The organism is Candidatus Magnetaquicoccus inordinatus, assembly GCF_004217665.1.
GTDB classification, from domain to species: Bacteria; Pseudomonadota; Magnetococcia; order Magnetococcales; family Magnetaquicoccaceae; genus Magnetaquicoccus; species Magnetaquicoccus inordinatus.
The window spans coordinates 7,769-59,662 of sequence record NZ_RXIU01000002.1; the positions used below are offsets into that span (position 1 = coordinate 7,769).

The 51,894-nt window shown below is 54.7% G+C and carries 42 protein-coding genes; 25 read left to right on the forward strand and 17 right to left on the reverse strand.

The window, feature by feature from the left end; all coding sequences use genetic code 11:
* On the reverse strand, positions 1–777 hold a 777-nt coding region (locus EJP87_RS00205; protein ID WP_130469890.1), incomplete at its 3' end, for an alpha-E domain-containing protein.
* Between the two features lies 1 nt (position 778).
* A complete protein-coding gene (locus tag EJP87_RS00210; RefSeq protein ID WP_130469850.1) occupies positions 779–2,230 on the reverse strand; it encodes a circularly permuted type 2 ATP-grasp protein in 1,452 nt (483 codons plus the stop codon).
* A 363-nt stretch (positions 2,231–2,593) separates the two neighbouring features.
* Between EJP87_RS00210 and EJP87_RS00215 the strand changes: the two genes are divergently transcribed.
* From EJP87_RS00215 to EJP87_RS00235, 5 genes are all read left to right on the forward strand, one after another.
* A complete protein-coding gene (locus EJP87_RS00215; protein WP_130469851.1) occupies positions 2,594–5,947 on the forward strand; it encodes a transglutaminase family protein in 3,354 nt (1,117 codons plus the stop codon).
* A gap of 7 nt (positions 5,948–5,954) precedes the next feature.
* Positions 5,955–8,504: a circularly permuted type 2 ATP-grasp protein gene (locus EJP87_RS00220; protein ID WP_193771010.1), complete on the forward strand. Its 2,550-nt coding sequence runs from the start codon at positions 5,955–5,957 to the stop codon at positions 8,502–8,504.
* Positions 8,501–9,406, forward strand: a complete 906-nt coding sequence (locus tag EJP87_RS00225) for a transglutaminase family protein (RefSeq protein WP_130469853.1) — start codon at positions 8,501–8,503, stop codon at positions 9,404–9,406. Before EJP87_RS00220 ends, EJP87_RS00225 begins: the two co-directional genes overlap by 4 nt.
* Positions 9,407–9,492: 86 nt before the next feature.
* Complete coding sequence (locus EJP87_RS00230; RefSeq protein ID WP_130469854.1) at positions 9,493–10,638, forward strand: efflux RND transporter periplasmic adaptor subunit; 1,146 nt, start codon at positions 9,493–9,495, stop codon at positions 10,636–10,638.
* Between the two features lie 62 nt (positions 10,639–10,700).
* Positions 10,701–13,781 carry an efflux RND transporter permease subunit gene (locus EJP87_RS00235; protein WP_130469855.1) on the forward strand — a complete coding sequence of 1,027 codons (3,081 nt, stop codon included), beginning with the start codon at positions 10,701–10,703 and terminating at the stop codon, positions 13,779–13,781.
* Here the strand turns inward: EJP87_RS00235 and EJP87_RS00240 are convergent.
* Entirely contained in the window at positions 13,744–15,747 is a 2,004-nt protein-coding gene (locus EJP87_RS00240) for an RNA-binding domain-containing protein (RefSeq protein WP_193771011.1), read from the reverse strand. The genes EJP87_RS00235 and EJP87_RS00240 overlap by 38 nt on opposite strands.
* 109 nt (positions 15,748–15,856) lie before the next feature.
* Entirely contained in the window at positions 15,857–17,254 is a 1,398-nt protein-coding gene (gene mtaB / locus EJP87_RS00245) for a tRNA (N(6)-L-threonylcarbamoyladenosine(37)-C(2))-methylthiotransferase MtaB (RefSeq protein ID WP_193771012.1), read from the reverse strand.
* On the opposite strand from mtaB, the gene EJP87_RS00250 reads away from it, so the two are divergent.
* Positions 17,213–18,679, forward strand: a complete 1,467-nt coding sequence (locus EJP87_RS00250; RefSeq protein ID WP_130469858.1) for a tRNA nucleotidyltransferase/poly(A) polymerase family protein — start codon at positions 17,213–17,215, stop codon at positions 18,677–18,679. The two genes, mtaB and EJP87_RS00250, sit on opposite strands and share 42 nt — an antisense overlap.
* Before the next feature lie 39 nt (positions 18,680–18,718).
* Here the strand turns inward: EJP87_RS00250 and EJP87_RS00255 are convergent, their stop codons facing one another.
* The 3 genes from EJP87_RS00255 to EJP87_RS00265 form a co-directional block, all read right to left on the reverse strand.
* Positions 18,719–21,154 carry an ATP-binding protein gene (locus tag EJP87_RS00255; RefSeq protein WP_130469859.1) on the reverse strand — a complete coding sequence of 812 codons (2,436 nt, stop codon included), beginning with the start codon at positions 21,152–21,154 and terminating at the stop codon, positions 18,719–18,721.
* A gap of 122 nt (positions 21,155–21,276) precedes the next feature.
* On the reverse strand, positions 21,277–24,684 hold the full coding sequence (locus EJP87_RS00260) for a UvrD-helicase domain-containing protein (RefSeq protein ID WP_130469860.1): 3,408 nt from the start codon (positions 24,682–24,684) through the stop codon (positions 21,277–21,279).
* Positions 24,681–27,464 carry a PD-(D/E)XK nuclease family protein gene (locus tag EJP87_RS00265; RefSeq protein WP_227657383.1) on the reverse strand — a complete coding sequence of 928 codons (2,784 nt, stop codon included), beginning with the start codon at positions 27,462–27,464 and terminating at the stop codon, positions 24,681–24,683. The genes EJP87_RS00260 and EJP87_RS00265 overlap by 4 nt, the downstream gene beginning before the upstream one ends.
* A gap of 24 nt (positions 27,465–27,488) precedes the next feature.
* On the opposite strand from EJP87_RS00265, the gene fabG reads away from it, so the two are divergent.
* The 13 genes from fabG to EJP87_RS00330 all read left to right on the forward strand — a co-directional run bounded on the left by fabG (position 27,489) and on the right by EJP87_RS00330 (position 40,043).
* Positions 27,489–28,229, forward strand: coding sequence for a 3-oxoacyl-[acyl-carrier-protein] reductase (gene fabG, locus EJP87_RS00270; protein ID WP_130469862.1), 741 nt, complete (start codon positions 27,489–27,491; stop codon positions 28,227–28,229).
* A 77-nt stretch (positions 28,230–28,306) separates the two neighbouring features.
* Positions 28,307–28,543: an acyl carrier protein gene (locus tag EJP87_RS00275; protein WP_130469863.1), complete on the forward strand. Its 237-nt coding sequence runs from the start codon at positions 28,307–28,309 to the stop codon at positions 28,541–28,543.
* 54 nt (positions 28,544–28,597) lie between these two features.
* A complete protein-coding gene (gene fabF, locus EJP87_RS00280; protein WP_130469864.1) occupies positions 28,598–29,839 on the forward strand; it encodes a beta-ketoacyl-ACP synthase II in 1,242 nt (413 codons plus the stop codon).
* 140 nt (positions 29,840–29,979) lie between these two features.
* A complete protein-coding gene (gene mltG / locus EJP87_RS00285) occupies positions 29,980–31,029 on the forward strand; it encodes an endolytic transglycosylase MltG (protein ID WP_193771014.1) in 1,050 nt (349 codons plus the stop codon).
* Between the two features lie 2 nt (positions 31,030–31,031).
* Positions 31,032–31,682: a dTMP kinase gene (gene tmk, locus EJP87_RS00290; RefSeq protein WP_130469866.1), complete on the forward strand. Its 651-nt coding sequence runs from the start codon at positions 31,032–31,034 to the stop codon at positions 31,680–31,682.
* Positions 31,660–32,655 (forward strand): DNA polymerase III subunit delta', encoded by a 996-nt coding sequence (gene holB / locus EJP87_RS00295; RefSeq protein WP_130469867.1) that lies wholly within the window; start codon positions 31,660–31,662, stop codon positions 32,653–32,655. Before tmk ends, holB begins: the two co-directional genes overlap by 23 nt.
* Before the next feature lie 15 nt (positions 32,656–32,670).
* Positions 32,671–34,035, forward strand: a complete 1,365-nt coding sequence (locus EJP87_RS00300; RefSeq protein ID WP_130469868.1) for a PSP1 domain-containing protein — start codon at positions 32,671–32,673, stop codon at positions 34,033–34,035.
* A complete protein-coding gene (locus tag EJP87_RS00305; protein ID WP_130469869.1) occupies positions 34,032–35,501 on the forward strand; it encodes a TatD family hydrolase in 1,470 nt (489 codons plus the stop codon). Before EJP87_RS00300 ends, EJP87_RS00305 begins: the two co-directional genes overlap by 4 nt.
* A gap of 24 nt (positions 35,502–35,525) precedes the next feature.
* On the forward strand, positions 35,526–36,713 hold the full coding sequence (locus tag EJP87_RS00310; RefSeq protein WP_130469870.1) for a BaiN/RdsA family NAD(P)/FAD-dependent oxidoreductase: 1,188 nt from the start codon (positions 35,526–35,528) through the stop codon (positions 36,711–36,713).
* Between the two features lie 315 nt (positions 36,714–37,028).
* A complete protein-coding gene (locus EJP87_RS00315; RefSeq protein ID WP_130469871.1) occupies positions 37,029–37,292 on the forward strand; it encodes a hypothetical protein in 264 nt (87 codons plus the stop codon).
* A 108-nt stretch (positions 37,293–37,400) separates the two neighbouring features.
* The gene (locus tag EJP87_RS00320; protein WP_130469872.1) at positions 37,401–38,606 is read left to right on the forward strand and encodes a cytidylate kinase family protein; all 1,206 of its coding nucleotides are present in this window, start codon (positions 37,401–37,403) and stop codon (positions 38,604–38,606) included.
* A 36-nt stretch (positions 38,607–38,642) separates the two neighbouring features.
* Positions 38,643–39,035, forward strand: a complete 393-nt coding sequence (locus EJP87_RS00325; RefSeq protein ID WP_130469873.1) for a response regulator — start codon at positions 38,643–38,645, stop codon at positions 39,033–39,035.
* Between the two features lie 57 nt (positions 39,036–39,092).
* Positions 39,093–40,043: a PilZ domain-containing protein gene (locus tag EJP87_RS00330; protein ID WP_130469874.1), complete on the forward strand. Its 951-nt coding sequence runs from the start codon at positions 39,093–39,095 to the stop codon at positions 40,041–40,043.
* Between the two features lie 102 nt (positions 40,044–40,145).
* Here the strand turns inward: EJP87_RS00330 and EJP87_RS00335 are convergent, their stop codons facing one another.
* A complete protein-coding gene (locus EJP87_RS00335) occupies positions 40,146–41,111 on the reverse strand; it encodes an ankyrin repeat domain-containing protein (protein ID WP_193771015.1) in 966 nt (321 codons plus the stop codon).
* Between the two features lie 269 nt (positions 41,112–41,380).
* Here EJP87_RS00335 and EJP87_RS00340 point away from each other — a divergent pair, with 269 nt between their 5' ends.
* The 4 genes from EJP87_RS00340 to EJP87_RS00355 all read left to right on the forward strand — a co-directional run bounded on the left by EJP87_RS00340 (position 41,381) and on the right by EJP87_RS00355 (position 43,255).
* Entirely contained in the window at positions 41,381–41,758 is a 378-nt protein-coding gene (locus tag EJP87_RS00340; protein WP_193771016.1) for an EF-hand domain-containing protein, read from the forward strand.
* A gap of 82 nt (positions 41,759–41,840) precedes the next feature.
* Complete coding sequence (locus tag EJP87_RS00345; RefSeq protein WP_130469877.1) at positions 41,841–42,440, forward strand: sigma-70 family RNA polymerase sigma factor; 600 nt, start codon at positions 41,841–41,843, stop codon at positions 42,438–42,440.
* Between the two features lie 3 nt (positions 42,441–42,443).
* Positions 42,444–42,758 (forward strand): hypothetical protein, encoded by a 315-nt coding sequence (locus EJP87_RS00350; RefSeq protein ID WP_130469878.1) that lies wholly within the window; start codon positions 42,444–42,446, stop codon positions 42,756–42,758.
* The gene (locus EJP87_RS00355; protein ID WP_130469879.1) at positions 42,755–43,255 is read left to right on the forward strand and encodes a hypothetical protein; all 501 of its coding nucleotides are present in this window, start codon (positions 42,755–42,757) and stop codon (positions 43,253–43,255) included. Before EJP87_RS00350 ends, EJP87_RS00355 begins: the two co-directional genes overlap by 4 nt.
* Before the next feature lie 112 nt (positions 43,256–43,367).
* Here the strand turns inward: EJP87_RS00355 and EJP87_RS00360 are convergent, their stop codons facing one another.
* The 5 genes from EJP87_RS00360 to EJP87_RS00380 all read right to left on the reverse strand — a co-directional run bounded on the left by EJP87_RS00360 (position 43,368) and on the right by EJP87_RS00380 (position 46,655).
* Positions 43,368–44,597 carry a cation diffusion facilitator family transporter gene (locus tag EJP87_RS00360; RefSeq protein ID WP_130469880.1) on the reverse strand — a complete coding sequence of 410 codons (1,230 nt, stop codon included), beginning with the start codon at positions 44,595–44,597 and terminating at the stop codon, positions 43,368–43,370.
* 62 nt (positions 44,598–44,659) lie between these two features.
* The gene (locus EJP87_RS00365) at positions 44,660–45,022 is read right to left on the reverse strand and encodes a PepSY domain-containing protein (RefSeq protein WP_130469881.1); all 363 of its coding nucleotides are present in this window, start codon (positions 45,020–45,022) and stop codon (positions 44,660–44,662) included.
* A gap of 47 nt (positions 45,023–45,069) precedes the next feature.
* A complete protein-coding gene (locus EJP87_RS00370; protein WP_193771017.1) occupies positions 45,070–45,603 on the reverse strand; it encodes a diheme cytochrome c in 534 nt (177 codons plus the stop codon).
* Between the two features lie 14 nt (positions 45,604–45,617).
* Positions 45,618–46,025, reverse strand: coding sequence for a DUF1924 domain-containing protein (locus tag EJP87_RS00375; RefSeq protein ID WP_227657382.1), 408 nt, complete (start codon positions 46,023–46,025; stop codon positions 45,618–45,620).
* A 6-nt stretch (positions 46,026–46,031) separates the two neighbouring features.
* On the reverse strand, positions 46,032–46,655 hold the full coding sequence (locus EJP87_RS00380; protein WP_130469883.1) for a cytochrome b/b6 domain-containing protein: 624 nt from the start codon (positions 46,653–46,655) through the stop codon (positions 46,032–46,034).
* A 140-nt stretch (positions 46,656–46,795) separates the two neighbouring features.
* On the opposite strand from EJP87_RS00380, the gene EJP87_RS00385 reads away from it, so the two are divergent.
* Entirely contained in the window at positions 46,796–47,461 is a 666-nt protein-coding gene (locus tag EJP87_RS00385; RefSeq protein WP_130469884.1) for a response regulator transcription factor, read from the forward strand.
* Positions 47,458–48,813 (forward strand): sensor histidine kinase, encoded by a 1,356-nt coding sequence (locus EJP87_RS00390; RefSeq protein WP_130469885.1) that lies wholly within the window; start codon positions 47,458–47,460, stop codon positions 48,811–48,813. Before EJP87_RS00385 ends, EJP87_RS00390 begins: the two co-directional genes overlap by 4 nt.
* A gap of 19 nt (positions 48,814–48,832) precedes the next feature.
* Here the strand turns inward: EJP87_RS00390 and EJP87_RS00395 are convergent, their stop codons facing one another.
* The 4 genes from EJP87_RS00395 to EJP87_RS17535 all read right to left on the reverse strand — a co-directional run bounded on the left by EJP87_RS00395 (position 48,833) and on the right by EJP87_RS17535 (position 51,592).
* Positions 48,833–49,417, reverse strand: a complete 585-nt coding sequence (locus EJP87_RS00395; protein ID WP_193771018.1) for a tetratricopeptide repeat protein — start codon at positions 49,415–49,417, stop codon at positions 48,833–48,835.
* A gap of 416 nt (positions 49,418–49,833) precedes the next feature.
* Complete coding sequence (locus EJP87_RS00400; protein ID WP_130469887.1) at positions 49,834–50,709, reverse strand: metal ABC transporter permease; 876 nt, start codon at positions 50,707–50,709, stop codon at positions 49,834–49,836.
* Positions 50,706–51,449, reverse strand: a complete 744-nt coding sequence (gene aztA, locus EJP87_RS00405; RefSeq protein ID WP_130469888.1) for a zinc ABC transporter ATP-binding protein AztA — start codon at positions 51,447–51,449, stop codon at positions 50,706–50,708. Before aztA ends, EJP87_RS00400 begins: the two co-directional genes overlap by 4 nt.
* On the reverse strand, positions 51,446–51,592 hold the full coding sequence (locus tag EJP87_RS17535) for a hypothetical protein (protein ID WP_193771019.1): 147 nt from the start codon (positions 51,590–51,592) through the stop codon (positions 51,446–51,448). The genes aztA and EJP87_RS17535 overlap by 4 nt, the downstream gene beginning before the upstream one ends.
* Between the last annotated feature and the right edge of the window lie 302 nt (positions 51,593–51,894).

The window sequence follows — 51,894 nt, forward strand, 5'->3', positions numbered from 1 at the left end:
CTTGATCACCTGCTCACAGAGGGCGCTGTTGTCCAAAATCCGTAAACAACGCTCTACCTCACGCAGACAATAGTTAAACGAACGAGGAAAGGCTCGATCCTTCAATAAAAAAGAGACGACCTGCACCGCATTGATCCGTGGATTGACATAATGCCGGTACATATGCTCCCCGGAAACCGAACGCAATAGACTTAACCATAATGTATCCCGCCCAATCCCGGTCTGCCATACCACCGGCTCAATATCCAACAAGCGCGTGCACATGTCCGCTCGCTCCATGTGCTGACCCATGCGAAAAAAATTAAAGGCCGGTCCCCGCGATAAAGTCCCAATCAAAATCCCTACCACCGTCTGACAATGGCGAATCACCTCAGCCAAAAAGGCGGTTCGCTGCGAGGAGATATTGCCCCTCTCCCCATGCTCACGCACAAAAATCGATAAATCATTGATGCTCTCCCAACACTCATGCGGAAAAATCGCCCGCATGCAGCGTAAATTCTCCCGCGCAAATCCTAACGATGAAACCAACGACGATAAATTCTCCCCCGATGACAATAACCACTCCACACCATCCCGCTCCTCTACCTTGCGGCCACTCTGCTCATAGGTCGCTGCACTGCCGGTAATGGTGATCAATCGCCTCCAACCATACTCCTCCCCCAATCCCGGTTGATCCAATAACAAATTGGTCGTGACATTTACCAAGCGCGCCGTGTTCTCCGCACGCTCCAAATAGCGCCCCATCCAGTATATGTTTTCTGCTACCCGCGAGAGCATCTTAATCCTCCTTCGCCACGATCCACGTGTCCTTGCTGCCTCCCCCCTGCGAGGAGTTGACCACCAACGAACCCTTGCGCAACGCTACCCGCGTCAACCCTCCTGCCGTGACATAACTCCCCTTCCCCTGCAATATAAATGGCCGCAAATCAACATGCCTCGGCTCCAACTCCCCCTCCTCCGTCAAAGTGGGCACCGTCGATAAATCTACCACCGGTTGCGCGATATAATTGCGCGGATCCTGACGAATCCGCTCCGCCATCTCCGCATGCTCCGCGCGCGTCGCCTTGGGGCCAATCATCATGCCATAACCACCCGATTCATTGGCCGGCTTGACCACCAACTCCGGCAAATGATCCAAAACATAGGATAAATCACCAGACTGCAAACATTTCCAAGTCGGCACATTCGGTAAAATCGCCTCCTCCCCCAAATAATAGCGAATCACCTCCGGTACATAGGCATACACAACCTTGTCATCCGCCACCCCCGCTCCCGGCGCATTCACCAATATGACCTTGCCACGACACCAGGATCGCATCAATCCCGGCACACCTAACATCGAATCAGGATGAAACACCTCAGGATCCAAAAACAGATCGTCCAAACGACGATAAATCACATCCACTCCCTGCAAACCAAATATCGTCTTCATGTAGACCCGGTCATCATCTCCCACCAGCAAATCCCGCCCCTCTACCAACTCCACGCCCATCCGCTGCGCCAAATAGACATGCTCAAAATAGGCAGAGTTGTATATCCCAGGGGTCAATAATACCACCCGCGGATTCTCTCGCTGCGGCAAGGCCAACTCCGCCAATGTGTCATACAAACGCGCCGGATAATCATCCACAGGACGCACCCGATGTCTGGCAAACAGCTCCGGCAAAACCCTCTTGGTCACCATCCGGTTTTCCAACATGTACGATACCCCAGACGGTACCCGTAAATTATCCTCCAATATGTGAAAGGCTCCCTGCCGATCGCGTACCAAATCACTGCCACAAATATGCGCCCATACCCCAAACACCGGACGCATCCCCACACACTCCTTGCGAAAGTTGCGCGATTGCGCCAACACCTCCCCCGGAAAAATGCCATCCTTGATGATCCGCTGCTCCCCATACAAATCACCAATAAACAGATTGAGCGCCTGCAATCGCTGCACAAGACCACGCTCGACCCGGTCCCACTCCTCGGCACTGATTAATCGCGGGACTATGTCAAAAGGCCAGGCCCGGTCAATATTGTCACCTTGTGAATAGACCGTAAAAGTGATCCCCTGGTTGATGATCGTCGCATCCGCTGCCTGTTGCCGCAAGCGTAACTCCTCACGCTCCAGTGCAGACAAATAGTGATACAACCCCTCTGCACTCTGTCGTGGCGTCAGCGTCTGGCTGAGCAACTCATCATACCCATCAGTAAAAGGATAGCGCTCCCACTCTGTGCTCACACTGCTTCCTCCCCTTTATCTATAACCTTCTCTGCCGTTTACCTGCCCGGTTATTCGCATGAACCGCAACCCTTGTGCCACTCAGATAACTCCATTATATGACTCCATCTTTTGCCCCATGTTGCGCAATTTGGAAAAAATCAATCCTCTTGATCCACTCTGCGCACTCCCAAAAATGCCTGCTTTTTGTGCAGCATGCCCAGAAAAGATGCGTCCACTGCTCGGATTGCTGGCAGGCACTCCCCGCGCATTGCGTGATAAATGGCTGGAAGAGTTCCTGTTTCTGCTTGGCTCTTTTCTTGCCCCATAAGGCAAAAATGGCGTTGTCCCCTGTTCACTACTTTTTGCTTACCGTGACCCATCATGACTATCCGCGTTGCCATCCATCACCTGACCCGCTATGACTATGATCGGCACATAGCCCTCGGAGCACAGACCATCCGCCTGCGTCCCGCAAGCCACTGCCGCACCCCTATCCGCGCCTACTCCCTGAAAATCGAGCCACAACCCCATTTTATCAACTGGCAACAGGATCCCTTTGGCAACTATCTGGCCCGCGTCGTCTTTCCTGAAAAATGTCGCTTCCTGCAGATTGAAGTCGAGCTGATCGCCGATCTGACCATAATCAATCCCTTCGATTTCTTTGTCGAAGAGTATGCGGAAATCTTTCCCTTCACCTATGAACCCTCCCTCGCCAAAGAGCTGACCCCCTATCTGGAGGCCCTTCCCGCCGGTCCACGACTGAACAAATGGCTGGAGCAGATCCCTCGCCAACCGATCAATACCGTCTCCTTTTTGGTCGATCTGAACCAACGCCTGTGGCGCGACATCGGCTATACCATCCGCATGGAGCCAGGAGTGCAAAGTTGTGAAGAGACGCTCTCCTGCCGTACCGGCTCCTGCCGCGACTCTGCCTGGTTGCTGGTGGAGATCCTGCGCCACCTGGGACTGGCAGCCCGCTTCGTCTCGGGCTATCTGGTGCAACTCACCGCCGATCAACCCTCCCTCGATGGCCCCTCCGGACCCGAAAAGGATTTTACCGACCTGCATGCCTGGGCCGAAGTCTATATTCCAGGAGCCGGCTGGATCGGTCTTGACCCCACCTCCGGCCTCTGCGCCGGAGAGGGACATATCCCACTGGCCTGTACCCCACAACCTGGAAGTGCTGCTCCCATCAGCGGTTTGATGGATCACTGTGATACCACCTTCCATTATCAAAACAATGTAACCCGCATCCGTGAATATCCACGAGTCACCAAACCCTATGACGAAAGTGATTGGCAAATTATTCAGGCGGTGGGGCAGCTTGTGGATGAAAAATTACAGCAACAGGATGTCCGACTCACCATGGGCGGTGAACCCACCTTCATTGCCATTGAGGAAACCAACCGTCCCGAATGGCACTTTGCCGCCGACGGCGCGCATAAACGCCACCTGGCCCGCCAGTTGATGGCTCGCCTGCAAAATCGCTTTGCCCCCGGCAGCGTGCTGCAGTTGGGTCAAGGAAAATGGTATCCCGGTGAAGAGCTCCCACGCTGGCGTTATGCCTGCTTCTGGCGCCGCGATGGCCAACCCATCTGGCATAATCCCCAACGTCTGGCCTGGTTGCCCAACCATCAATCGGCCAGCACCCAGGATGGCATACGTTTTCTGCAAGCGGTCGCCCGCCGCCTTGGCGTTGCCGGAGAGCATGTGCAACCCGCCTACGAGGATCCCTTCTATCATCTCTGGCAGGAGATGCGTACCCCTCCAGACCGTGATCCCGCTCAGGCTACTGCTGAAGATGAACTGGATCGGCAACGTCTGGCAGCCCTCCTGCAACGGGGTATCGACACCCCCACAGGTTATATTTTGCCCCTTTCCTGCAACGAACAGGGGTGGCTCTCCTCGCTCTGGCCGCTGCGTCGGCAAAAAATCTTTCTGCTGCCCGGTGACTCCCCCATGGGTTGGCGCCTGCCTCTCGACGGACTACCCGAACAAGCACCAGCACTCCATGAGTTGTACAGCGAACAATCGCTTTTTGCCCCGCTCTCTCCCTTGCCCGAGCGTGCGCAACTTCTGGCCGCCAGCACTCCGCTCCCACAGGCCGCCACCTCAGCCGCCCAAAAAGCCACCTCGGCGCCGCAAAGTTTTACTTCGGTCATCCGCAGCGCCCTCTGCGCCGAACCGCGTGCTGGCATCCTGCATATCTTCCTCCCCCCTCTCGGCTTGCTGGAACACTATCTGGCCCTGATCAGCGCCATCGAACAGTGCGCCGAAGAGTTGGATATGGTGGTCCGTCTGGAAGGATATGAACCACCCAATGATCTGCGGTTGCAGCGACTCCTGGTTACCCCGGATCCGGGGGTGATCGAAGTCAATATCCATCCCACCGATAATTGGCAATCCTTATGCGAAACGACCCTGGCTCTCTACGATGAGGCCCGTCTCGCCCGTCTGACCAGCGAAAAATTTATGCTCGATGGCCGCCATACCGGCACCGGGGGCGGCAACCATCTGGTCCTCGGGGGAGCCACTCCTGCCGACAGCCCCTTTCTGCGCCGCCCCGATCTCCTGCGCAGCCTGCTCACCCTCTGGCAACACCATCCAGGGCTCTCCTATCTCTTCTCCGGCCTTTTTATCGGACCAACCAGTCAGGCTCCTCGTGTCGATGAAGCCCGCCCGGAAGCCCTCTACGAACTGGAAATCGCCTTCCAGCAGATGCCTGATGGTATCGTCAACACCCCCTGGTTGGTGGATCGCCTGCTGCGCCATCTTCTGGTGGATCTTACCGGAAACACCCATCGCGCCGAATTTTGTATCGATAAGCTCTACTCCCCTGAAGGAGAGAGCGGCAGAGTCGGACTACTGGAGCTGCGCGCCTTTGAAATGCCTCCTCATGCGCAGATGAGTTTGGTGCAATCCCTGCTCATTCGCTCCCTGATCGCCTGGTTCTGGCAAACCCCCTACCAGGGAGCCCTGGTGCGTTGGGGAACTGCTTTGCACGACCGCTTCATGTTGCCTCACTATGTGCGCCGCGATGTCCTGGAGGTGACGGCAGCCCTGCGTCGCGCCGGTATCCCCTTTCAGGATAGCTGGTTGGAACCCTTTGTTGAATTTCGTTTTCCCCGTTACGGAACCGTCACCCTTGGCGATATACAACTGGAGCTGCGCATGGCCATCGAACCCTGGCCGGTACTCGGTGAAGAGTTGACCCGCATGGGAACCGCCCGTTTTGTCGATTCTTCCCTGGAACGTCTGCAGGTAAAAGTCACAGGATTAACGGAAGGACGCCACATACTGTCCTGTAACGGTCGCAGAGTCCCCCTGCGACCAACCGGTACCCATGATGAACAGGTCGCCGGGATCCGCTTCCGGGCTTGGCAACCTCCTTCTGCACTGCATCCGACCATTGCCGTGCATACCCCACTGGTCTTTGACCTGATGGATACCTGGAACAACCGCTCGCTGGGAGGCTGTACCTATCATGCCGCCCATCCCGGCGGGCGTAACCATGAACATCTGCCGGTCAACAGCTTTGAGGCAGAAGCCAGACGCTGGATCCGCTTCCACGAGTTTGGCCACACTCCCGGCACCATTCAACCACCCGCCGATTGGCAACACCTGGCCAGCTTTCTGCCGCATGGCCCACTGCCAACCCCTTGCCAACCCCCAGCAGAAGAGCCAAACGGAGAATATCCCCATACCCTTGACATGCGGCGAGCCCCAGGATTCTAATAGGCTGATGAACCAGAATTTGATCGCCTCCTCCCGTTGGCAACTGCTGCGGGATTATACCCCGCCGCCCGGCTACGATGAGATTCTCCTGGCCAATGGGGAGGTACGCCCTGATTGGTCAATGCTCTTGAACCATCTCAACCAACTGGGCGAACAACGTCTGGAGTCTCTGCGTCAACAGGCCAGACACCTGCTGCGCGAAAATGGCCTCACCTTCAATCTCTTCCAAAGCGAAAATGGTGACAGTCGCGCCTGGGATCTCGATCTGCTCCCCCTGCTCCTCGCCGAACAAGAGTGGCTGAACCTGGAGCAGGGGCTCAAACAGCGCCATCGGGTGTTGGAGATGCTTCTGGCCGATCTTTACGGCAAACAGGAGACCCTGCGCCATGGCATCATCCCCCCCACTCTGCTCTTTTCCGATCCCGGCTATCTGCGCGCCTGTCATGGCCTGCCCCATCCCCGTGGTGCTCTGCTTCCATGGTGGGCAGTCGATCTGGTCCGTACCCCTCAAGGCTCCTTCCAGGTGGTCGGCGACCTCCTGCAAACCCCCAGCGGTGCCGGTTATGCCCTGGAAAACAGGCAAATCCTCTTCCGCCTGCTGCGCCAACCTCTGAACGAAAATCGTGTGCGCCTGCTTTTGCCCTTCTTCTCCGCCTTGCGCACCCATCTCAACGATGCCAGCCCCCTGCTTAAGGAAGATCCGCAAATTGTCCTGCTCACCCCGGGACCAGGAGAAAAAATCTATTTTGAACATGCCTTCTTGGCCAATTATCTGGGTTTGACCCTGGTGCAAGGCGAAGATCTGACCGTGCGTACTGGTCGTCTGCATATCAAAACCCTGGATGGCCTGCATCCGGTCGATGTGGTCTGGCGCATGCTCAACGATCTGCAATGCGACCCCCTGGAGCTCAATGAAAGTGGCTTCCTGGGTGTGGCCGGACTGGTCCAGGCGGTGCAAGGGGAACGGGCCGCCGTGATCAACCATCCCGGTGCCGCCGTCTTGGAAAATCGTGCCCTGCTGGGATATTTTCCCGCCATCTGCCAACATTTTCTCGGCGAATCTCCCCGTCTCGCCGTTACCTCCACCCGCTGGTGCGGCGACCCGGTCGCCCGTGCGGAAATTCTCGATACCCCTGAGCAATGGCTCTTGCAGCATCGTTCGCATCCCAGTCGCCCCACCATCAATCCCAGAACCTTAACCCGCGAGCAACTGCAAAAAGAGATCCAAAATTATCCACATGAATGGATCGCCACCCCCCCCATTGTCCCCTCTACCCTGCCGGTCATGACCGCCATGGGGGTCCGCCCCGGACATGTCATCCTGCGCACCTTTGCCACTGCCGGTCGCTTGGGCGTGGAGGTGATGCCAGGCGGTTTGGCACGGATGATCACCGAACCCGAACAGATCCACACCTTCGATGATCCCTCAGGAATCACCAAAGATGTCTGGGTCATCTCGCACAATCAGGTGGTCACGCGCACCAACCGCATGCCCATGGAACGGCTCTCTGAACCCTCCATCTTCAGCGGTGACATCTCCAGCCGGATGGCAGAAAATCTTTTCTGGGCCGGTCGATATGCCGAACGCGGCGAATATACCTTGCGTCTGTTGCGCATGCTCTTGCTGCTACCCCGCCCAGAAGGCAACGAACAGGGTGAAAATGCTGAACTGGATGCCATGCGCCTGCTCTATAGCGCTCTTACCCAGGTAACTGCCAGCGAACCCGGTTTTACAGGAGAAGGAGCCGAACAGCGCTTTTGCAATCCCGAAGAGGAGTTTCGCTCCTTGATCGTGGCACAAGATCGCCCAGGAAGCCTCTACTCCTCCATCCGCGCACTGCTATTGGCTGCGCACCGGGTGCGCGAACGCCTCTCCAATGACACCTGGCGCGTCCTTAATCAACTGATGGCCCTGCACCAAAGTCTGGGCCGCCATAAACTGACCGCCGATATGGTCGGGGAGATGGAAAGCCTGATTACCGCCTTTGCCGCCCTTGCCGGTCTGGCCCAGGAAAATATGACCCGTGGCCTTGGTTGGCGTTTTCTTGATCTGGGACGACGGGTAGAACGGGCCATCTATCAGGTAGAGCTGTTGCGGGCAACCTTGATCCGCCCCCTGTCGGCAGAAGGGGAACGTTTTCTGCTCGATGCCCTTCTCAGCATCAGCGACAGCAGCATCACCTATCGCCGCCGCTATCGCACCCATTTGGCCATTAAACCTTTTCTGGAATTGATTCTGCTGGATGAGACCAATCCGCGCAGTCTGGCCAGTCAATTGGCCCTCATGAACGAACATGTGGCGGCTCTTCCCTATCGTCGTCCCACCCCTCCACATCGCACCCCATGTGGTCGCATCGCCATGGAGAGCTTCAGTGCTCTGCGCATGGCGGAACCGGATCTGCTCGGCATGGTCGGCGAAGCCGGGGAATACAGCAATCTTGCCGCACTCTTGGAACGCTTTCAGGGATTGTTGCCTCTCTTCTCCCTGGAACTGGCCCACACCTTCTTTCAGCACTCCTCTTCCCGCTCCCTGGGAGGAGGCGCCCGTGAATTATGAAATACCGTATTCGCCATAGCACGCGCTATATCTTCGCCGAAGCGGTTTCCATCAGCCATAACCTGACTTGGCTGCAACCGCGAGCCACTCCGGAACAAACTCCCCTCTATTTTGACTGGCAGATCGATCCCACCCCAACCATCCTCCAGGAACGCCGCGATATTTTTGACAACCGCGTGCACTATTTTGAGATCCTGGAACCGCATCGCACCCTGTCGGTCACCTCGGTCAACCATGTGGAGCGCCATCCCAAACCTCTCCCCAAAAAGGCGGATCGTCCTTGGGAAGAGGTACGCTCCCTGCTGCTGCAGAGCCGTACCCCTGAACTGCTGCTGGCGCAACAGTTTCTCCTCGCCTCCCCCCTGGTGCGACACAACGCCACCCTGGCCGACTATGCCGCCCTCTCTTTTCCTCCAGGACGCTCTTTTCTTGCAGCAATCCAGGATCTCATGCAGCGCATCCATACGGATTTTACCTATCTCCCCCAAGTCACCACCATCTCCACCCCCCTCGAAGAGATCATGGAAAAACGTCAGGGAGTCTGCCAGGATTTTGCCCATATCGGTATCGCCGCCTTGCGCTCTCTGGGGCTGGCAGCCCGCTATGTCAGTGGTTATCTGGAGACCATCCCCCCCCCAGGACAACCACGACTGACCGGTGTGGATGCTTCGCACGCCTGGTTTTCCACCCTGCTGCCAGATGGCGGCTGGATCGACCTGGATCCCACCAACAACCTCCTGCCCAGCAGCCAACATATCACTATCGCCTGGGGTCGGGACTATTCCGACATCCCTCCCTTGAAAGGGGTGGTCATCGGTGGCGGCAGTCACTCCTCCCTGCAGGTGGAGGTGGATGTGGCACGGATGCACGAGGAAAAAACCGAAGCAAACCATTCCTGCTAAATTACTGCCACTCCTGGCTTGCCACAGCCAAACCAGCTATCCTTTCTCCCTTTACTACAGCATTAAACCGCAGGAGCCTGCGTGGCATGTCCAGACAAGCCCTTTTACTGTTATTGATCACCCTGCTCATCGGCTATTACGGTTTTCAAGAGCGAGCTCGCTGGCAGCCCATTCTGCAATCCCTGAGCAGCACTCCCCCTGCCACTGGCAAAAGCAGCGCCCCCGTTCCGGTCAAAGTGCTGACCTTGGCCGCACGCAACTTTCCGGTACAGTTGGAAACTCTCGCCACTGTCGAATCTCCTGCCAGCGTCACCATCAAGTCACGCATTGACGGCCAACTGCTGCAGGCTTGGTTTGTGGAAGGCAAAGCAGTGCGCAAAGGAGATCGCCTCTTTACCCTCGATGATCGCCCCTTCGTGGCCCAACTGCAACAAGCCAAGGCCAATCTGGCCAAAGATCAGGCGCAACTGGACAAGGCGCAGCAGGATCTTAAACGCTATACCGATCTGGTCAAACAGGATGTCACCTCAAAAGGTCAGTGGGAAAGCTATCAAGCGGCAGTCGCCACCCTCAGCGCTACCGTGGAGGCCGACAAAGCCCTGGTCGAACAGGCACGTCTGCAGCTTGCCTTTGCCACCATAGACTCCCCTCTCGATGGAGTCGCCGGGGCATTGCTCACCCATCCCGGCAATCTGGTCAAAAACAACGAAAACCCCCTGGTCACCATCCAGCAGATCCAACCCATCGATGTCCGCTTTGCAGTTGCCGAAAAATATCTGACCCCCTTGCGCCAACGCCTGCAGCAAGGTGCAACCCCGGTGGCCATTCGTCTGCCCGACAGCGACAGCATACTGGCCGAAGGCACCCTCTCCTTCATCAACAATATGGTTGACGCAAGCAGCGGCACCCTCTTGGTCAAAGCCCGCACCGATAACCGTTCCGGCACACTGCTCCCTGGCCAATATGTGCGCGTCGCTGTCACTCTGCAAACCCTTGAACAGGCTCTCGTCGTCCCCAGCGCCGCCATTCAACAAGGACAGCAGGGCTTTTTTGTCTTTGTCATCGATCAGGAAGAGAAGGCCAGCAATCGTACCGTCACCGTTCTCGCCTCCCACAAGGGCGAATCGGCCCTCTCGGGACAATTGCAAGTGGGAGATCGGGTAGTCATCGATGGCCATGTCCGCCTCTTTAGTGGCGCCAAAGTGCTCGTTCGCGATGCCGACAAACCGTGAAGATGCCTGAACGCTGAGAGCGATAGCGTATGAATTTGTCTGAACCTTGAGACCAATAAACCATGAATTTGCCTGAACTCTGCATTCGTCGCCCGGTCATGACCATTCTGGTCATGTTTGCCATTTTTTTCTTTGGCAGTGTCGCCTATAAAGATCTGCCGATGAGCGAATTGCCGAATGTGGATTTTCCCACCATCCAGGTCAATGCCGATTTTCCCGGCGCCAATCCCGAAACCATGGCCACCGCCGTGGCTACCCCCTTGGAGGCTCAATTTGCCGGCATCGCCGGTCTGGACAGCATGACCTCTGTTAGCGCCCAGGGTAACACCCGCATCACGCTGCAATTTTTGCTCGACCGCAACATCGATGCAGCCGCCCAGGATGTGCAATCGGCCATTGCTGCCGCCATGCGCAACCTGCCTGCAGAAATGAATAATCCCCCCTCCTTCCGCAAAACCAACCCGGCAGATCTGCCCATTTTTTATGTAGCTCTCTACTCCTTGACCCTGCCTCTGCCCATCGTCAACGAATTTGCCGAAACCAAATTGGGACAACGCCTCTCCACCATTCCCGGAGTGGCCCAGGTGCAGGTGTTTGGTTCACAAAAATATGCCGTGCGCATTCGCGCCAAACCAGAAAAATTGGCCGCCATGGGCTTGACTCTGGCCGATGTACAAACAGCCATCCAGGGCGCCAATGTCAATCAACCCACCGGACGCCTCGATGGACCAGTACGCACCTATCCCATCCAGGCAGATGGCAAACTGGAAAATGCCGCCGCCTATCACTCCATCGCCATCGCCTATCGCAACGGTGCACCGGTTCGCCTGCACGAAGTTGCCGAGGCGATTGATGGGGTCGAAAATGATAAAGTGGCTGGCTGGTTTCGCTCCCACCGAGGCATCGTGCTGGCCGTCCAACGACAACCCGGCACCAATGCAGTGGCAACCGTCGATGCCATCCGCAAAATGCTGCCCAGTTTTATGAGCTCTCTGCCTTCGGCCATCCATCTGGAAATCCTCTACGACCGCACCATCTCCATCCGCGCTTCCGTCGCTGAAGTACAATTTTCCCTGTTGCTGGCGGCACTGCTGGTGGTGCTGGTCATCTTCCTCTTCTTGCGCAACCTCTCCTCTACCCTGGTCCCCGGTCTGGCCATGATCCTTTCGGTCGTCGGTACCTTTGCCGCCATGCGCATGCTCGGCTTCAGCCTGAACAACCTCTCCCTGCTGGCCCTGACCCTCTCGGTCGGCTTTGTGGTCGATGATGCCATCGTCATGCTGGAAAATATCATGCGTCACCTGGAACAAGGAAAAACCCCCTGGGAAGCCTCCCTGATTGGCGCCCGCGAAATCGGCTTTACCATCCTCTCCATGACCCTCTCCCTGGTGGCGGTTTTTATCCCCCTGCTGTTCATGGGGGGGATCATGGGCCGACTGTTGCACGAATTTTCCCTCACCATCTGTGTAGCCATCCTGGTCTCTGGATTTGTCTCCCTGACCTTGACCCCCATGCTCTGCAGCCGACTTTTGCGCCCGCACAAGGGTTTTGAAGAGAATCAGCAGCATCGACCTCTGGATCGCTTTTTTGCCATCCTGGAACAGGGCTTCAACCTACTGCTGGAGGGGTATCGGCGCAGCCTGCACTTTGCCATGCGCCATCCCCGCTGGATGCTCTTCTCTCTGTTGGCCACCCTCCTCGGCAGCGCCTTTCTCTATACCATCCTGCCCAGAGATTTTATTCCCACCGGGGACTCAGGCCAGATCATCATCTTCAATGAAGGCCCAGAAGATGCCTCCTTTGCCTCCATGGTGACTCACCAAAGGGCTGTTGCCGCCATCGTCGAGCAAGAGCCTGCCATGGAATCCTATATGTCCTTCGTCGGTCCAGGCGGTCCCAAATCGACCAGCAACTCTGGACGGATCTTTCTCCGCCTCAAACCGCTCAATGAACGCAGTGAAAGTGCTGAAACCATCATGCGCAAGCTGCGTCAACAGTTGACCAGCATCACCGGTTTCAAATCTTTCCTGCAAATTCCTCCGCCGATCCGCATCGGTGGTCAACTGACCTCCGCCCAATATCAATATGCCCTGCAACATACCGACCTGGACCAACTGTACGAATGGACCGACCGTTTTGTCAGCCAACTGAAAAAAGAGCCGGGGATTCAGGATGTCACCAGCAATCTCTCCCTGAACACCCCAACGCTGATGATTCGCATCGACCGGGATAAATGCAGCGCTCTGGGTATCACCGTCGCCCAGGTGGAAGATGCCTTGGGAGCCGCCTACGGCGCGCGCCAAATCTCCACCATCTATGGCGCCGCCAACCAATATGCCGTGATCCTGGAAGTAAACCGCGAGGCCCAAAACAATCCTGAGGATATTCAACAACTCTATCTGCGCAATCGCAATAATGAGCTGGTTCCCCTCGCCACCGTGGTCAACATCGAACAAAAACGCGACAGTCTCACCGTCAACCACTTGGGACAGATGCCCTCTGCCACCCTCTCCTTCAACCTGGCACCCGGTTTTGCCCTCAGCCATGCCGTGGAGTTTATTCGCAAGGCATACGACACCCTGCAACCCCCCATCGGTCTGGTCGGCAGTCTGCAAGGAGCAGCACAAGCCTTTGAATCCTCCTGGCAAGGAATGGGACAACTGTTGCTGATCGCCTTGGTGGTGGTCTATATCGTCCTGGGTATCCTCTACGAAAGCTTTCGCCATCCACTCACCATCCTCTCTGGCTTGCCTTCGGCTGGAGTGGGCGCATTGCTTACTTTATGGATTTTCAAAGTTGATTTAAGCTTTTACGCTTTTGTAGGGGTGGTCATGCTGATTGGAATTGTCAAAAAGAATGCCATCATGATGATCGATTTTGCCTTGGAGATGCAGCGCCAGCAACAGAGCAGTGCCGAAGAGGCTATTGTCCAAGCTGCCTTGATTCGTTTCCGCCCGATCATGATGACCACCATGGCGGCGCTGATGGGCACGCTACCTATTGCCATCGGCAGCGGCTATGGTTCAGAAGCCCGGCAACCTCTGGGACTGGCGGTGGTGGGAGGTCTGCTGCTCTCGCAATTTTTGACCCTCTACCTGACACCGGTCATCTATCTTTATTTGGAACGGTGGCAGAAGCGTTGACCAAAGCGGCTCTCCCACTATCCAAGCGTTGCAACGATTCCAGGAATCGAGACTCTTCCGGCATCAACTCCACCGCTTTTGCAAAAGCGTTGCGAATATCATGACTGTTCATCTTGCACCATTTTAATACTTGACCCAAATCATGCCAAGCCCAGGCATGTCTGGCACGTGGGGCATCCATCTGTATGATGCGCTGCAGCATCTCCCTGGCTTCATCCAATAATTTACGGCTGGCCGACATTTGTCGAAAACCAGGTTTGTTTTTTGTACGACCTCCACTCCGTTCATCGTGCCATGCTTTGGCTGCCAATCTCATCTTTACTTGGGCAAACTCATGCAATGCCTTTACGTCCTGCATAACCTGTTCGCCTGTCAACGAAAAATATCGGTGTGCCCGCTCATAACGCCCAGCACGTTTTTCCTGAATGGCGGCCTCAAACGCTTCATCCGTATTGGGTAGTTGAGACAACCGATCCAGCCATATCCTCGCTTTCTCCTGTTTTCCCCGGTCCAGATAAGCCGTTGCCATCAGGATGATCAATGATGTGGTCGAATTGGGATTGGCCCGTGCAAACTCTTCGTAAAGCGTTTCCGCTGCATACAAATCATCCTGCGCAATCCATGTCCGAACCAACTCCATAGCCAAACCGAGGCTTGAGGGTGATTTTGCTAACGCCTCTTGCAACTCTTGCAAAGCCCCGTGATAGTCCCCAACAACCCGCAAATAAGCAATATTCTGCAACACCAAAACGGTCTGATATTCTGGATGAACAGGTAAAGTAACCCGCAGATAGGTGCGATTCTCATCAAAATCAAAACGCGGTGGGCCTGACCCATTTTGGCGCATCACTCGTCTCAGCTTGGGAATGCCCGTACCTCGCCCTTCAGCCAGACCCAAATCTTTTAACAACTCACCAATACGCCGGTTGCGCGCCGAAACGGGAGGCAAGGAGATCTCTCCTGACAGATGGTGCATCTCTATTCCCGGTAACGGACCGGGATGACTGATTATCTCCATTCTGTCGGGAAAAAGGTAAACTTTGCTAGGCTCCAGAATGTGCTCCTTCTCATAGGAGCGGTGATAAACAGCGTTGACCAAAGCTTCTCGTACTGCCGGAATGGGATAATCCAACCAACGCGAAGCTTGAAATGAATTCGATAATTTTTTGGTTAAACGACCAGACAAACTTTCCAGATAAGCAAGACAGGCTCGAAGTTGTTCATGAATTGGTTGCTTGGCAAATATGCGCTCCGCCAGTACATCACCAGATTTATCGGTCGCAGCAAACTGTACAACCTCAATACGGGCACCTGGAAACCAAAATCCAGGATCCTGACTGAAAAACAGCAAACCAATATTTTTCGGAACATAATGACTATTCACTGCTTCAACAATGCGGAAATGTCGATAAAGTCGTCCAGTATCCAGTTCATCAGCCAATTCACTTCTTACTTCATGCAAAAATTCTCGCACTTTGCTTTCACGAATATCCGACACCTCCGCTTGCAAGGCTCTTCGGTCATCAAAGGGAACCTGAGCAGTCATTTGCAATAACTGAGTCTTTAAGACAGGCTTGGAATCAGCATCTATCGTGCTTGAAGCAATGCGAATATAAAATTTTCTGGTTGATTTGTTTTCATTCGATTCTGGGGCTGAATGGGGACGTTGATTACTCCCTGGCGCCCACAAAACCAGAACATGCTTATTATCAATTATTTCTGGTGAAAACACTGGATAATATACCGGATCTATACGGTTGCATCGTCCACGAATCCACTTTTCAGCTTCTTCCAACTCCTTAGCTGTCAACCCTTTGGCTGGCAAGAGAGCCTTACCATTTTCTTCTGCTACACCAATCACAATGTAGCCACCGTTGACATTTTGAAAATCATTGGCAAAAGCGCACAAAGTGCGGATCACCTGTAATCCGGTACTCTCTTCATCCCAGGATGCTTTGAATTCCACTCGAAGAGATTCCATCCTGAGCAGAATATCATGAACATTGCATGGTAATGATGAAGTCATGGAAACAGAAACTCAACAAAAGAGAGACGACGTGACAACGACGGGACAGTTATAACATTTCCCCTATTATTTCCTGCCTTTCGGCATCATATCCGCGAACCATCACCTTGTAAAGCGCTCCGTTATGTACATTCTCGGCAACGCGAAAGCGCACTGGCAAAAAGCCGGCACTTTTGCCACGGGCTATGCCCTCGCTGCACTGCTCCACCAGCACCTCCTCACGACAACCTAATCTCTTCTGGGCCTGCAGCGGCAAACGCCCAGCAGCCCATTGGCGCAAGCTCTCGGCACGCCGCTTGATCTCCCTTTCGGCAACCCGAAAACGTCCAGGAATCGCCGAAGCCGGAGTACCAGGCCGATCGGAATAACGGAAGACATGCAAAAAGGTGACATCGATCTCCTCCAGCAAAGCCAGACTCTGCTGATGCGCCGCACTGCTTTCGGTGGGAAAACCGGCAATAAGATCTGCACCCAACAGCAGATCGGGAACCCGTTCGCGCAAACGCGCCACCCTATCGATCACCCAAGCTCGACCATAGCCGCGCCCCATGCGTTTCAAAATACGCTCATCCCCCGACTGCAGCGACAAATGCAGATAGGGACACAATCCCGATCCCTCGGCAAAAGCGGCCAACACGCTCTCATCCAGATCCAGAGGATCAATGGAAGAGAGTCGCAACCGACTCTCCCCACGCTCTTTGGCCAACAAGGTCAGCAATTGCCCCAAACCGATACCAGAAGAGAGATCCCGCCCATAGCTACCCAGATTAATCCCGGTCAACACAATCTCCCGGTATCCATGTTCACGAAAACGCGCCACCTGGGCCAATAAATATTCGGGAGCAAAGGAGCGGCTTGCCCCTCGCAATGCCGGAATCGTACAAAAAGTACAACGACGATCACAACCATCCTGCACCTGCAAAAAGGCTCGACTGCGCTCGGCAAAATGGTCCACCAAGGCTATCTCATCCTGCTGAGGACGCTCGGCAATGGCCGCGACATGCACCTGCGCAGGCGCCCTGACCACATCTTTTTGCGCCGCAGTTGCGCTCTGTGGCAGTTGTGCAAGATACTGCCATAAACGCTCCTTTTCCCCATTTCCCAGCACCAAAACCACACCATCCAACGCTGCCAATCCCGCCGCATCGGCCTGGGCATAACAACCCGTCACCACCAAGCCAGCTTGCGGATGTTCACGCGCCAAACGACGAATCAGTTGTCGCGCTTGACGATCACTTTCCGAAGTCACCGAACACGTGTTAATAATGAGTAGATCAGGTGAGTGATCCCCCTGCAGCGGAAAATAGCCATAACGCGCACCTGAATGCGATAATCGTTCTGTTTCCACTTGATTGACCCGGCAACCCATGGTCACCACCATGAAATAGCGGGCAGGAGAGGTCGAATGACCAGCAACATCCAGGATCTGTTTGCCCCTTCCATCCAATCCCTGCTGAATAAACTCAATATGCTGATCGGTCCGATCTATCTGGTCGGTGGCACCGTGCGCAATATGCTCGATCATAAACCCCTCGCCAATGAACTCAATTTATTGGTGCAACGCCCTTTGCCAGAGTGCTTTGATCTCCTGCGCGAAGGGGGCGGCTCCTTTCTCACCCTGAACACCAAACAGCACAAAGTCTGGACCGCTGGTTACAGCAGCCTGATTTTGCCACTCAAAAAGGGCAACGCTGGAGAAACGCTGCATCCCGATGATGAAATATTCCACTTTGCCATGCCCCTGTCGCACATCGAAATTGCCACCTGTCGCCACCGACCCGACCGGGAAGCCACCATCGAAGAGGATCTGCTGCATCGCGATTTGACAGTCAATGCCATGGCCTTTGCCTGGCCAAACGGTCCCCTGATTGATCCTTTTCATGGCAAAGAGGATTTGGCACAACGCCGTATCCGTCTGGTCAACGGGATCACCTCCCTGGAAGATGATCCACTGCGTGCCCTGCGCTATTTTCGTTTTCTCCTGCAGCTCGAAGGCAGCAGCGATGAACGCGAAAGAGATATGGCCTCGGAATATTCCTTGGAATCAATACCTCCCAAAAAACTGCGTGCCGAACTGGACCGCTTTTTTTCCCTCTCCTTTTCAGGAACGGCACGACAAAAAATTGTCCATGATTTTTTCTACTCGCCGCTGGCCCAGGATATCTTTTCTGATATGGCCACACCTCCCATCTGCAACAGCGGCGCCACCCCTGCCCATCGCTGTCGTTGGGCGATTCAGGTCATGAGCGAAATCAGCGAACCAGAAGCCGATGAGATCATTCCCTGGCATGATCTGCGCTGGACAGCCATGTTTTATGCCATGGGCGAACTCAATTGCATCGCCAGAGAAAAAGGCCACACCCGCTCCGCCCTGCATGGCCTCTCCACCCGAAAAATTCAAGAGATTCTGAAACAATTCCGCTTCTCGCAACGACGACAACAACATATTTTTCAAATGCTGCAGCACATGGACTCCTCCCTGGTTCCAACCGATCGGACCTTAACCCGTCTCATGCACCAGGGTATACCCATTCCTGGCCTTTTCCGCCTGGTGCATGCTCTGCAGAGCGCACGCGCAAAAGAGCCAAACCAACCAACGGAGATTGATACACCACAAGGCTTGGACAAACAACTGGGCCGCGTCTTGAACCGCTACCGCAGTTTGCAACAGGCCACACAGCGTCTGCAACCCAAAGATTTGGCCATCTCCGGTGGGGAAATACTCGATCTGGTGCGCCTGCCGCAAGGGGAGTGGATGCGTGAGTTAATCGATGAATTATTGGCCTGGATCAGTCAGGATCGTACCCGTAATCAACGAGCCATGCTGTATGATAAAATCCGTGAGTGGATTGCCAACGGCAACCGTTATTAAGGTCATTCTCAACCTCAGCAAATCTTTTGCCGCACCTGTTTATTTTTCCTCTGAAAAATAGCTTGCCAACACCTCCAACAAGCGCTTTTTACTCACTGGTTTGGTAAGACACAAATCACATCCCGCCTCTTTGGCCCGATCCAATGACTCCTTCATGGCATCAGCAGTGACCGCAACAATGGGAATGCGTTGTTGTGGATGCAGTGCTTTTTCCCAGGCACGGATCTTTTGGGTGGCGGCATAACCATCCAGCACCGGCATTTGAATATCCATCAATATCAAATCATAACGCACTCGCTGAATCTGTTCAACCGCCTCCGCGCCATTATTGACCACATCCAAACGATAGCGTCCCGATCGCAAATAGGCCCTGATCAAGATTTGATTTTCTTCCGAATCCTCAACCAACAACAGTTGCGGCGAGCCCTGCTCCGCATCTGCCATACGCACTCCCTTTGACTCATCCTTGCCAATCCTCTCCCGCTCCAACTCAGGCGAAGAGGTGCGCGGCAACGGCCAATAAAAATAAAAATGACTTCCCTCGCCCAAACGGCTCTCCACTGCAATCTGTCCACCGGCATGCTGAATAATCTGCCGACAGATGGTTAAACCCAAACCGGTCCCGCCAAATGTCCGTGTGACCGAACTATCCGCTTGGTTAAAAGGTAAAAAGATCGCCTCCAACTTTTCTGGAGCTATGCCAATCCCTGTATCACGCACCGAAAAATGCAGAAAATCTCCTGCTCCAGCCCCAACTGTCACCGTCACCAACCCCTGTTGGGTAAATTTAAGGGCGTTGTTCACCAGATTCAGCAAGACCTGTCGCAACCGCCCCGGATCGCCGATCACCCACTGCGGCAGCGCCTCCTGCCAATGCAGCTCCAAGCGATTGCCCCGATCCTTGGCCAACAGGTTGAGAATCTCCACCGTCCCTGTGATCAAATTGGGCAAATCAAAAACAACCCTCTCCATATCCAACTGCCCGGCCTCAATTTTTGACAAGTCCAAAATATCATTGATCAAGGCCAACAAAGCAGCCCCGGATTGATTGGAAATTTCCAGAAAATAGCGCTGCTCATCGCTCAGAGAGGTCTCCAACAACAGCTCACCCATCCCCAACAAGGCATTGATCGGCGTGCGTATTTCATGACTCATGGTTGCCAAAAATTGGCTCTTTGCCCGCGTTGCCGATTCAGCCTCCTCTTTGGCAGCATGCAGCGCCGCCTCACCTCTTTTTCGCTCCGAAATATCGCGAATAATCCCTGTAAAAAAGGGCTGCTCACCGGCAACCCACGTCGATATGGACAACTCCAGTGGAACCTCCTGCCCATCCTTGCGCAGGCCATTAAACTCTTGTGGCGTCCCAATAATCTGCGTTTCTCCACCGGCCAACAGCGCTCCAATTCCTGCCAGACATGCCTGCCGGTAGCGCTCTGGCATCAGCAACGCCACTGAAGCCCCTATACTCTCTGCCTCAGTATAGTGAAAAATGGCCGTCGCGCCCCGATTCCAGGAGACAATCTGGGCCCTGCTGTCAATGGTCACTATCCCTTCATTGGCCGATTCAGCAACCGCCCGATAACGCTGCTCGCTCTCCCGCAAAGAGATTTCCGCCTTTTCTCTCTCCTGAATCTCCCGAGTCAATGCGGCTGTCCGTTCGGCAACTCGATCCTCTAAAGCATCCAAAATAGATTGCAACGCCTGTTGCGCATCACTCCGTTTTTTTATTTCAGCATTGAGATTTTCTGTCATGGTATGCAATTGACCAATCTGTTGCACCACTTGCCGTACCATGGGACGAAAAATTAATAACACCTCCAAAACAAGCGCCAACAGGGTCAAAAACAAAACCCCACTCTCCATACGGTGCAAATTTTTGATCACCGCCTCACCCTCACGCTGATATTGCCACACCATGGCATCCAGCGATGTCAACAAGGCTCCGGGAGCTGTTGTCAAAATATAATGCACATAGGGTAGATCGGTGTGCAAAGCACCAAATGGGGTCTCCAGCACCTGGCGCAAGGAGGCAATAAAGGTGCGCATACGACCATCCAAAGGTGCCTCACCAGAAAAATACATGGCGTGAACCTGTTGACTCATCGTGCTCGGCAAACCAAGCTCCACACTCCCCTTGGTCAAGCCATCGTGAGACATTTCAATACGATCAGTCGCTTTCAACAGTTCAGCACGCGAGGCGGCATACTCTTCGGGAGTATGCGAAAGCAGCATCCGCTGCACAAACAGCGTCGAACGCTGTGAGAGCATCCGTTGCCGGCCACTGATATTGACTACCGCACCGGTACTCTCTTGCTGGGCAATAACCAGACTTAAAGCAAAATAGGCTGTACAAGCCAACAGCGCAATCACCGTCAATGCCAAAGCATAGCGTTTGGTCATCCAGCGACTGGACTCTTTTTGCTGAGCAAAGGGCATAGAAAAAGCCTTGCGTTGGAGCATAAAAACGATACACATCCCTCTCTTGCTGCGTGAGGTTCCGCAATCCCTCCCTGGATGTCAAGAGCTCTTCTGTGCCAAGCAATCATTTCCCTGCTATCGGCAACTAATGCAAATTCTTACAAATTTGCAATCACCCCTCATCCAGAATAGGACCAACTGCGCCAACCGCAATGCAAGGGAAAATAGAGTCCCAAACGGATCGGCTGTGCGGAGATCGTGTGCAGCAACATCCCATAACGAGACAACTGCTCTTGATAACGCAGTTGTTCATTATCAAAAAAGGCTTCCCGATCCTGACCAGAATGCCAACTGCTTTTGAAATCAATGATCCACCGCACCCCGGAACGATCAATAAAGGTCCGATCCAAAACCACATGCTGCACACCATCATGGATAACCCCGCTCAAGGCATATTCGCTGCGCGCCTCCTGATGCAATCGATCATCCAATATCCAACACCCTCTTTCATCCTGCAGCGTGTTCAATAGCGCCTCTCGAACCATGGTCACCGCCCGCTCCATCTGTTCATCGGGCAGACCAAGACGGGACAAATGGCTGATAATGGCCACTCTTTTGCTGTTGATACGCTCGGTGGTCCATAGATTGATGCCTTCTCGGACAATCAAATGCAAAAAACGATGCACCACAATACCCACCAAGCGCACCATCTCTCCCGCCCAGGCAAACTCTACCGCCTCCTCATGGATGCTCCACGGCACCGCTTGCACCTGCACAGCAGGAGGAAGGGGGGGGTTGTGCCAATCGCTGGGCAACACCCGCATCGCCTTGCTGAGTGGCGCTGCACTACTGGCAGCAACAGCCGATGCCCCACTCTCCTTGCCAAAAGCGCTCTCCACAGTTGGCCACAACATGCCCAGAAAAGAGCGAGAGGAGGGTTTTTTGCCAGGCTCTACAGCCTGTCCCAGCAAATGCAGCTCTTTTTTGGCCCGCGTCACCGCCACATACAGCAAGCGTTTGGCCTCGTGATTGCTTTTTTTTCTTTCCAAATAGCGTATATAGGCTTGAATGGGATCCTCTTGCTCCTGATCGACCCGCTTCAACGGTCCCAACAACAATCCCCTCTCCAACAACTGCCAGGAGAGCAGAGTCCGATCTTCCACACGCGGCATGCGTGCCAACCCCGGTATAATGACCGTATCAAACTCCAAACCCTTGGCCTTATGAATGGTCATGATTGCTACACTGCTATCGGCCTGCTCATCCACACCCGCATACAATCTCTCGACCTGACGCAGAAAGCCACTCCAATCGGCCAGATCACCTCCCCGTTCCTGCGCAGCAAGCAGGGCAAAATAGCGTCTGGCATCCTGCAGTGCCGCCGCAGAGGGCAATGTGGCCGGTCCACCCAACTCTTGCCAACAAGATTCCACAGAAAAACGCAACGTGGCAATTCCAGGAAAGGCTTGGCAGCGACGGCGCTCAGCCACAGCCTGTAACAGAATATTGGCTACCCGCAGCAAACGCATCCGTCCCTCACTGCTGAGAGGCAGATCATCGGCAGCCATCGTGATCCGCTGCCACACTGTTGCTAGCCTCTGCCCCTCCCCTGCAGGCTGCCACTCCAGAAAACGGGTCAAATCAGCCAGTGACAACCCACACCAGGGAGCCCGCAACAGCGCCAACCAGGCAATATGATCCGAGGGAAACAGCAATGCCCTGGTCAACGACAGCAGATCCTGAATCACCATGGAATGCAGCAAAGGGGCCAGATCAATCCCCTGATAAGAGATTGCCGCCTGCTGCAAAGAGGGCAAAACAGCCTGCAGATGGCTGCGCGTGCGCACCAGGATGGCTGTGCTCTGCCCCTTTTCCCGTGCCCGCTTGAGCAACTCTACCACCTGCTCCGCCTCTTGCGCACTATTCTGGCTCGGATGCAACTGCACTGCCGGACCCGGCAAAGGAGCACGAAAAGCTACCGAAGCATGAAAAGAAACCGCCCCTTCTGCCACATCGTCTGCATCGGGAAACAGTGTGCAAAAACTTTGATTGACCCACTCTACCAAGGAGGACTGCGCCCGAAAGTTGACCGTCAAACGCAACGGGTGCAACGCCACCTGGGCAATACCCTGCTGCTGTGCCCGCAAAAACAGCCCGACCTCCGCCTCCCGGAATCGATAGATCGACTGCATCGGATCGCCCACCACAAAAAGGGTACGCCCATCTCCGTTTTGCCATCCGGCAAGCAGACGTTCGATAAAACGATATTGCCCCAAAGAGGTATCCTGAAATTCATCGACCAGCAGATGACGGATTTGATAATCCAATTTCATCGCCAAAGGGGTGGGCTGTTCGGAATCGCCCAACGCCTCTTCGGCACGCAGCGCCACTTCGGCAAAATCGACCTGACCTGTCAACTGAAAACGTATCCGCAACTGCGCCACCGCCATCGGCAACAGCAACAACAGGGAGGATAATATCTCCCATTGTCCCTCGCTGTAAGCGGCGGGCGGCAGCATCCGCAATCCGCGCAAAGATTCCAGCAAAGAGGTGTCTTCTGCCAAAGCGGCCAGACAGGCCAAAGCCTCCTGCTTTTTCTCGCCAAAACGTGCGCGCTCGGCAGCGCTCTTGCCCTGACTGGCAGGGGGAAAACCCACCCGCAGATCAACCTGTTTGCGCCACTCTCCCTCTTTGCTCAACAACCAATCGCTCAGCGCCAGCCAATAATCGAGATCCTCCAGACGGCACAGCGGCGGTTCTCCATCCGGCAGACATCTGGACAGAGGGCACTCCACCTGTTTTTGCCGCATATTTTCACCCGCATAGAGAGTCAGTTGCCACAACTGCTCTTTTTGCTGCCGGGAAAGCTGGCGATCCACCGCTTGGATCCCTTCGACAACCACCTGCGCCAACACCTGCTGCAAGCTGTCGCGTGCCTCTGCCATCCTTGCGCCACCCAACCAGTGCAACCATTGATCACGGCGCGCCAGCAGACGCGCCAACAAGGTTTCCACCCGCTCCAACTGGTTGTCCATATGATCCAGCAAACGCGCAATCGGCTCCGACCAGCGCCCCGACTCCCGCCCTGCCAACAAGGTTGCCCGTGCCGCCTGGCGATAATCCTGTTCACTTTCGTCGCCGATCTGAAATCTTCCCCCCATGCGCGACAAAATCGGCAACTGTCTGGTCAACATCGCCGCCAGTGCATCCATGGTCAAAATACGCAAGCGGCCAGGCTGCTCCAACAACCGCCAGTTGCACTCGGCATCCCGTTGCAGCACCTGGCGCGCCAAAGCATGGCTCTGTTGCCGATAGGGATCGACCTGTTCTGGAAGCTCCTCGGTTGCAGAGTGCAGGGCCTCCACAATCCGGCTCTGCATTTCAGCCGCTGCCTTGCGGGTAAAAGTAATTGCAATCAGCTCTTCCGGCTGCTCCACCCCTGCCAGCAGACATAAAAAGCGTTGGGTCAACAAACCAGTTTTACCGGATCCCGCCGGTGCCTGCACAATATAGGAGTGCCGAGGATCGATGGCCAAACGACGCGCTTCCGCGTCTGCCAATGTGACACCTTCAGAATGCAGATTCATGCCTCCTCCTCCTCATGGCTGCCTGCGCCACCCTGCTCCAAACGTCGGCACAACGGTGTCAGATCACAATATTGACAAACTCCTGGCAAGGGATCCACCGCCGCCTCGCCTCGATAATAGCGTTCTGCCAAGGAGCTTAACACCCGTTGCCATTCGGCCAACAGGGCCGCCCAACTATCCATTTCCTGATATTTTTTCTGAAAATGCAGCACATTGGGCAACAAGCCATCGGCAACCGCCAAACCACTGAATTGACACGCCCCTGCACGCACCTGACAAAAAGCCACCGCCGCTATCTCTTCGCTGCCATTCTCGTTTTGGGCCAGCACATAGAGTGGCAACTGGGGATCCTGCGGACGCTCCCCCAACCAATCCTCCACACGACTTACACCGGTTTTATAATCCAAAATCACCAACGAACCATTCTGCAGACGGTCCAAACGATCCAAACGGAGCCGCACCAATAACGGCCCTAAACGCAGTGTGCGCTCCACCTCCTGGCCCACCACAGCAAACGGCTCTTGTCGCTCCTGCTCCAAAACCACACATGCGGCCAGCAGACGACATAAACGACTGCTCTCCAAGGCACGAAAAAAGGGATGCAACGGCTCCGGCCACTGCTCTGCAGCCTGTTGCAACACCTGCTCAACCGCCTGCGCGATGTAGATTTCCGTTGCCGCATGCAGGCTCTGCAGCCTCTGCTGCGGATTCGGCAACACTGACCACAACTGATGCAAAGCGGCATGCACCACCTCGCCCCGTTGCCGGGCATCCAAACCCAGCCCCGGCTCGCTGCGCCCCCGCGCCCCCAAACGGTAGCGCGCATAGGCTTGAAAGGGACAGTGCGCTTGCGCTTTCAATACTCCAGAACTGACTTCAAGCGCGCTCTCAGCCAAAGGCAGCGGCTCCTCCTCCTGGAGCCATTGCCAACGGGCAGATTGAAAAATCAACTGCGCATAATCCGTTTCCCCACTGGCCACCGCAGTTGCAGCCTCTCTCTGTTGCTGGGGCAGGCGTTGCCAAAAGGGCGAGGGAGCCATCAGTTGCTCTTCCTCCTGCTCGGCATAACTGCATAGCACCTGTTCAGCCGACTGCAACAACTGCTGAAAACGCCGTTCGGCCACCTCCCATTCCCGCCGCACATCGGAAAATGGCAGGCCATGGCGGCGTTGCCAGGCAATCGGCAACAAGGGATTGGCCTCCATCGGCGGAGGCCAACCATCTACAGTCAAACCCGTTATCCATAAATGGGTAAACTCCCCACCCAATGCCTCCAGAATTCCTAAAATCTGTACCGGCGCCTGTTCTGACTCCGGTTGAAAGGGGGTATCATTGGCCATGCGCGCCAACTGTTCCAAAGCATCATTCAGGCTCAACAAACCGGCTGTCTTATCCAAGGTGGCAAAGAGCACCAACAGCTCCTGCCAGGCCAATCGGTTTTGATATTCCGCACTGCTCAACGCCTGTTCACCCGGCCAACCCAGTTGTCGCAACCAACTGGCAAAACGCTCCATCCATTGCGAAGGTTTGCGCAGCTCGGTCCGGCCTGCTGTGTCGGCACCCTCCCTTTGCACACGCTGCAAAAAATCACCTAAAACCGCAGCCAATTGCGGGCAGGCAGGACTCTCCCGCTCGCCATGCTGCGCCTCACGGCGCAAGCGACTGACCCGCACCTGCAAAAACCGCTGGCGCCGCAAACGCTCATCCAACAGGCTGCGTTCTGCCCATTCCCTCTCTCCCCCACGCCAAAAGGGAGAGTGCAATAGTCCAGTCACCTGCTCTATGGTCAAGAAACCTCGCCCCAAGGAAAGCAATAAAAGGGCATCGCGAATCATCGGGGTACTGCTCAACGATGCGCCCAAAGAGAGGTTGAACAGCTTGCTGCGCGCATCCAATTGCGATGGCTTGATGCCCGGATAAAAGATCCGGGAAAAAATCTCCACCACCTGCGATAACGATCGCTCCAACTGCGGCACCACCACCGCAATGCGGCTTGTCGGCTGCTCTATCACCCTCTCTCTTGCCCAACGCGCCGCCGTCAACAGCTCCTCTTCTGGAGTGGCACAACTCACAGCTTGCACCTCTGCGCTCTTGTGCAGAGAGGGCCAGTCGGCAACGCTGACCCCTTCTTGCTGCAACGCCAAAAAAAATTGCTGCAACAAGGGGGGCAACGGCTGTCCATAGGCCGTGAAACCGGCTAAAAAAATTCTTTTTGGCAGAATGAGTTGCGATAATTTACTCTGCAGAAAACGTGGCAGGCTTGCCTGATCCAACCATCCCTGTTTATTACAAATACTTGCAAATTTTTCTGACCAAGCGTAAAAAGCCTCTGCATCCTCGTGATCGTAGAGGTCAGTTGCGTGCAGTGTCACCTGCCACTCCTGTAGCCGTTGCCACGCCTGGCGCGCCAACTCCGCCGCCTCCGCCTGCCGCAACAAAAGGCTGCCCTGTGCAGAGGTCGTAATGATCTGCTCCCACAGCAGTCGTTCTTGCCACGGTGTCAGCAATGTCGGCAGTTTGCTGCGCACGGGCGAGGGAGAGCTCTCCTGGCTATCCAGAAACTGCTCCCAGCACTGCTCCAACCAGGCAGATAAAGGCATGACCTGCGGCGTTGGCCAGAGCAGAGCACCCCGATCTCGTTGCGCATGATCCTGTTGTTCACGCACCAGGCGCGCCAAACGACGGTTGACGGTCAGAACCAGATCCTCAGGCTCCAGGATGTACACGGCATCACGCATCATTGCCACCCCTCCGGCATGGTAGTGTGTGGATGGAATCACTTCCAACAAAGGATTATCCGGTTTATGTTGAAGGATCAGGTTGCCCTTGTCACCGGCTCCAGTAGTGGTATCGGGCGCGTCATCGCCCTCGAACTGGCCAAACGTGGTGCCAAACTGGTGTTGATCAGCAATGAATCCATTCGTCTGCTCGAAGCCCTCGAAGAGATCCGTCAATACTCTCCCGATTCAGAAGCCTATGAAGCCGATGTCACCTCCTTTCCCTGCGTCAACGAAGCGGTCAGCCTGACTCTGGAAAAGTTTTCCCGCATCGACATCCTGGTCAACAACGCCGGCATTACCCGCGACAGCCTGGTCATGCGCATGGGCAACGATGATTGGCAAAAAGTCTTGAGCATCAACCTGGAAAGTGTGTTTCGCCTGACCCAATTGGTTTTGCGTACCATGGTCAAGGCCCGCTACGGTCGCATCATCAATATCTCTTCCGTGGTGGGACATACCGGCAACCCCGGCCAAGCCAATTATGTCGCCAGCAAAGCCGCTCTGGAAGGCTTTGCAAAAACTGTAGCCATGGAAGTGGCCTCCCGGAATATTACCGTCAACTGCGTTGCCCCAGGATTTATTCGCTCGGCAATGACCGATAAGTTGAATTCCAAAGCAAGGGAGGCTATCCTGGCACGCATCCCGTTGGGCATCCCCGGAGAACCGGAAGATGTCGCATACGCCGTAGCCTTTCTGGCCTCGGCAGAAGCCCGGTATATTACCGGCACTACCCTGCACGTCAACGGCGGAATGTTTATGGGGTAGTTCGGAAAATCTCCCTGGAACATTGGGTTTTCAACGGAGGTTTGATCTTTTGGCATTGTTTTATCAAGGAAAAAATCATGAGCGATATCGCAGCACGGGTCAAAAAAATTGTCATGGAACAGTTGGGCGTCGGTGAAGATCAGGTTACCGAACAAGCACACTTCGTCAATGATCTGGGTGCCGACTCCCTGGATACAGTGGAATTGGTCATGGCACTGGAAGAAGAGTTCGGCTGCGAAATCCCCGATGAAGCCGCTGAAAAGATCGAAACAGTCCAACAGGCTATCGAATTTATCGAAAAAAGTGCCGGTTGAGATACCGGTTGCGATTGCCTACCCTGCTGCACAGTTATTGAAAAAGGAGCTGCCGTGAATCGTCGCGTGGTGATCACCGGTCTGGGTCTGGTAACCCCGATGGGGTTGGGGACCGAGACTACCTGGTCCGGACTGGTGGCCGGACGCTCCGGAATCGGAGCTATCAGTCGATTCGATACAACCGGCTATGATTCCCGTATCGCGGGTGAATGTCGGGAGTTTCAAGCCGAAACCTGGATCCCCAAGAAAGAGATCAAAAAAATGGATCTCTTTATGCAATATGGTATCGCAGCCGCACAAATGGCTTGGGAGAGTTCCGGTTATACCTGTAACGAAGAGAATGCCTCTCGTGTCGGCGTGATGATCGGTTCGGGCATTGGCGGTTTGATGGCCATCCAAAATCAGGCCATGCAGTTGCAAAGTCGCGGTCCCAGTCGCATCTCTCCCTTTTTCATCCCCATGTCCTTGATCAATCTGATCTCTGGACATGTCGCCATCCGCTTCGGCCTGAAAGGGCCCAACCATGCCGTCGTCACTGCCTGTGCCACCGGCACCCACGCCATCGGTGATGCGGCACGCCTCATCCGGCATGGCGAAGCCGATGCCATGTTGGCCGGAGGCGCCGAAGCAACTATCTGTGAACTGGCCGTCGGAGGCTTCGCCGCTGCCAAAGCCCTGAGCGTGCGCAACGATGCCCCAGAAAAAGCCTCCCGCCCCTGGGACCGCGAACGCGATGGCTTTGTCATCGCCGAAGGAGCCGGCATCATCTTCCTCGAAGAGATGGAATCCGCAAAAAAACGCGGTGCCACCATCTATGCCGAGGTGATCGGTTATGGCATGTCCGGTGATGCCCATCATATTACCGCTCCCGATCCTAATGGTGATGGCGCAATTCGCTGCATGCGCGCCGCTCTCAAGGATGCCAATCTCGACTCCGAGTTGATCGATTATATCAATGCCCATGGCACCTCCACGCCCCAGGGCGATGCTGTGGAAACAGAGGCAATCAAAACCCTTTTCGGCATCGAAAAAGCAAAAAAATTGATGGTCTCTTCCACAAAATCGATGACTGGACATCTCCTGGGCGCAGCAGGAGGTGTGGAGGCGATTTTTACCGCTCTGAGCCTGTATCACCAAATAATTCCACCTACCATCAATCTGGATTATCCCGATCCTCTCTGTGATTTGGATTATGTGCCGAATACTGCACGTGACTGCCACATGGAATTTGCACTCTCCAACTCATTCGGATTTGGTGGTACCAACGCTTCACTTTTATTGAAACGTGCACCTTGACTCCTTGCCAGACCACTCAAGAACCGCCTCTCGATCCGCAATCTGCTGCGGATCACGAACTCGCAGCTTCGCAAAACCAGGAGGGGGAGCCCCCTCCTGGGCAAGCACCCTCCCAGAGAGTGCGCAAAAGAGCAATCTGGGTGCTGGCTGGCCTGTTGTTGCCGGCTTTGGGCGGTAGTATCGTTGCTGATTATTTACATTTTTTGCAACAGGGAAGCACGCAAACCATCACCCTGGAGATCGAACGCGGCGCCTCCTTGGCACAAATTGCCAAAAAGCTGGAGCAGAATCATGTCATCTCCTCAGCCTTGCGCTTCACCCTCCTTGCCCGTTGGCAACGCCTGCACATCTCCAGCAATGGAGTGCAACTTGCTCCTGGCATTCAGGCCGGAGAGTATGAATTTCCTGCTGGAGAGTTGCCGCAACAGGTTTTGCTCCGCCTCAGCACTGGCAATCAAGTGGTACATCGCCTGAGCATCCCAGAGGGGTTGACCGTACAGGATATTTTGCAGCGCCTACAGTCACAAGGCTGGCACAATCCTGAAAAGGTTGCCAATGACCCAGAGTGGCTGAAAAAAATGGCCCTTGCGACCCCCTCACTGGAAGGTTGGCTCTTTCCCAGCACCTATCACTATCATCGTCATGATTCCACTGCGGAAATTTTATCCCGCATGGTGAAACAAACCCAACAGGTCCTGGATGAACTGTGGCAAACAGCCCAGCAGGAGGGAGCACAACGCTCCACACGTGCCGTAGATCTCTCTCCCGTGGAAACTCTCATTCTCGCCTCCATCATCGAAAAAGAGACCGGACAGGCCAGCGAACGAGCAAGAGTCTCGGCGGTGTTTCATAACCGCCTGCGCAAAAAAATGCGCCTGCAAAGCGACCCGACAGTCATCTATGGTCTGCAGAAAGGGCTGGCTGGCCACAGCTTCGACGGCAACCTGACCCGGCAACATCTGCGCGAAGCAACCCCCTATAACACCTATACCCAATATGGTCTGCCACCTACACCTATCTGTAATCCTGGCAAGGCTTCCATCCGCGCTGCCCTCTTTCCCGAAGAGAGTGATGATCTCTATTTTGTGGCCCGTGGCGAAGGCTTTCACGTCTTTGCCAAAACCTTGCCCGAACATGAGGCCAATGTAGATCGCTATCAACGCCATCTGCCTCCCCCCAAAAAGAGGTGATCATGTCCACTTTCTCCCACACGGGACGTTTTCTCAGCTTTGAAGGAGGGGATGGCGCCGGAAAATCTCTGCAACAAAGGATGCTGGCCCAGCGCCTGCGGGAGTTGGATATTCCTGTGCTCAGCACTCGTGAGCCGGGCGGATCCCCTTTGGCAGAAGAGATTCGTCACCTGCTGCTCGCTGCCGACAGTATGCGCAGCCCGGAAACAGAGCTGTTGCTGCTGCTTGCCGCACGCAGTGATCATCTGCAGCAGCGTATCCTGCCCACCTTGCAACAGGGTGTCTGGGTCTTGTGTGATCGTTTTCTGGAGAGCACCTTGGCCTATCAAGGTTATGGCAAAGGAATGGATTTGTCCTGGTTGTATCAATGCCACCAACAGTTTTGCGCTGCTCTTTTACCCGACCGCACGCTGTTGTTGGATGTGGATCCCACCCTGGGACTGCAACGATCGCGCAACTCGCGCCCGCCAGATGAGCCTCTCGACTATTTTGAACAGCAACAGTTGGCTTTTCACCAACGAGTGCGCGACGGTTTTCTGCACATGGCAAGCCAACAACCGCAACGCATCCGCCGCATTGATGCCAGTCAAACCATTGATGCCGTAGCTGAACGCATTTGGGAGGAGATCCGTGTCCTTCTGCCCCACTCTTGAACAGATCGTCGGCCATGCGACCGTACTCGGCAACCTGAAACGGGCAATGGCATTGCACCATCCCGGCCATGCCCATCTGTTTTTTGGTCCTCCCGGTATCGGCAAAGCCACCGTGGCCAAAGCCTTTGTGCAAGCCCTGTTTTGCCCCCATCAAGCTGCCCATAACGGCTCTGGATGCGGACAGTGCCCCCCCTGCCGCAAGGTGGCTACCGATTCCCATGGGGATTTGGTCGAACTGACCGTCGCTGAAGGCAAAACCCGTATCAGTGTCGATCAGATCCGCCAACTGTCCGGCTTTTTTGCTCTGACTCCCATGGAGGCACCCTGGAAAGTGGCCATCGTGAATGATGCCGCCGCCATGAACGAAGCCGCCGCCAATGCCTTGCTGAAAACCCTGGAAGAGCCGCCCGCCCGCTCCCTGGTGCTCCTGCTCACCAGTCAGGCAGGCACTCTGTTGCCGACTATTCGTTCCCGCTGTTTGAAAACCCGTTTTTCGCGTTTGTCTGAAGAGGAGATTATCCACATCCTGCGCCAGCATCCTGATGCCAAAACATTGGCTGCTCTGCCCACTGCTGACCTTCAGGAGGCTATTCGCATCGGGGGCCAGCAAGTGGGGCGCATCCTCACCTTCAGCCAAGGAGAGTGGCCAAAACTGCGTCAGCAATTTCAGCAGGAGATGGAACGCCTGCCCGCAACCTCACTGGCAGAGATTATCCGCTGGGCAGAACATTGGGCCGCAGCAGAAAAATTTCCTCTGTTTCCCGTTTTGTTGCGTGCCTGGCTGCAAACACAACTGCATAATGATGCCCATCGACAACAGGAAATTCCAGGCGACTTCTTGGAAAAAAAGGTGCAATTTGCCAATACCACCGACTCTTTATTACGGCGGGCTGCCGCTATCAATCTGAACCGCCGTCTGCTTTTGGAAACCATTTATATTCGTTTGGCACGCCTGCATGGTGCTGCCTTCTGACAGGACTTCTTGGCCATGAATGAGCCGTTATCCAATGCCCTACCCCAAATCACCGCCGAAATTCCGCCTGATCCGCTGCACGAATCGCCAAGCACTTCCTCCCAGCCACGCAAGCACTCTGGACAAGGCAGATCTGCACGAGGAGAGGGACAGCCGAACAAAGAAGGAGGCCCGCAACGTAAAACAGCTAAACTGGTGGGCGTGCGTGTGGACTCCTCGGGCATGGTGTACCGTTTTCTCTCTACCTTAAGAGAGATCAAAAGCGGTGACCTGGTCTATTTGCACGGCAAAGAAGAGGAGATCCTGGCGCAAGTTCTTTTTGTCGTGGAGGCACAACCGGGGGACAATCTCCAGGAGCGCCTCTATACCGGCAGCTTTGATAAAATTGGTCGCATTCTCAGCGCCAGCGAAAAACAGTTTGTTGCCGAAAAAAGCTCTCTGGAACAAAAAGCCAAGCAGCTCTGTCGAAAATATATGCAGGATCTGCAGTTGGAAATGCGCCTTTCCCATATCCACTACCAACCGGGTGGCAACCGGATTATCGTCTATTTTACGGCAGAAAATCGGGTGGATTTTCGTGAATTGGTGCGTCTCTTGGGAACGCAACTCAAAGTGCGGGTGGAAATGCGCCACATTGGTGTCCGCGATGAAACCAAGCTGTTGGGAGGAATGGGTCTGTGCGGGCAACCATTTTGCTGTGCCTCTTATCTGAAACGGTTTCATCCGGTTTCCGTGCGCATGGCAAAAAACCAGGAACTCTCCTTAAATCCAGAAGGAATTTCCGGCACCTGTGGTCGCTTGCTCTGCTGCCTGGAGTATGAAAACAGCACCTATCAAGCGTTGCGAGAGGGGATGCCGCGCTTAAAACAGATGGTACAAACCAACGATGGCCGAGAGGGAGTGGTACAAGCCATTCATCCTCTGACTGAAACGGTGGATCTGCAGCTTGCCGATGGCAACCGGCTTTGTGTAGCGCGTTGTGATCTTTGCCTCAAGCAACAACCCCCTCCAGCCACTGAGGAAGAGGAGAGCCTCAACCTCGAAGAGGAGGAGATTTTTCGCGAGGAGTTGCCAGCCGCCACTCCTCCCCAGCAAGGAGCAGAGCGCCGCCCGGCCGAGACCAGGCGTCAGCAACCGCGTCCCCACTTGGCAAAACGGGAGAATCAACGCGAGCGCCCCAACAGTCGCAATCAGGCTGCTGCAATGACGCCAGACCAAACCGTGGCGGCGGTCGCCGAAACAAACCCATCTGGAAGCAGCACCCAAACAGCAGCAGAGTCCAACCCTGAGCCGACAGCAGTGGGTACGCCGCCACAAACCCGCAAACGTCGGCGCCGCCGCCGTGGCCCCCCACCTGCGGAAACAAAGGAGACAGCATGAGCAGCCATTCACATCACACTCAGCACAGTGCAAGCAGTTCCTTGCACACCGATAGCCTTTTTGCCGACAGCCATGCCCATCTCGATTTTCCCGATTTTGCTGCCGATCAAGAGGCTGTGCTGCAGCGCGCCCATGCTGCCGGAGTCAATTGGATCACTACCATCTCCACCCGTCTCACCACCGTTGCCAATCTGCTGGCGATATGTGACCGCTATAACAACGTGGCAGCCAGTGTCGGCATTCATCCCCATTATGCCGCAGAAGAGCCGGAAAGCTCTGTGGAGGCGATTGTCGCTGCCGGCAACCATCCACACATTATCGCGGTGGGCGAAACCGGCCTGGATTATCACTATCTCTACAGCCCTGCCGAGCAACAGGAGCAGGTGTTTCGCAATCATATCCAGGCCGCCAAAATTCTCGATCTGCCTCTGATTATCCATACCCGCGAGGCAGAGGCAGATACCCGCCGGATCGTGGAAAGTGAGGGCCTGCCAGCAAAGGGGGGTGTTTTGCACTGCTTTACCGGCTCCCTGGAGATGGCCGAATGGGCGATACAACAAGGGCTGCATATCTCCTTTTCCGGCGTGCTCACCTTCAAAAGCGGGGATGCTCTGCGGCAAATTGCCCAGCAACTGCCTTTGGATCGTCTGCTGATTGAAACCGATGCCCCCTATTTGGCTCCCATGCCCCATCGAGGCAAACGCAATGAACCGGCCATGGTGGTACGTATTGCCGAAACCCTGGCCCATCTGCATGGACTCCCTTTGCAACAGGTGGCCAGCATCACCACCCAAAATTATCTGCGCCTGTTTCGTCCTGATGAACTGGCAAAAATTCTCAGCCCAGCACCCGCAGTCATGGCGCCACAACCACCAACGCTCGCCTATGCAATCGGCTCCGGTCTTTATCTGAATATCAGTAAAGGGTGCACCTTGCGCTGCCACTTTTGCCCCAAATGGGTTGCCCCGGTCGTGCACCAGTATGATCTTACTCTGCCACGCAACCCCACTGCAGAGGAGATCCTGCAAGCCATGGGTGACTATTCCGCCTACCAGGAAATTGTCTTTTGCGGCTATGGAGAGCCCACCTTGCGCCTGCCGGTCCTGCTGCAGGTGGCACAGGCCATCAAACAACAGTGCGCGATTCCCATCCGCATCAATACCGATGGGCTGGCCAATCGGGTCTATCGCAGCGACATCACCCCCCGTTTACGCGGTCTGATTGATGCGGTTTCCGTCTCTCTCAATGCACAAAATGAAGAGATATACAATCGCCATAGCCGACCAACCGTTCCCGGTGCCTATCAAGCAGTCAAAGATTTTTTACTCGCCGCCAAAGCCCATATTCCCTCGGTCACCGCAACCGCCATCGAAGGATTGGAGGGGGTGGATATAAAGGCGTGTGCAGAGATCGCCCACCAATTGGGAGTCCATTTTCGCAAACGCATTCTCAACCAGGTCGGCTGAGCGGCCCTGCAGAGTGCGCCAAAGATGACACAGCCTCGCCTCTGGGATGTGCTGGTTTTGGGAGCCGGGGCTGCCGGTCTGTTCTGTGCTGGAGAGGCGGGACGGCGCGGTCGCTCGGTGTTGCTGCTGGATCATGTCAACCAGCCGGGAAGAAAAATTGCCCTCTCCGGTGGAGGACATGGCAACATCACCCACCGGCATCTGGGCAAAGAGCACTATCTTTGCCAACAACCACACTTTTGTCTCCCCGCCTTGCGCCGCTTTGACAACCAGGCCATCCTCGCCCGACTAAAAAAAGCGGCTATCCCGGTCGAAGAGCGCCCATCGGGACAATATTTTTGCAGCGGTTCCGCCCGACAGATCGTCGAATGGCTGCTCCAGGAGTGCCGCAACAGCCAGGTGCACTTTGCTCTGGGCCATGCCATCCAGCGGGTTGAACGGCGCGAGCAGGCTTTTCTGATTCACAGCCAAGCGGGACAATTCAGCGGCAAAAAATTGGTGGTGGCTACGGGTGGACTCTCCTTTCCCAAATTGGGAGCATCGGATCTGGGACTACGCCTGGCCAAACAGTGGCAACTGCCAATCATCCCCACACGTCCCGGACTGGTGCCTTTGCAACTGCCGCCAGGCGGCTTGCGCAGCCACGCCTCCCTGGCTGGCCTGTCGCTTCCTGCGCGCATCGATTGCCAAAACAGACACTTTTCTGGACCGCTGCTCTTCACCCATCGCGGCATCAGCGGTCCTGTGGTGTTGCAAATCTCCTCTTACTGGCAACCAGAAACCCCCTTGCATATCAATCTTTTGCCCGATCACAATCTCTGCACCCTGTTGCGTCAGGCGCGCTCCCTGCATCCCAAACAAACTGTCAGCAATGTGCTGGCGCAGTGGCTGCCTAAACGCTTGGCGCAAACTCTCACCCAGCATCTGCAGATCTCCACCCGTTTGGCGGAGACTGCCGATGCCACCTTGCTCCGCCTGGCAGACACAGTACACAAATGGATCATTACCCCCACAGGCGATGAGGGGTATCGGGTGGCTGAAGTCACCACCGGCGGCGTCGCCACCAGCTCTCTTCATGCACAAACCATGGAGTGCCGCACCATTCCGGGACTCTATTTTATTGGCGAAGTGCTGGATGTAACCGGCCATTTGGGAGGTTATAACCTGCAATGGGCTTGGTCTTCTGCTTTCCTGGCGGCACAAAATATCTAAAACCGTTGTAACTATTCAGCATCCAAATCAACTGCGGGTCCAGGGAGGGCACCTCCCTGGCCGGGTCCAGGGAGGGAATCCCTGGGATTTTGCTTTTAATCTTTTGCTTTTGGCGCGCCTTTCACAACAAGCCAACGCGCTTTTTGCGTCGGCTTAAGCGCCTAATGGAAGCAAGCTGTGCGGATTGGCGCGTATTTTTGCGCTAATTCGCACAGCATCCCCATGGGGGTAGAGCTGGCGAGCCAGCACAAACCTGAATAGTTACAAACCGTTTTTGATGCCAGGACAATCGCATTTGCAAACCATAAAAATATTATGGAGGTCCATGAGGAGATTATCTCCTCCTGGTGGGTGCAGAGCAAAGCCCTGCTGAAAATGTGCGGCGTTGCACCAGAAGCAAATGCAAAGCATTCGCGCACGCCGCACCAATCTGTGCCCCAAAGGAACACTCTTTGGGAGGGCGGACGCCCGACAGGCACCGTTTCGCTTGTGGCAACAGTGAGGAAATTGGCAAATGCGCTTGCCCTGTTTTTTATGCAAGAAAAACTTGCAATCATAGTAAAAATTGAAATACAATAGAGTCACTCCTCTCGGAATCCCCTCCTCAGCCGCTACTCTTTCCTAAAACCAGACTGCTCACGCCGAGAGGCTTCACCCCTTTCCCGCACCAGCCAACGGAGAGAACAAATGGATAATCGTTCAGGTATTTCAGGTTTGGTCAAATCAACTCTGTTCAGCGACGCCACCGACCATTCACACCATGCCGAAAACAGACCTATTGTGGTCACTGTATCCCGCGAATTTGGCTCCAATGGCGGTAAAATTGCTGAGCTGTTGGCCGAACAGCTCCATGTTCCCTGCTATGGTTATTCCATGATCGATCAGCTTGTGCAAACCAGCCATACAACCAACAAGCTGATCTCCCTGATGGATGAAAAGTTGCCACGCGCCATCGATGCCTTTTTATATTCGCTGTTTATTGAACCAGAGCAGTCGGTTGCCGGCTATTATAAAAATTTGATCAAGGCGGTAAATCGCATCGCCCAAACAGGAGGAGTCATTCTCGGTCGCGGAGCACGCCTGATCTTGGCCGATCACCCCCATGTCTTTCGGGTGCGCATTGAAGGATCGCGCGATATTTGTATCCAGCGCATCGCCCAACGCGAAGGCATTACCACCGATGCGGCCAAAGAGAAACTTCTCTCCATTGAAAAAGAGCGCAGTCGCTTTCTCAAAGGTCTCTACAAACGCTTTCCCAACCGGCGCACCTACTATGATCTGGTCATCAACTCCGACCGCATCGAACCTCTGCGCGTTGCCGCGGTCATTGTGCAGGCCATGGAGGGAATGGGCTTTCTGAAGACTCAAAAATCAAGCTTGCCTGAGGCAGCTCCGCTACACCATGCGCCGCTCGCCACTCCCCCTGTCAGCGCCGAACAGACACACTTTCGGGTCTTGCAACCCGGTTTGCATTTTTTAATTGTGGAAGATGAACCAGAGTTTGTCGAATTGGTCCGTGGCTGGCTCAACAACCCGTCCAGCAACAAAGATTCGGCACTGCGCATGCCCTCCTTGACCCTGACCCATGCCGCCACTTTTCGCGAAACAGAACAACGACTGGCGGAACAACATTTTGATCTGATTCTTCTTGATCTCAATTTAAGCGACAGTCATGGCTATGAAGAGACCTTCGGACGACTGAATCAAAAACATTTGGAAACCCCGATCATCCTCTTTACCGGCATTGACGATGAACAAAAAGCGATTCAATCGGTTGATGAGGGTGCACAAGATTATCTGGTAAAAGGACAGATCACCAGAAAAACTCTGGTCCGCTCTATTCGCCATGCCCTCTCCCGTTATCGGATTTTGAAGGGCTGTCAACACAAGTAATGCGCGATTTTCCGTGGCAAAAGGAGAGTATCAACCATGGCCCACATTCTCGTAGTGGATGATGACCCGGATATTCTGGCACTGTTGAGCGAAATCTTGCAACAGAGTGGACATACGCTTGATGTCGCAGAAAATGGCAATGAAGCACTGCACATCCTCTCGCAGACCCCCGTTGCTCTGCTGATCACCGACATTTTTATGCCAGAGATCGATGGCATCGATTTGATAGCCAATCTGCTCAGAGAGTATCCCCAACTGCCTATCATCGCCATGTCGGGAGGCTACCGGGCCATGAACCCACAATTAACCTTGCGCATGGCCAGTATGTTTGGCGCCCAAGAGATCATCAGTAAACCATTGCTAACCAGCATGGTACAACAAGCTGTCGAGCGTACTCTACAGCGCACTGCAAAGAATAATTGGCCTTGAATCCAGTACTCTTCTTCAACCTCTCCATGTTAACGCACCTCCAACAGGAGAAAAACCATGAACACTCACTCCCTCTGGCAACAACTGAGCAGCGCCATGAGCCGACTGACCGGCCATGGCCAACCCAGACACCCCAACGCCTCCAGCAGCCGGGATGGTGACCGCTCCGCACAAAGCGAATTGCTGCAAAACAAAACAAAAATAGCGGAGCTCCTCATGCAGGCCAGCGATGCCCATACAGAGCTGCATATCTCTTTCGGTAGTCGGGTCTTGGAATATAAAACCCGCATTCTCCCAGACAAAGAGATGATCCATGCGGGTGCGACTGCGCTTTCCAGCGAATATCTGCGCAACCACACCCATCTGCTTTTGGGCTGCACCGATCCCGCCGATGGCAACGATAAAATTCATCTGGGACGCATGGGGGTCGTCACCTTCATCCTGGGAGGAAAACTGCATGAGTTCAAAACCATGCGCCTGCCCTCCGACACACCAAGCCCCGGCAATGCCCATCGCATGCAGTTTCCTGAACAGATGAGCCGCAAAGCCTTGCGTCGCGACGCTGCCCGCATTCCCTATCAACCAGCCAGTGGCGTCTCCTTGCGTCTTGTTGATGAAGATGGCTCCAGCTTTGAGGCCATCATCCTGGACATCAGCATGGGAGGATGCCGCTTCCTGCTCCCCCATGACCAGTCACCGCCTGCAGAAGGCAGTCAAGTACGCTTCTTCTTTCAATGGCGCGATGACCAGGAGCTGGTGCAACAAGGAACTCTCTTCAAAGTGCAATACCGCCAGGGCGAAATAGTCGGACATGCCGGTTTTCATGCCGATAATTATGAAGCCATCCGTATGATCGGTGAACTGGTCACACATGTCGAACGCATCAACTTGCGCCTTCGCCACAATCTCTCCCCGACAGAAACCGAAAATATCGCGGATCTCTTCCAATCGGCACATCTGGACACGATTGCCCACGAATTGGAAGCACGCTCCAACCGCGTCCGTTGACAAAATAGTGGTCGGCAAATCAATCTCTAACCCCCAAAAAACCAAGGGGCGTGATCGATGTTCCGATCACGCCCCTTGTGGGCAAGGTGTCCGGTCGCCTGCTTAACCGGTATGATCCATATCGGTCAACAGTTTCCTTAAACCATTGCTCCGACCCTGTTTGCGCAGATAATCTCGCGCCGTGTGGCCATCCTTGTCCACCAGGGAGATCTGAATACCTCTGTCCAACAGCAGATGCGCTGTATCCAGATGATTGTAACGAGCAGCAAACATCAGGGCCGAAATACCCATATAGTTGACGGCATTGACATCTGCTCCATGGTCCAACAACATGCGCACAATCCCTGTGTAGCCTTTTTCAGCCGCCGCCAACATGGCCGTGCAACCGCATTTATGGCGATAATCCTGCTTGGCGCCATTGGCCAACAAGGAGCTCACTATCCATTCATGTCCTTGTTCCGCCGCCAACAACAACGGACTATATCCCTGCTTGTTCTGCACGTTGGGTGAGGCTCCAGCCGCCAATAGTGCCGTCATGATCGGCTCACTTCCCACACGAGCCGCATGCACAATCGGACTATTGCCATCCCGATCCGCTGTGTTGACCTCTACACCATGCGCCAACAATATCGCTACCATATCCGCCAATCCATAACGGGCCGCCAACGCCAGCGCGGTTTGCCCACCCTGCGTCCGCCGATCCGCATCTGCTCCATGGCTTAACAACATCTCCACAATTGCGCGATGGTTCCACTGCACCGCCAAGTGCAAAGGAGTGAATCCTGCCGGATCAAGAGCATGCACATCGGCTCCCGCCTGTAGCAACTGCTCAACAACCCGAACATGACCATTCTCCGCCGCCCAACTCAACGGCGAAATCGCCATCCGACCATGGGCCTCTACACTGACCCCATTGGCCAACAACTTGGCAACTTGCACCGCATCACCGTCCATTGCCGCAACGGACATCTCCTTTCCTGCCGATGAGCCCCCTCCCCCAGAGATATCCGCAATAGCCGTTGCGGCGGCCAGTACGGTTAGGGCTAACCCTATTTTCATCCCGTTCATCTGCTTTCTCCTCATTGACGCTTCTGCAAGCGCTGCCACGCATTGTGTTGATTGTTCATGCCACCAACGATCTACCATCGCAAAGTGGATGCTTGTATTATTTTCCAACCTTGCAAAAAATGCAATGAAAATCTTTTCTGCCAACAGCGCAAATATTATTTTTTTCTGCGACCGGAAAGTGTCTGCACCACGTTTAAGTAAGCAAAAGGAGGATTATGCAACTGGCAAGTGATAATTCCCTTCCGCTTCTACCTTTCTGGAGAAAAAAAATGCCTATTTCCTTGCGACTTTCCACAGCACTCTTGATGGTCGGCAGTCTGTTGCTGCTCTCCTGGCCAAGCAGTACCGCCGCACAAACCATGCTTGATCGTCGGGCACAACACTTTGCCGCCCTCGACCGCAATCAGGATGGTCAACTCAACAACGAGGAGTTGGCAAATCTGTCCTGCGCCCGACAAGCGAATCTTCCTTGTCCTATGCTCGGCAATCGCGATACCAATCAGGATGGTCAGATTTCCAAAGAGGAGTTTATGGCCTTCACTCCTCCCGGAATGGGCCGCATGCGCGCCAACAACCAGCCTCGTTGCCTTGGTGGTCAAGCTCCAGGAAGAGGTTGGCGTGGTGGCTGGGGCGGTCCAGGTTGGTAAACAACAGCTCTCTCTGCCCTAACCAGGGAGAGAGCACGCCTTGCTTGAGGTGCTTTGACCCTCAACCTCACCCGGAGCCTGCATGCCTGAAGCAATAACCACTCACGAGCTCTACCAGGCGGATGCCCAACTGATGCACCAGGTGGCGCATCAGGATGACACCGCCTGGAACACTCTGCTCGAACACCATTTGGGCAAGGTGCTGTTGTTGGTCAAACGCTTGTTGCACGATCATCAGGAGGCCGAAGATGTGACTCAGGAATGCTTTATCCGGCTCTGGCAACAGGCAGCCCACTGGCAACCTCAGGCTCGCATCGCCACCTGGCTCTACCGCGTGGCGCATAATCTGGCCATGGATCGCTTGCGCAAACGTCAGCGCCAGCAAGAAGAAACTCTGGATGAACAACAGGAATATGACTCGATTATGGCCCCGCCAACACACTCTCCTCTGGCCATTCTTGAGGAAAAGGAGCGTCAGCAGTGGCTCCTGTCGGCTCTGGATCGCTTGCCAGCACGCAATCGCAGCGTGGTGCTCCTGGTCAATCGCCTGGGACTACGCATCAGCGAAGCCGCTCAGGTGCTGCAACTGAGTGAAGAGGCTACCGCCTCTCTGCTGGCCCGCAGCCGCAAACAATTGCGTACCATGCTCGCACCCTTGTACCACGATCTGCGCGGAGATTGAGCTATGCAACCCTCATCACCATCTTGGCAAGAAGATCCATTGGAGCACTTGCTGGCTTCCCTGCCGGAAGAGCAACCCTCAGGAAAGTTGCGCAAACAATTGAGCGCATTAACAAAAAAATCCACTCCCTCAATGCGCTTTCTCTGCTGGCCCTTCGGCTCGCTCTGGCAACCTGCTGCCGTGTTAGCCTGTTCAGCCATGCTGGGCTTGGCACTGGGGCACTATGAGCCCCCACCCTCTTCCACCATGCCGCTTGCTTCTGGGGAAGAGATCTCATTTTTACTGTTTGGCATTGGTGATGAGGAGGAACTACCATGAATTGGCAACGAGAAACTGTGTTACCTCTGCTGTTATTGCTCTCTTTGGCAGGCAATCTCTTTGCGGCCGGCCTGCTGCTTGGCTCAAACAAACCGGCAGCGCTCCCACCAGCAACCGGTAATTTACAACAAACTACTGGAGAAACAACAACTGGAGAAACAGTCCAACAAGGGTGGCAACACTCTCCCCTGATGCACACGCTCCACCAACAAGAGCGGGAACAACTGCGCCAGCGTATGCACAACCTGCATGCTGCCCAACAACAAATTCGTCAGATTCTGCAAAACGCCACCTGGGATCCACAAAGCCTGGAACAGGCATTGGCGCACTTGCGTCGGCAAACCACCGCTGCCCAAGAGGAGTGGCATCAACTTTTGCTGACTAGCGCCGCCCGTCTGCCAAGCTCAGAACGGGCCCAATTGGCCAACTGGAGCATGCGTCCGGGGATGGGGCGAGGCCGGGGTATGGGCAGACATACCCCAGACAGCCCTCCTTGATCTTTGCCGACACCTGTTGCTCCATGCCGTTGCTCGGCTGGCTACTCTACTCTACTTTGCTCCGCGTCATCGCCCGGTTAGAGACTCTCTTTTACCTCCTGCCGATAACCGCCTAGTGACTCTTTTTTGCTTCGTGCCGGTGACCGGCTACCCGAACCAATAGACCAGGACGATGTTTTTCCGTAAGCGCCACGGCCGCACGAATCTCTGCTATATTGTGTTCGGATTCCAACAATAATTGGCAAATCCGCTCGCTATCTTCTTGAATCTCTGCCCAACTGCGCAGCGCATCCACAACCAACACGAGATCCAAATGGATTCCTTCACGGGAATAGTGTGCCTGCAAGCGCTGCAAATCCACCACTGCACCTCCAGCAAGCAGCTCTTTGCGCACCCAGCCATGCAATTTTTTGCGCCCGGCATGAATCAGCACACTCTGCTCCATGTCATCTTCCGTATCGACATGCACCACCACCTCTGAAATGGCTTCCACATGCTTTAACAAATTTTGCCGTACCAACTCTGCCACTTGATGCCCCTCCGACACCGACAGAGACAAAGGCACCTCCACATGCACATCCACAATAATATCTGGCCCCAACTGCCGAGGCGAAACAAAATGGGCCGACAATACTTCAGGAATTTCATGAATCAATTGGTTGATCTGTTCGCGAATCTCGGCATCCACAGCATCTGAGGCATCGGTCAACTCTTTCACCGCATCACGGCCAATTTCAAAACCCACTTTGCTGACAAAAAAGGCTACCGCAATTGCCGCAATCGGATCCAGAATCGGATACCCCATCAAAGCCCCGCCAATACCCAACAAAGCCGCCAGCGAGGAGATGGAATCGGCCCGATGATGCCAGGCATTGGCCATGATAATATTGGACTTCAGCTTGCGACCCACCCGCACCGTATAATGAAAGAGCGCCTCCTTGGTCACGATGGAGATCAAGGCCGCCCAAAAAGCCAACTGGCCAGGTGCTTGCAAATTGCCCTCTTTCATCCGCTGTACCGCATCCACTACCACACCTACCGCCACCAGCAACAAAATCACCGCCAACAACAGGCTGATCAACCCCTCAAACTTGCCATGTCCATAGGGATGATCCTCGTCGGGTTTTTTGCGGGCAATTTTCATCCCGACCAAAACCACCAAATCAAACAACAAATCTGCTCCGGAATGAAAGCCTTCCGCAACCAGTGCCGCTGAACCGGTCCAATAACCAATGATCAATTTGCCAAAAGTCAATAGGGTATCTCCACCGGTACCTACCTGGGTCACCCGTTTGGCCTCTGCATACTGTGCATCCTTTTTGCTGATCTCCATGCCTGACATGCTCTTTCCTTCCCTTTGTCTTTGTATTGATCCTTATCTCCAGCGCACACACCACTTCAGACTCAATCCTTCTCTCCCTCTTCCTCCTTGCTGTACAACAAACGCCCACTGCGGGCGTCATATCCCTCTTCCAGCAAACGTCCCTGTTCATCCATATATTGGATTTCATAAATCCATTGACCCTGCTTTTGCTGCAACTCAACTGCCAGTAAACGACCTTTTCCATGCTGCGCCAAGCCAGAAACAATCTGTTCCAAAGGCAAAATCTCTCCCTTGCGCATCAGGTGCCTGGCCCGATCATGATCGCCATGCTCCCCTCGGTCTGCCCAAAGCGACCCAAGCGACACATCAAATCCCAGCAATGCTCCGCCAAAAAGCACTCCAGACAAAAGAGATCTCTTACCTCGCAACAGTGCTACACTCATCTTGCCCTCCTGTACCAATCTTTGGCTCGACACGCCTGCGACCACAACTAGCGATTCCGTGAAGAGATGCGCAGCTTATGCTCATCAAAAAATCCCTGTTCTGCCCGCGGATGACACTGCTCACAACGACTCACAGAGATCTTCTCCCCCGATCCAGGAATCTTCACCAGCCTATGCTCCCCATGTTCATGACGAAAATAGGCTGTCTCGGAAATACGCAGGGGCATCTGCTGTGCCGGAATAGAAGCAGCTATCTTTTGCGAACGCCGATAGCTGGATTGATCCGCCCCATGCTTGCGCAGATAATCCTCCAACTCTACCCGAAGCTCCCCAGAGAGTTCGGCATTTTCGCCAAAATGCTCCTCCAGACCTGACAGAATCTTCTCCCAGGAGCGACTGGGTAACAGGCCAGGGGGATAGGCAAGATGACAGGATCCACACTCTGCCCGATACAGTGCATTCTCCACCGGCGCCACATCCCGCTTGCCATCTCCTTGTTTATGCTCGGAAGAGTAGGCAAAAACCAACCACCCCATAAACAGAAAAGCCACTCCCCCCATCCAACCCAAACGATAAGGCATTGTTCTATCCTCTCTCAGCGCGCCGTTGTCAAGTAACGTAAAAAATCTCCCTTTTCCTGAGGAGTGCACTCTCGACCCAGGCTCCCCTTGCAGTTGCGCAAAAACCATTTTTCCACCTTGGCCGCATCCTGTAACCGCTCTGGATTGACCTGCGGCGAGAGTGGCGCAATCTCCTTGCCGGTGCGAACATGTTTGCCCACTTTGCGCGGATCCTCAGCATGACACTCTGCACAACGGCTCCCCTCATCCCCCGTGCCAGGCTGTCGGTACAAACGCTCTCCCCGTTGTGCATTGAATGGCCCAGCCCCCTGCTCCTGATAGCGATTCAACAACTCCTCAACCACAGCCGCTTCCGCCTCAACCAGAAAAAGAGCAAACAACAACATCCAAGCTAATGAAAAAAAACAGCTTCTACCTTGCATTGTCACTCACTCCTTGCCTGCCACATGCTCATGGTTGGCAGTTGCGACCTGCTCTTTTTCCCATATCCGCAACATGGCCCGCACTGTGTCATGACCCGCCCAATGATGCAGCATCGCCATGCTGGCATGCACAATCAAATAGAACCACATCAAAGTTCCCAACAGCTCATGCCCCTCTTTGACATCATGCAGCCAACCCACCATGGCCACACCCTCCGCTGCCGCATTTGACAACAGCAGTCCGCTCCCCCCCAAAAGTGTGGCCAGCATCAACCCCACTCCCTGCACAGCCGCTGCCAAAGGACTAAAACGCCCCCCCTCCGGTATTTTTCGTTGCCAAAAATGGCTGAGCATCTGGCGCGCATCGGCCACAATGCCGGGAATCTGCGACGGGGTAAACCATGGCCATAATTGCAGCAGCTTGACCTCCCCTTGCCGCAGCAATGACCACAACCAATGGATCATCAACAATGCCAACAGCACTTGCCCCCCCGCATCGTGCATGGCATAAAGAGCATCTCCGGCTCGGCCAGGCTTGGGATGCGTCATCAGCAGTGAACTGAGCAACTGCACAACACCCCCAACGGCAATAGTCAGGTGCAACACACGGGTAAACCGGTCATAATACATTCTCTCTCTCCTTTTCCAGAATCCAGCAGCAGGGGAAATATCCCCTCTGCGTTACTTATGGAGCAGGAGTATGTCAGAGCAAGATGAACTGAATCTGAAAATCGGGAGCTGTATATTATTTTTTTTCAGGGAGAGTTTTTGTGCGTCTGCTTCTGGTCGAAGATGATCACACCCTCGCCGACACCCTGCAACATAACCTCGCTCGTGCCGGCTTTGCCGTTGATTGCTGTGCCGATGGCAACGAAGCCGAATATCTGGGCGATGAAGAGCCCTATGATGCCATCATTCTTGATCTGGGTTTGCCTGGTCAACCTGGCCTGGAAGTATTGAAAAATTGGCGCAAAAAAAACAACAATGTCCCCGTCCTGATCCTCACCGCCTGGGATGCCTGGCATGAACGGGTCGATGGCTTCAAAGCGGGAGCCGATGACTATTTGGGCAAACCATTCCATGTTGAAGAGTTGCTGGCCCGCCTCAACGCCTTGATCCGCCGCAGCCAGGATCGACCGCAACAGGCCATCCAGATCGATGGCGTGCTCTTGAACGAGGAGCGCCAATCGCTGATCCTCCCCTCTGGCGAAGAAAAAAATTTAACCGGTACCGAATTCCGCCTGCTGCGCTATTTCATGCACCACCCGGATAAACCGCTCTCAAAAAGTCGTCTGACTGAGCATGTCTATGAATATGATGCCGACAAAGAGAGCAATGTCATCGAGGTCTACGTCAAACGTCTGCGCCAATTGTTGGGCCAGGAACGGATCGAAACCCGGCGAGGTCAAGGCTATCTTTTTCGGAGCAAAGTGTGAACCCCTCCCTGCAACGCCGCTTGGCCATGGGATCAATCATCCTCCTCTTGCCCCTCTTTTTTGGGCTCTGGCTGTTGTTGAGCATGGCCAGCCAACAAATTTATACCGACTATATCGTCTCCCGCCTGCAACATGATGTGGATGCCCTGCTTACCGCCATCCGCTTGCACAAACAGGGCGTTGCCCAACCCTATCTCGCTACAGGGCATCTCGATCCCATCTATCTGCGCCCCTGGTCGGGACACTATTTTCATATCCGCATCAATGAAAACTCTTTTCGCTCCCGCTCTCTGTGGGATACCGACCTGCCCTTGCCCCCCTTCCTTGAGGGACAAGAGCAGGTATTGACCCTCAGCGGACCACGCCAAGAGCCGTTGCTGACCTTTACCCGCCATCTCAGCCGCCAGGGCTTTGCCATCACCATTCTGGTTGCCGAAGAGATCCGCGACCAACAAAGCCTGCTGGCAACCACCCGCCTCTGGTATGGTCTGATTGCCCTGCTCACCCTGATGCTGCTCCTGCTGCTGCAGCGGGAGATGGTCAAACGGGCTTTGGCCCCACTCACCCAAGCCAAGGAAGAGATCCGCCTTTTGGAGCAGGGGGAGCTTCCTGCCCTTTCCACCCACTCCGTACCGATAGAAATTTTACCGTTTGTCAGCGAGATCAACCTGCTGCTCTCCACTCTGGAACAGCGTCTGCGCCGCTTTCGCGAAGTCGGCAGCAATCTGGCACACGCCATCAAGACCCCTTTGGCCATCATGATGCAGTGGCTGGCCAGCAGTGAGCTGGACCACCATCCACAACTGCGCCAACAGTTGCAACAACAGATCGAAGCGATTCGCGCCTGGACCGATCGGGTACTCAAACGAGCCCGGTTTGCTGGCAGCACCAGCTCAACCACCTGGCTGGACCTGCCGATGGAAGTCCACTCTTTGGTTGGGCTGCTGCGGCAGATGTATCGACAACGCCACATCGACATCCAACTACAAAGCGCAGACCATCTTTTTGTGCATATGGACCGGGAAGATGCCTTGGAAATGATCGGCAATCTGCTCGATAATGCCTGCAAATGGGCATCAACAAGAGTGCTCTGCAGATTGATACGACAGAACGGGTTGCTGATTTGCATTGAAGATGATGGACCCGGTTGTTCCGCCGAACAGTATGAACAGATTCTCAACCGGGGGATCCGTTTTGACCCCTCTACACCTGGCCATGGTATCGGCCTGGCTTTGGTGCAAGAGATCGTCCTGGTATATAAAGGTATTTTACAGGTGGGGGTTTCTCAAGAGCTGGGTGGCCTGCAGGTTACCATTCAGTTGGAGGAACGCTACCTCTCCTCTACAGAATAACCCCCTACAGAAAAACATTTTATTGCGCAGTCGCCGCTCTGCGCAAACGCTCCCAGGCCATCTCTTCCGCCTGCTGGCGTTGCGCCGCAGTCAAATGTTGGGCCAATACATCCAGATTGGGGCCCGCCTCTTGATAGCCTCCACGAAAGGCCAACTGAAACCACATGTAGGCTTGCAGCGGATCCGCCTGCACCCCTTGACCAGTGGCATAGAGAAAACCCAAATTATTCTGGGAGATGGACAATCCTTGATCCGCCGCCTTGTGATACAGCTCAATAGCCGCAGGCCAGTTCAACTCCACACCACCCGTTCCAGTCGAATAGAGAGCCGCCAAATAGTGCTGTGCCTTGGGTTGTCCCGCTGCTGCCGCCGCCCGCAAGCGCTTCAACTCATCCTGGGCAGCATCCTCTTCTGCGGCCGGAGCACTCTCCTCAGAGGCTGCAGCAACGACTGGAGCAGAGGTTGCGGCAGGAGAGGCAGGCAACTCGGTGGCCAAAAATTGGCTGATCTCCTCAGGTACCGGTCTGAAATGGGCATGCAGATCGGCAGAAAACAGTGTGCCCCAATGGGCAGAGAGAGTGACAAATTCTTCAGCGCTCTTCACATCACATATCCGCATGATTGACCTGACAACCCGGTCCGTACCACAACCGGGTCCAAAGATTGTCTGACCAGTTGATCCGTGCTACAACCGGGTCCAAAATTATCACAACAGTGGACAGTAGCAGAGAGAGCATCGCCTTGCAATAGCAAGAGACCATTGCCTCAGGGCAAGCGCATTTGCAAAGCAGAAAATTATTATGGAGGTCCAGGAGGAGATTATCTCCTCCTGGCAGGTGCAGGACAGAGTCCTGCATGTAGCGGCGTTGCACCAGAAGCGAATGCGCAAGCATTCGCGCACGCCGCGACAATCTGTGCCCCGCAGGGGCACTCTTTGGGAGGGCGGAGGCCCGACATGCACAGTTTCGCTTGTGGCAACAGTGAGGAAATTGGCAAATGCGCTTGCCCTGACCATTGCCTTTACCCTTTGCGATGACGACCATGACGGAGCAGACGACTGCGCACGATACCCAACGGTGCAAACATCATAGAAAAAAGATGCAGCATGCCTGCAGTAAGAATAATCGCTGGCCCGGAAGGTAAACGATAATGAAAAGAAAACAATAGACCAAACACCCCGGAACCGAGTGCCAACACTATGCTGGTCGCCATCAAACTCCAGATCTCTTTGGCCCAAAAGCGGGCAGCAATAGCCGGCAACATCATGATCCCAACCGCCATCATCGCCCCCATCGCCTGAAACCCTGCCACCAGATCCATGGCCACAGTGGCCAAAAACAGCAGTTGCCAACGCATGCCAGAGCTGCCACTGCGCTGCAGATACCCCGGATCAAAGCTGTCGATGATCAAAGGGCGATAGATAAAAACCAGCAACAGCAAAGAGAGAGAGGCAATGGCTGCGGTTATCAGCAATGCCTGATCATCCACCGCCAATACCGAGCCAAACAATATGTGCATCAGATTGACATTGCCACCCTTGGTCGAGACGATCAAGACGCCCAAGGCCATGGAGATCAATTGCAGGGCGGCAAAGCTGGCATCCTCACGCAACAGGGTAAAGCGAGCGGCTGTCCCAGCCAACAAAACCACCCCCAAACCGGCGATAAAGCCACCAATGGTCATGGCTGGCAGAGAAAAGCCGGCGATTAAAAAGCCCACCGCCACACCAGGCAACAGAGCGTGCGACAGGGCATCCCCCATCAGACTCATCCGCCGTAACAGCAAAAAAATACCGACAGGACCACAGGCCAGAGACAAGGCCAAACAGGCTGCCAAAGCGCGACGCATGAAGGCAAATTGGGCGAACGGGTCGATAAAAAATTCATACAGGGTCATGAGGACTCCACAAAGCAGTAGGGGGCCGACTCATCCCATGATTCACTCATCACCCGCCCATGGGCAACCAGCTCCGGCGTCAACACCTTATCGGTCTCCCCCCAGGCCAAAGCATGACGAACCAGATAGAGGCACTGGGGAAAATGGTGACGGATCTGTTCCAGATCATGCAATACCGCCAACACCGTTCGCCCCTGTGCATGCCAAGCCTGCACAATCGCCAGCAAATCGTTGACCGTGCGTTGGTCGATAGCGGCAAAAGGCTCATCCAAAAGAATCAGCGCCGCATCCTCCACCAACAGGCGGGCAAAGAGCACCCGTTGCCGTTGTCCACCGCTCAAGCTGCCCACGCTGCGCCGTTCAAAACCCTGCAGTCCAACACGCCGCAAGGCTTCTTGGGTTTGCAAATGGCTCTCTCTGCCTAAAGAGCGCCAGGCTCCAACCCGTCGCCAGTGACCCATGGTCACCGCATCCCATACCGAGATTGGAAAATCGGCTTCCAGATCGGTCTGTTGCGGCAAATAGGAGATTGTGCCTTGCAGGGAGTCGGCAATCTTGATTGTCCCGCCCAGGGGCGGCAGCAGCCCCAGAATACCCTTCAAGAGTGTACTTTTGCCCGCCCCGTTTGGACCGGTGATAGCGGTCAGTGAACCCAAGGCAAAAGAGCCGCTGAGATGGTGCACAGCCGGATGACGATCATAGCCCAGGGTCAGGTTGCGACAGGCAATGGCGCTGTTCATAAACCAGCCAACCAATCCAGAGCCCAGGCCACCACCAGCCATAACAGAGCAAGCAAAGCCGTGACCACCGCCAAGCGCTGGGATAATCCCCACGCAAAGGGTGATTTGGGAAAGGGTGCGGCATCCTGGGCAGCCGGGGACATGGGGGAGAAATCTCCTGACACGAAAAAACAGTACCAACACATTACAGCGTCATGAATGCAATCGGGCAACCGCTATATCACAACCAATTTATTTTTGTAACTATTCAGGTTCGTACTGGCTCGCCAGCTCTACCCCCATGGTGATGCTGTGCGGATTGGCGCAGAAATGCGCGCCAATCCGCACAGCTTGCTTCCATTAGGCGCGCTGCGCCGACGCAAAAGGCACGTCGGCTTCGTGTGTAAAGCGCGCCAAAGGCAAAAGATTACAAGCAAAATCCCAGGGATTCCATCCCTGGACCCGG

Coding starts and splice junctions, on each gene's coding strand:
- EJP87_RS00215 (WP_130469851.1), top strand. CDS start 2,594: ATGACTATCCGCGTTGCCATCCATCACCTGACCCGCTATGACTATGAT.
- EJP87_RS00220 (WP_193771010.1), top strand. CDS start 5,955: ATGAACCAGAATTTGATCGCCTCCTCCCGTTGGCAACTGCTGCGGGAT.
- EJP87_RS00225 (WP_130469853.1), top strand. CDS start 8,501: ATGAAATACCGTATTCGCCATAGCACGCGCTATATCTTCGCCGAAGCG.
- EJP87_RS00230 (WP_130469854.1), top strand. CDS start 9,493: ATGTCCAGACAAGCCCTTTTACTGTTATTGATCACCCTGCTCATCGGC.
- EJP87_RS00235 (WP_130469855.1), top strand. CDS start 10,701: ATGAATTTGCCTGAACTCTGCATTCGTCGCCCGGTCATGACCATTCTG.
- EJP87_RS00250 (WP_130469858.1), top strand. CDS start 17,213: ATGACCAGCAACATCCAGGATCTGTTTGCCCCTTCCATCCAATCCCTG.
- EJP87_RS00255 (WP_130469859.1), bottom strand. CDS start 21,154: ATGTGTATCGTTTTTATGCTCCAACGCAAGGCTTTTTCTATGCCCTTT.
- EJP87_RS00260 (WP_130469860.1), bottom strand. CDS start 24,684: ATGAATCTGCATTCTGAAGGTGTCACATTGGCAGACGCGGAAGCGCGT.
- fabG (WP_130469862.1), top strand. CDS start 27,489: ATGTTGAAGGATCAGGTTGCCCTTGTCACCGGCTCCAGTAGTGGTATC.
- EJP87_RS00275 (WP_130469863.1), top strand. CDS start 28,307: ATGAGCGATATCGCAGCACGGGTCAAAAAAATTGTCATGGAACAGTTG.
- tmk (WP_130469866.1), top strand. CDS start 31,032: ATGTCCACTTTCTCCCACACGGGACGTTTTCTCAGCTTTGAAGGAGGG.
- EJP87_RS00300 (WP_130469868.1), top strand. CDS start 32,671: ATGAATGAGCCGTTATCCAATGCCCTACCCCAAATCACCGCCGAAATT.
- EJP87_RS00305 (WP_130469869.1), top strand. CDS start 34,032: ATGAGCAGCCATTCACATCACACTCAGCACAGTGCAAGCAGTTCCTTG.
- EJP87_RS00310 (WP_130469870.1), top strand. CDS start 35,526: ATGACACAGCCTCGCCTCTGGGATGTGCTGGTTTTGGGAGCCGGGGCT.
- EJP87_RS00315 (WP_130469871.1), top strand. CDS start 37,029: ATGGAGGTCCATGAGGAGATTATCTCCTCCTGGTGGGTGCAGAGCAAA.
- EJP87_RS00320 (WP_130469872.1), top strand. CDS start 37,401: ATGGATAATCGTTCAGGTATTTCAGGTTTGGTCAAATCAACTCTGTTC.
- EJP87_RS00325 (WP_130469873.1), top strand. CDS start 38,643: ATGGCCCACATTCTCGTAGTGGATGATGACCCGGATATTCTGGCACTG.
- EJP87_RS00330 (WP_130469874.1), top strand. CDS start 39,093: ATGAACACTCACTCCCTCTGGCAACAACTGAGCAGCGCCATGAGCCGA.
- EJP87_RS00335 (WP_193771015.1), bottom strand. CDS start 41,111: ATGAACGGGATGAAAATAGGGTTAGCCCTAACCGTACTGGCCGCCGCA.
- EJP87_RS00340 (WP_193771016.1), top strand. CDS start 41,381: ATGCCTATTTCCTTGCGACTTTCCACAGCACTCTTGATGGTCGGCAGT.
- EJP87_RS00345 (WP_130469877.1), top strand. CDS start 41,841: ATGCCTGAAGCAATAACCACTCACGAGCTCTACCAGGCGGATGCCCAA.
- EJP87_RS00350 (WP_130469878.1), top strand. CDS start 42,444: ATGCAACCCTCATCACCATCTTGGCAAGAAGATCCATTGGAGCACTTG.
- EJP87_RS00355 (WP_130469879.1), top strand. CDS start 42,755: ATGAATTGGCAACGAGAAACTGTGTTACCTCTGCTGTTATTGCTCTCT.
- EJP87_RS00360 (WP_130469880.1), bottom strand. CDS start 44,597: ATGTCAGGCATGGAGATCAGCAAAAAGGATGCACAGTATGCAGAGGCC.
- EJP87_RS00365 (WP_130469881.1), bottom strand. CDS start 45,022: ATGAGTGTAGCACTGTTGCGAGGTAAGAGATCTCTTTTGTCTGGAGTG.
- EJP87_RS00370 (WP_193771017.1), bottom strand. CDS start 45,603: ATGCCTTATCGTTTGGGTTGGATGGGGGGAGTGGCTTTTCTGTTTATG.
- EJP87_RS00375 (WP_227657382.1), bottom strand. CDS start 46,025: ATGCAAGGTAGAAGCTGTTTTTTTTCATTAGCTTGGATGTTGTTGTTT.
- EJP87_RS00380 (WP_130469883.1), bottom strand. CDS start 46,655: ATGTATTATGACCGGTTTACCCGTGTGTTGCACCTGACTATTGCCGTT.
- EJP87_RS00400 (WP_130469887.1), bottom strand. CDS start 50,709: ATGACCCTGTATGAATTTTTTATCGACCCGTTCGCCCAATTTGCCTTC.
- aztA (WP_130469888.1), bottom strand. CDS start 51,449: ATGAACAGCGCCATTGCCTGTCGCAACCTGACCCTGGGCTATGATCGT.
- EJP87_RS17535 (WP_193771019.1), bottom strand. CDS start 51,592: ATGTCCCCGGCTGCCCAGGATGCCGCACCCTTTCCCAAATCACCCTTT.